At 66.8% G+C, this 55,047-nt stretch carries 56 protein-coding genes, 1 tRNA gene and 1 riboswitch (2 of these 58 cut by a window edge); of the genes, 24 read left to right on the top strand and 33 right to left on the bottom strand.

Annotation, left to right across the window (positions count from 1 at the left end):
• The 3 genes from Q4F19_RS03535 to Q4F19_RS03525 form a co-directional block, all read left to right on the top strand.
• Positions 1-324, top strand: the 3' end of a protein-coding gene (locus Q4F19_RS03535; protein ID WP_303539850.1) for an SPFH domain-containing protein. Its footprint begins 441 nt before the window's first position; 324 of the gene's 765 nt are visible here — the last part of the coding sequence; its start codon lies beyond the left edge, outside the window; the stop codon is at positions 322-324.
• Between the two features lie 51 nt (positions 325-375).
• Complete coding sequence (locus Q4F19_RS03530; protein WP_303539848.1) at positions 376-807, top strand: DUF488 domain-containing protein; 432 nt, start codon at positions 376-378, stop codon at positions 805-807.
• A gap of 78 nt (positions 808-885) precedes the next feature.
• On the top strand, positions 886-1,797 hold the full coding sequence (locus tag Q4F19_RS03525) for a 2-hydroxyacid dehydrogenase (protein ID WP_303539846.1): 912 nt from the start codon (positions 886-888) through the stop codon (positions 1,795-1,797).
• Positions 1,798-1,971: 174 nt separating this feature from the next.
• On the opposite strand, the gene Q4F19_RS03520 is transcribed toward Q4F19_RS03525, so the two are convergent.
• From Q4F19_RS03520 to Q4F19_RS03505, 4 genes are all read right to left on the bottom strand, one after another.
• The gene (locus tag Q4F19_RS03520) at positions 1,972-2,526 is read right to left on the bottom strand and encodes a hypothetical protein (RefSeq protein ID WP_303539844.1); all 555 of its coding nucleotides are present in this window, start codon (positions 2,524-2,526) and stop codon (positions 1,972-1,974) included.
• Between the two features lie 451 nt (positions 2,527-2,977).
• On the bottom strand, positions 2,978-4,069 hold the full coding sequence (gene arsB / locus Q4F19_RS03515) for an ACR3 family arsenite efflux transporter (protein ID WP_303539842.1): 1,092 nt from the start codon (positions 4,067-4,069) through the stop codon (positions 2,978-2,980).
• A 2-nt stretch (positions 4,070-4,071) separates the two neighbouring features.
• The gene (gene arsC / locus Q4F19_RS03510; protein ID WP_303539840.1) at positions 4,072-4,497 is read right to left on the bottom strand and encodes an arsenate reductase (glutaredoxin); all 426 of its coding nucleotides are present in this window, start codon (positions 4,495-4,497) and stop codon (positions 4,072-4,074) included.
• A gap of 9 nt (positions 4,498-4,506) precedes the next feature.
• Positions 4,507-4,836 carry an ArsR/SmtB family transcription factor gene (locus Q4F19_RS03505; protein WP_303539837.1) on the bottom strand — a complete coding sequence of 110 codons (330 nt, stop codon included), beginning with the start codon at positions 4,834-4,836 and terminating at the stop codon, positions 4,507-4,509.
• Between the two features lie 123 nt (positions 4,837-4,959).
• On the opposite strand from Q4F19_RS03505, the gene Q4F19_RS03500 reads away from it, so the two are divergent.
• Positions 4,960-5,256, top strand: a complete 297-nt coding sequence (locus Q4F19_RS03500; RefSeq protein ID WP_303539835.1) for a type II toxin-antitoxin system TacA family antitoxin — start codon at positions 4,960-4,962, stop codon at positions 5,254-5,256.
• A gap of 153 nt (positions 5,257-5,409) precedes the next feature.
• A complete protein-coding gene (locus Q4F19_RS03495; RefSeq protein WP_303539834.1) occupies positions 5,410-5,904 on the top strand; it encodes a GNAT family N-acetyltransferase in 495 nt (164 codons plus the stop codon).
• Positions 5,905-5,967: 63 nt separating this feature from the next.
• Here Q4F19_RS03495 and Q4F19_RS03490 read toward each other — a convergent pair whose 3' ends face one another.
• The 7 genes from Q4F19_RS03490 to rbfA all read right to left on the bottom strand — a co-directional run bounded on the left by Q4F19_RS03490 (position 5,968) and on the right by rbfA (position 12,396).
• Entirely contained in the window at positions 5,968-6,639 is a 672-nt protein-coding gene (locus Q4F19_RS03490; protein WP_303539833.1) for a DUF6680 family protein, read from the bottom strand.
• A 174-nt stretch (positions 6,640-6,813) separates the two neighbouring features.
• Entirely contained in the window at positions 6,814-9,159 is a 2,346-nt protein-coding gene (gene pnp, locus Q4F19_RS03485; RefSeq protein ID WP_303539832.1) for a polyribonucleotide nucleotidyltransferase, read from the bottom strand.
• Positions 9,160-9,376: 217 nt separating this feature from the next.
• Positions 9,377-9,646 (bottom strand): 30S ribosomal protein S15, encoded by a 270-nt coding sequence (gene rpsO / locus Q4F19_RS03480; RefSeq protein ID WP_303539830.1) that lies wholly within the window; start codon positions 9,644-9,646, stop codon positions 9,377-9,379.
• Between the two features lie 8 nt (positions 9,647-9,654).
• Complete coding sequence (gene truB, locus Q4F19_RS03475; RefSeq protein WP_303539827.1) at positions 9,655-10,665, bottom strand: tRNA pseudouridine(55) synthase TruB; 1,011 nt, start codon at positions 10,663-10,665, stop codon at positions 9,655-9,657.
• The gene (locus tag Q4F19_RS03470; protein ID WP_303539825.1) at positions 10,638-11,204 is read right to left on the bottom strand and encodes a GNAT family N-acetyltransferase; all 567 of its coding nucleotides are present in this window, start codon (positions 11,202-11,204) and stop codon (positions 10,638-10,640) included. The genes truB and Q4F19_RS03470 overlap by 28 nt, the downstream gene beginning before the upstream one ends.
• 153 nt (positions 11,205-11,357) lie before the next feature.
• On the bottom strand, positions 11,358-12,014 hold the full coding sequence (locus tag Q4F19_RS03465; protein ID WP_303539822.1) for a hypothetical protein: 657 nt from the start codon (positions 12,012-12,014) through the stop codon (positions 11,358-11,360).
• A complete protein-coding gene (gene rbfA, locus Q4F19_RS03460) occupies positions 11,998-12,396 on the bottom strand; it encodes a 30S ribosome-binding factor RbfA (protein ID WP_303539821.1) in 399 nt (132 codons plus the stop codon). Before rbfA ends, Q4F19_RS03465 begins: the two co-directional genes overlap by 17 nt.
• A gap of 244 nt (positions 12,397-12,640) precedes the next feature.
• On the opposite strand from rbfA, the gene Q4F19_RS03455 reads away from it, so the two are divergent.
• A complete protein-coding gene (locus Q4F19_RS03455; RefSeq protein ID WP_303539819.1) occupies positions 12,641-13,546 on the top strand; it encodes a DUF2171 domain-containing protein in 906 nt (301 codons plus the stop codon).
• 225 nt (positions 13,547-13,771) lie between these two features.
• A riboswitch (yybP-ykoY riboswitch) is annotated at positions 13,772-13,920 on the top strand.
• Positions 13,921-13,948: 28 nt separating this feature from the next.
• A complete protein-coding gene (locus Q4F19_RS03450; protein ID WP_303539817.1) occupies positions 13,949-14,947 on the top strand; it encodes a sodium:calcium antiporter in 999 nt (332 codons plus the stop codon).
• 172 nt (positions 14,948-15,119) lie between these two features.
• Here Q4F19_RS03450 and ypfJ read toward each other — a convergent pair whose 3' ends face one another.
• A complete protein-coding gene (gene ypfJ, locus Q4F19_RS03445; protein WP_303539814.1) occupies positions 15,120-16,013 on the bottom strand; it encodes a KPN_02809 family neutral zinc metallopeptidase in 894 nt (297 codons plus the stop codon).
• A gap of 104 nt (positions 16,014-16,117) precedes the next feature.
• Here ypfJ and Q4F19_RS03440 point away from each other — a divergent pair, with 104 nt between their 5' ends.
• The 3 genes from Q4F19_RS03440 (at position 16,118) to Q4F19_RS03430 (ending at position 18,599) form a co-directional block, all read left to right on the top strand.
• The gene (locus Q4F19_RS03440; RefSeq protein WP_303539812.1) at positions 16,118-17,248 is read left to right on the top strand and encodes a patatin-like phospholipase family protein; all 1,131 of its coding nucleotides are present in this window, start codon (positions 16,118-16,120) and stop codon (positions 17,246-17,248) included.
• A gap of 41 nt (positions 17,249-17,289) precedes the next feature.
• Positions 17,290-17,892 (top strand): methyltransferase family protein, encoded by a 603-nt coding sequence (locus Q4F19_RS03435; RefSeq protein ID WP_303539810.1) that lies wholly within the window; start codon positions 17,290-17,292, stop codon positions 17,890-17,892.
• Between the two features lie 68 nt (positions 17,893-17,960).
• Positions 17,961-18,599: a DUF4893 domain-containing protein gene (locus Q4F19_RS03430; protein WP_303539807.1), complete on the top strand. Its 639-nt coding sequence runs from the start codon at positions 17,961-17,963 to the stop codon at positions 18,597-18,599.
• On the opposite strand, the gene Q4F19_RS03425 is transcribed toward Q4F19_RS03430, so the two are convergent.
• From Q4F19_RS03425 to Q4F19_RS03410, 4 genes are read right to left on the bottom strand one after another with little or no spacing between them, the layout of a single operon-like run.
• The gene (locus Q4F19_RS03425; RefSeq protein WP_303539805.1) at positions 18,574-19,452 is read right to left on the bottom strand and encodes an NAD(P)H-hydrate dehydratase; all 879 of its coding nucleotides are present in this window, start codon (positions 19,450-19,452) and stop codon (positions 18,574-18,576) included. The two genes, Q4F19_RS03430 and Q4F19_RS03425, sit on opposite strands and share 26 nt — an antisense overlap.
• A complete protein-coding gene (locus tag Q4F19_RS03420; RefSeq protein WP_303539803.1) occupies positions 19,449-20,216 on the bottom strand; it encodes a histidine phosphatase family protein in 768 nt (255 codons plus the stop codon). The genes Q4F19_RS03425 and Q4F19_RS03420 overlap by 4 nt, the downstream gene beginning before the upstream one ends.
• Positions 20,213-21,163, bottom strand: a complete 951-nt coding sequence (locus Q4F19_RS03415; RefSeq protein ID WP_303539801.1) for an aldo/keto reductase — start codon at positions 21,161-21,163, stop codon at positions 20,213-20,215. Before Q4F19_RS03415 ends, Q4F19_RS03420 begins: the two co-directional genes overlap by 4 nt.
• Complete coding sequence (locus tag Q4F19_RS03410; protein WP_303539798.1) at positions 21,156-22,250, bottom strand: mannose-1-phosphate guanylyltransferase/mannose-6-phosphate isomerase; 1,095 nt, start codon at positions 22,248-22,250, stop codon at positions 21,156-21,158. The genes Q4F19_RS03415 and Q4F19_RS03410 overlap by 8 nt, the downstream gene beginning before the upstream one ends.
• A gap of 198 nt (positions 22,251-22,448) precedes the next feature.
• Here Q4F19_RS03410 and Q4F19_RS03405 point away from each other — a divergent pair, with 198 nt between their 5' ends.
• Positions 22,449-23,102: a PEPxxWA-CTERM sorting domain-containing protein gene (locus Q4F19_RS03405; protein ID WP_303539797.1), complete on the top strand. Its 654-nt coding sequence runs from the start codon at positions 22,449-22,451 to the stop codon at positions 23,100-23,102.
• A gap of 71 nt (positions 23,103-23,173) precedes the next feature.
• Here Q4F19_RS03405 and Q4F19_RS03400 read toward each other — a convergent pair whose 3' ends face one another.
• From Q4F19_RS03400 to leuA, 3 genes are all read right to left on the bottom strand, one after another.
• A complete protein-coding gene (locus Q4F19_RS03400; protein WP_303539794.1) occupies positions 23,174-23,752 on the bottom strand; it encodes a retropepsin-like aspartic protease family protein in 579 nt (192 codons plus the stop codon).
• Positions 23,753-23,800: 48 nt separating this feature from the next.
• Positions 23,801-24,808: a hypothetical protein gene (locus Q4F19_RS03395; protein ID WP_303539792.1), complete on the bottom strand. Its 1,008-nt coding sequence runs from the start codon at positions 24,806-24,808 to the stop codon at positions 23,801-23,803.
• Between the two features lie 287 nt (positions 24,809-25,095).
• Positions 25,096-26,763, bottom strand: a complete 1,668-nt coding sequence (gene leuA / locus Q4F19_RS03390) for a 2-isopropylmalate synthase (protein ID WP_303539789.1) — start codon at positions 26,761-26,763, stop codon at positions 25,096-25,098.
• 295 nt (positions 26,764-27,058) lie between these two features.
• Here leuA and Q4F19_RS03385 point away from each other — a divergent pair, with 295 nt between their 5' ends.
• A complete protein-coding gene (locus tag Q4F19_RS03385; RefSeq protein ID WP_303539787.1) occupies positions 27,059-27,475 on the top strand; it encodes a BLUF domain-containing protein in 417 nt (138 codons plus the stop codon).
• Here Q4F19_RS03385 and Q4F19_RS03380 read toward each other — a convergent pair.
• A complete protein-coding gene (locus Q4F19_RS03380; RefSeq protein WP_303539786.1) occupies positions 27,462-28,067 on the bottom strand; it encodes a YceI family protein in 606 nt (201 codons plus the stop codon). The genes Q4F19_RS03385 and Q4F19_RS03380 overlap by 14 nt on opposite strands.
• A gap of 153 nt (positions 28,068-28,220) precedes the next feature.
• On the opposite strand from Q4F19_RS03380, the gene Q4F19_RS03375 reads away from it, so the two are divergent.
• On the top strand, positions 28,221-28,895 hold the full coding sequence (locus Q4F19_RS03375) for a cyclic nucleotide-binding domain-containing protein (RefSeq protein ID WP_303539784.1): 675 nt from the start codon (positions 28,221-28,223) through the stop codon (positions 28,893-28,895).
• A 6-nt stretch (positions 28,896-28,901) separates the two neighbouring features.
• Here the strand turns inward: Q4F19_RS03375 and Q4F19_RS03370 are convergent, their stop codons facing one another.
• The 3 genes from Q4F19_RS03370 to gltX form a co-directional block, all read right to left on the bottom strand.
• Positions 28,902-29,180: a DUF1467 family protein gene (locus Q4F19_RS03370; protein ID WP_303539782.1), complete on the bottom strand. Its 279-nt coding sequence runs from the start codon at positions 29,178-29,180 to the stop codon at positions 28,902-28,904.
• Between the two features lie 120 nt (positions 29,181-29,300).
• Complete coding sequence (gltA, locus tag Q4F19_RS03365) at positions 29,301-30,584, bottom strand: citrate synthase (protein ID WP_303539781.1); 1,284 nt, start codon at positions 30,582-30,584, stop codon at positions 29,301-29,303.
• Between the two features lie 14 nt (positions 30,585-30,598).
• Entirely contained in the window at positions 30,599-32,032 is a 1,434-nt protein-coding gene (gltX, locus tag Q4F19_RS03360) for a glutamate--tRNA ligase (RefSeq protein WP_303539779.1), read from the bottom strand.
• A gap of 53 nt (positions 32,033-32,085) precedes the next feature.
• Here gltX and Q4F19_RS03355 point away from each other — a divergent pair, with 53 nt between their 5' ends.
• Both Q4F19_RS03355 and Q4F19_RS03350 read left to right on the top strand, forming a co-directional pair.
• A complete protein-coding gene (locus Q4F19_RS03355; RefSeq protein ID WP_303539778.1) occupies positions 32,086-34,272 on the top strand; it encodes a ComEC/Rec2 family competence protein in 2,187 nt (728 codons plus the stop codon).
• 93 nt (positions 34,273-34,365) lie between these two features.
• Positions 34,366-35,946 carry a PAS domain-containing sensor histidine kinase gene (locus Q4F19_RS03350; RefSeq protein ID WP_303539776.1) on the top strand — a complete coding sequence of 527 codons (1,581 nt, stop codon included), beginning with the start codon at positions 34,366-34,368 and terminating at the stop codon, positions 35,944-35,946.
• Positions 35,947-36,007: 61 nt separating this feature from the next.
• On the opposite strand, the gene Q4F19_RS03345 is transcribed toward Q4F19_RS03350, so the two are convergent.
• Genes Q4F19_RS03345 through Q4F19_RS03315 form a run of 7 tightly spaced genes read right to left on the bottom strand, consistent with a single transcriptional unit; the run spans position 36,008 to position 42,710 of the window.
• On the bottom strand, positions 36,008-37,261 hold the full coding sequence (locus Q4F19_RS03345) for a M24 family metallopeptidase (protein WP_303539774.1): 1,254 nt from the start codon (positions 37,259-37,261) through the stop codon (positions 36,008-36,010).
• Positions 37,258-38,298, bottom strand: a complete 1,041-nt coding sequence (locus Q4F19_RS03340; protein ID WP_303539773.1) for an SPOR domain-containing protein — start codon at positions 38,296-38,298, stop codon at positions 37,258-37,260. Before Q4F19_RS03340 ends, Q4F19_RS03345 begins: the two co-directional genes overlap by 4 nt.
• Positions 38,295-39,512, bottom strand: coding sequence for a dihydroorotase (locus tag Q4F19_RS03335; protein WP_303539772.1), 1,218 nt, complete (start codon positions 39,510-39,512; stop codon positions 38,295-38,297). Before Q4F19_RS03335 ends, Q4F19_RS03340 begins: the two co-directional genes overlap by 4 nt.
• Positions 39,509-40,498 (bottom strand): aspartate carbamoyltransferase catalytic subunit, encoded by a 990-nt coding sequence (locus tag Q4F19_RS03330; RefSeq protein ID WP_303539771.1) that lies wholly within the window; start codon positions 40,496-40,498, stop codon positions 39,509-39,511. The genes Q4F19_RS03335 and Q4F19_RS03330 overlap by 4 nt, the downstream gene beginning before the upstream one ends.
• 39 nt (positions 40,499-40,537) lie before the next feature.
• Positions 40,538-41,221: a hypothetical protein gene (locus Q4F19_RS03325; protein WP_303539769.1), complete on the bottom strand. Its 684-nt coding sequence runs from the start codon at positions 41,219-41,221 to the stop codon at positions 40,538-40,540.
• A 14-nt stretch (positions 41,222-41,235) separates the two neighbouring features.
• The gene (gene ruvX / locus Q4F19_RS03320) at positions 41,236-41,709 is read right to left on the bottom strand and encodes a Holliday junction resolvase RuvX (RefSeq protein WP_303539767.1); all 474 of its coding nucleotides are present in this window, start codon (positions 41,707-41,709) and stop codon (positions 41,236-41,238) included.
• Positions 41,706-42,710: a DUF3089 domain-containing protein gene (locus Q4F19_RS03315; protein WP_431312354.1), complete on the bottom strand. Its 1,005-nt coding sequence runs from the start codon at positions 42,708-42,710 to the stop codon at positions 41,706-41,708. Before Q4F19_RS03315 ends, ruvX begins: the two co-directional genes overlap by 4 nt.
• Before the next feature lie 323 nt (positions 42,711-43,033).
• Between Q4F19_RS03315 and gatC the strand changes: the two genes are divergently transcribed.
• The 3 genes from gatC to Q4F19_RS03300 are packed head-to-tail and all read left to right on the top strand — an operon-like array spanning position 43,034 to position 45,838.
• Positions 43,034-43,321 (top strand): Asp-tRNA(Asn)/Glu-tRNA(Gln) amidotransferase subunit GatC, encoded by a 288-nt coding sequence (gatC, locus tag Q4F19_RS03310; RefSeq protein WP_303539766.1) that lies wholly within the window; start codon positions 43,034-43,036, stop codon positions 43,319-43,321.
• On the top strand, positions 43,321-44,802 hold the full coding sequence (gatA, locus tag Q4F19_RS03305; protein WP_303539765.1) for an Asp-tRNA(Asn)/Glu-tRNA(Gln) amidotransferase subunit GatA: 1,482 nt from the start codon (positions 43,321-43,323) through the stop codon (positions 44,800-44,802). Before gatC ends, gatA begins: the two co-directional genes overlap by 1 nt.
• Positions 44,765-45,838, top strand: coding sequence for a glycosyltransferase family 2 protein (locus tag Q4F19_RS03300; RefSeq protein WP_303539763.1), 1,074 nt, complete (start codon positions 44,765-44,767; stop codon positions 45,836-45,838). Before gatA ends, Q4F19_RS03300 begins: the two co-directional genes overlap by 38 nt.
• Here Q4F19_RS03300 and Q4F19_RS03295 read toward each other — a convergent pair.
• Both Q4F19_RS03295 and Q4F19_RS03290 read right to left on the bottom strand, forming a co-directional pair.
• Positions 45,803-47,167 (bottom strand): oligosaccharide flippase family protein, encoded by a 1,365-nt coding sequence (locus Q4F19_RS03295; protein ID WP_303539762.1) that lies wholly within the window; start codon positions 47,165-47,167, stop codon positions 45,803-45,805. The genes Q4F19_RS03300 and Q4F19_RS03295 overlap by 36 nt on opposite strands.
• Positions 47,164-47,616 carry a hypothetical protein gene (locus Q4F19_RS03290; RefSeq protein ID WP_303539760.1) on the bottom strand — a complete coding sequence of 151 codons (453 nt, stop codon included), beginning with the start codon at positions 47,614-47,616 and terminating at the stop codon, positions 47,164-47,166. Before Q4F19_RS03290 ends, Q4F19_RS03295 begins: the two co-directional genes overlap by 4 nt.
• A 4-nt stretch (positions 47,617-47,620) precedes the next feature.
• Here Q4F19_RS03290 and Q4F19_RS03285 point away from each other — a divergent pair, with 4 nt between their 5' ends.
• Both Q4F19_RS03285 and gatB read left to right on the top strand, forming a co-directional pair.
• Positions 47,621-49,000, top strand: coding sequence for a hypothetical protein (locus tag Q4F19_RS03285; protein ID WP_303539759.1), 1,380 nt, complete (start codon positions 47,621-47,623; stop codon positions 48,998-49,000).
• Positions 49,001-49,040: 40 nt separating this feature from the next.
• Positions 49,041-50,534, top strand: coding sequence for an Asp-tRNA(Asn)/Glu-tRNA(Gln) amidotransferase subunit GatB (gene gatB, locus Q4F19_RS03280; protein ID WP_303539758.1), 1,494 nt, complete (start codon positions 49,041-49,043; stop codon positions 50,532-50,534).
• Positions 50,535-50,587: 53 nt separating this feature from the next.
• Here the strand turns inward: gatB and Q4F19_RS03275 are convergent, their stop codons facing one another.
• A complete protein-coding gene (locus Q4F19_RS03275) occupies positions 50,588-51,295 on the bottom strand; it encodes a hypothetical protein (RefSeq protein WP_303539757.1) in 708 nt (235 codons plus the stop codon).
• 122 nt (positions 51,296-51,417) lie between these two features.
• Here Q4F19_RS03275 and Q4F19_RS03270 point away from each other — a divergent pair, with 122 nt between their 5' ends.
• From Q4F19_RS03270 to Q4F19_RS03255, 4 genes are all read left to right on the top strand, one after another.
• Complete coding sequence (locus tag Q4F19_RS03270) at positions 51,418-52,503, top strand: acyltransferase family protein (protein WP_341850150.1); 1,086 nt, start codon at positions 51,418-51,420, stop codon at positions 52,501-52,503.
• 200 nt (positions 52,504-52,703) lie between these two features.
• Positions 52,704-52,788, top strand: a tRNA-Leu gene (locus Q4F19_RS03265).
• Positions 52,789-52,846: 58 nt separating this feature from the next.
• Positions 52,847-54,499, top strand: coding sequence for a trigger factor (gene tig, locus Q4F19_RS03260; protein ID WP_303539754.1), 1,653 nt, complete (start codon positions 52,847-52,849; stop codon positions 54,497-54,499).
• Positions 54,500-54,525: 26 nt separating this feature from the next.
• Positions 54,526-55,047, top strand: partial view of a glycosyltransferase gene (locus tag Q4F19_RS03255; protein WP_303539752.1) — the 5' portion only. Its footprint extends 411 nt past the window's final position; 522 of the gene's 933 nt are visible here — the first part of the coding sequence; the start codon lies at positions 54,526-54,528; the stop codon falls past the right edge of the window.

The raw sequence follows: 55,047 nt of genomic DNA, 5'->3' as shown, positions 1-55,047 counted from the left end.
GCCAAGGCCTGCGATCATTGGGGTGTCGTCGTCGACTCGATCGAGCTGAAGGACATGGACATTCCCGAGCAGATGCAGCGCGCGATCGGCCGCGAGGCGGAGGCGATCCGCGAGAAGCGCGCGCGGATTATCAAGGCCGAGGGCGAGCGCGATGCGGCGACGACGCTCGCCGAAGCGGCGGGCATCGTCAGCGGTACGCCCGGTGCGCTCGAAATGCGGCGGCTGCAGGCACTGACCGAGATCGGCGTGGAGCATAACAGCACCATCATCGCGATGATGCCGGTCGAGCTGATCGAGGCGGCCAAGCGCATCGCCGAAAAATAAGGTGCTGTCCGAACGGGATGAAACGGGCGCCAACGTCCTTATCTTCCGCGCATGAAGATCTTCACGATTGGCTATGAACAGGTGACGCAGGCCGAGCTGATCGCGGCTTTGCAGGCGGCGGGCGTGGGCCGCGTGATCGACGTGCGCGCGCTGCCGCTGTCGCGCCGGCCCGGCTTCTCCAAGACCGCGCTGAAGGGCGGGCTGGCGGAGGAAGGGATCGACTATGTCCACCTCCGCGCGCTCGGCACCCCCGCCGAAGGGCGCGAGGCGGCGCGCAAGGGGCGGCACGACGATCTCGCGCGCATCTATGCCGGGCAGCTCGAACTGCCCGAGGCGATCGCGCAGGCGGCGATGATGCGCGATCTCGCGGCCGAGAAGCCCAGCGCCTTGCTCTGCTACGAGCGCGAGCCGGCAGGGTGTCACCGCTCGCTGCTGCTGGATGCGGTGGCGGGCGATGCTGAGGTTGTGAACCTGTTCGCCTGACGGTCCGTTCGTCCGACTGGCGGCGCGGATCGGCTTGTCCCCCTGTCCGCCGCCCGCCTTGCCCCATAGGGAACCTGCATGACCGACACCTCTCCCGTGCTGATGCTGATGAAACGCCCCGATCTGTTCGGGCTCGAGGGCCTCGGCGAGCGATATTCGCTGCAGTCCGAGCCCGGCCCCGGCATCGCGGTCGCGCTGACGGGCGGGAACGAGGGGATCGATGCGGCGACGATCGACGCCTGCCCAGATCTGAAGCTGATCGCGGTCTGCGCGGTCGGCTATGACAAGGTCGATGTCGAATATGCCAAGGCGCGCGGCATCGCCGTGACCAACACGCCCGACGTGCTGACCGACGACGTCGCCGATCTCGCGCTGGCGCTGATGCTGAGCGTGTTCCGCAAGATCCCGCACTATGACCAGTATGTGCGGGAGGGGCGCTGGGCGAGCGAGGGCACGCCGGGCCTGTCGCGCAGCCTGACCGGGCGCAGGATCGGCATCCTCGGGCTCGGGCGGATCGGGCTCGCGATCGCCGAGCGGGTGCGGCCGATCGCGGGCGAGATCGCCTATCATTCGCGCTCGCCGAAGGCCGGCGCCGAGTGGCGCTACGAGGCGGATCCGGTCGCGCTGGCACAGTGGGCCGAGGTGCTCGTCGTTGCGGTCGCGGGCGGCGGGGGCACGAAGGGGCTGGTCGGCAAGGCGGTGATCGAGGCGCTGGGGCCGGAGGGCGTGCTGATCAACATCGCCCGCGGCTCGGTGGTCGACGAGGAGGCGCTGGTCGAAGCGCTCGTGTCGGGCAAGCTCGGCGGGGCGGGGCTGGATGTGTTCGCGGACGAGCCCCACGTACCCGAGGCTTTGTTCGGGCTGGAGAGCGTCGTGCTGCTGCCGCACCAGGGGAGCGCGACGCGCGAGACGCGGGCGCAGATGGCGAAGCTCGCGATCGACAATATCGAGGCATATCTTGGCGGAAAGCCGCTGCTGACGCCCGTCTGAGCGCCGCAATATTTGCGAAATCCGGCGGCAATCCGCGCTTGGGAAGAGCGTCTTGCCCGCTTGCGGGTGCGGATGCGCGCAGGGTCGGGCGCGTGTGACGGGTTGCACCCCGTCGGCCTACCGGGTTGGCTCCCGGGCCCCGCACGGCCTCCCCGCCGGCGGGAAGGCCAAGCTCTACGCGACCGCGTTGATCAGCACGGACGAGGCGGTGCTGCCCGACGCGGTGCTGCTGCCGCTGGACGTGTACGGCGAGGTCGATGTCATCGAATCCTCGAGCTTCTGCAGGAAGGCGATCATCTGCTCGATCGCCGACTTGGTCGAATCGGTGCTGCCGGTCGAAGTCGTCGCGGTCGTGGTGGGATCGTCGTCGCTGTCGTCGGGCGAAGGCGGCGGCGGGCCATGCGGACCATGCGCCCCCTTCATCGATCCCGCGGCATTCGCGAAGACCTGCTTCAGCTCGGTCGCCTGATCGTCGGTCAGCTTGCCGTCGGCAACCTCATTGTCGATCAGCGAATCCATCTTGGTCTTCATTCCGCCCGGCGTGACGCCCGCGGACGGCGGGCCGGACGATTTCATCGCGGCATCGATATCGTCGAGCGCGCCGGACAACGCGCTCTGATCGGTGGACTTCACCGTGCCGGCCGAGACGGCGGATTGCAGCGCGAGCTTCATCCGATCGCTGGGCGACATCATCGAGGCCGCGGACATGCTTCCGGAAATGGAGGTCATGACCTGTACTCCTGGGCAGGATTGCCCGGAAAAAGCCTGCGCCAAGATGGTTAGCGAAGATTTACCATGATTTCGGTCCGTCGCGTTTTTCGGCGCGGAAGTTCACGAAGTTCACGCCACGTCCCCCCCGGAAACGGCGTTTGCGGGGGCGGGGCGGGTGCGCGGAAGTTGACAAAGTTGACACTACGTCACCCCCCGACCCCGCTCTCCGGGGCCCGCCGCGCAAAAGCGAGTCACACTGAGTCACGCTTGTACGCGCGCGGGCGCGACGCGCGCCCGTACGTGCGAGCGCGCACGCATACGCAGGCGTACCCGCGAGGGCGCGTGGCGGGAGGGGCATGGCCGAGCGGGGGAAGATCATGGCGTCCGGCTCCAGATGAAACAGCGGACACACCAGCTCTCACACGAAATCCTACATTGCAAATGGTAAAAGGGAGGGTCGCCGTCGAACCTATCTGGAGCGCGGCTGCGCCCCGGCCTCGTACCAGCCGCGCGTGCGCTTCACGATGCCGACGACGGTGAGCATCACCGGCACCTCGACCAGCACGCCGACGACCGTGGCCAGCGCCGCGCCCGAATGGAGGCCGAACAGGGAGATGGCGGCGGCGACGGCGAGCTCGAAGAAGTTGGACGCGCCGATGAGCGCGGCAGGGGCGGCGACGCACCAGGCGACGCCGAGGCGGCGCGAGAGCAGATAGGCGATGCCCGCGTTCAGATAGACCTGCAGCAGGATCGGCACGGCGATGAGCGCGATGACGAGCGGCTGACGGACGATCTGCGCGCCCTGGAAGCCGAACAGCAGGATCAGCGTCGCGAGCAGAGCGACGAGCGAGACCGGGCCGAGCGCGGCGAGCAGGCGATCGAGCGCGGCCTGCCCGCCCGTGGACAGGATCGCGCGGCGCAGCAGCTGCGCGAGCGCGACCGGAACAAGGATGTAGAGGCCGACCGAGAGCAGAAGCGTCGCCCAAGGCACCGCGACCGAGGCGACGCCGAGCAGCAGGGCGACGAGCGGCGCGAACAGGACGATCATCAGCGCGTCGTTCAGCGCGACCTGCGTCAGCGTGAAGGACGGATCGCCCTCGCACAGATTGGACCAGACGAAGACCATCGCCGTGCAGGGCGCGGCGGCGAGCAGGATCAGCCCGGCTATGTAGGACGGCGCCTGGCCCGCGGGCAGCAACGGCAGGAACAGCCAGCCGAGGAACAGCGTGCCGAGCAGCGCCATCGAGAAGGGCTTCACCGCCCAATTGACGAACAGGGTGACGCCGACGCCGCGCCAGTGGCGGCGGACCGCGCCCAAGGCCGCGAAATCGATCTTGAGCAGCATCGGCACGATCATCAGCCAGATGAGGACGGCGACGACGAGATTGACGCGCGCGACCTCGGCCGCGGCGATCGCGGCGAAGGCACCGGGCGCGATCTGGCCGAGCGCGATGCCGGCGAGGATGCAGAGCGCGACCCAGAGCGTGAGCCAGCGCTCGAACAGGTTCATGATCGGGCGGGGTTCGGGAGCTTTGGCGGGGGCTGGGGCGAGGGTGGCCATGTTCAGATCACTGTCCGGCCGGAGGCATCGACGACCAGGGCGCCATCCTCCTTGGCGAAGGCCCCGCGCTGGGGGGCGGGAAGGAGGTCGAGCACCGCCTCGGACGGGCGGCACAGTCTCACGCCGAGCGGCGAGACGACGAGCGGGCGATTGATGAGGATCGGGTGCGCGAGCATCGCATCGATCAGCGCCTCCTCGGGGAGGCTCTCGTCGGCCAGCCCGAGCGCGGCGAAGGGCGTGTCCTTCTCGCGCAGCAGGGCGCGGGGCGTGAGGCCGGCGCGCGCGATCAATTGGACGAGCAGGGCGCGCGCGGGCGGGGTCTTCAGATACTCGATGATGTGCGGCTCGATCCCGGCATTGCGGATCAGGGCGAGCGTGTTGCGCGAGGTGGCGCAGGCCGGATTGTGGTAGAGGATGATGTCGGTCATTCGGAGCTCTCAGCAGCAGGCGAGATCGGCGAGCAGGGGGTCGCACAGTTCGGCGCGGCCCTCGCAGCAATCCCTGGCGAGGAAGGTCATCAGCGCGCGCAGCCGATCGAGATCGGCGCGCTGGACCTGCTGCCGCCCGCTCTTGCGCGCGACGACGAGCCCGGCCTTGGCGAGGACGGCGAGGTGCGTGGAGAAGGTGCTCTGCGTGAGCCCGCTCGCGGCGACGAGCGCGCCGGTCGGCAGGCCGTCAGGCTCGTGGCGGACGAGCAGGCGGAAGGCATCGAGCCGGGTGGGGTGCGCGAGCGCGGCGAGGGTGGCGAGAGCGTCGTCTTGCGTCATGCATCGGGATTAGCCGATGGTTGAACGAGGCGCAAGATGGATCGGGAAATGCCGATCCAATACGCAGCGTATTGACGTTGTGGATACGGTATCGCATCTTGGTGGGCAACGGAGGACGGTTCGATGCGGGAAGACCTGGGTCTGGCGGGACGGAGCGATCCCAAGGGCAGCATCAATCTGCGGATCGAGGCGCAGACGCGCCGGATCATAGACGAGGCGGCGGCGGTCCTCGGCAAGACGCGCACCGAATTCATGATCGACAGCGCGCGCGCGCAGGCGATCGACGTGCTGCTGGATCAGCGCCTGTTCGTGTTGAGCGACGTCCAGCATGCGGCGTTCGTCGATGCGCTCGACAATCCGCCCGCGCCCGGCCCCAAGCTGCGCGCGCTGCTGGCGCGGAAGCCCGCGTGGCAGGGCTGAGGCGCGACGCGGGAAGCCTCATAGTGCCGACCCTTTTGTCCGTTCGTGCTGAGCCTGCCGAAGCACTGTCCTTCTTGCGCGCAAGGCAGAACAGCCCTTCGACAAGCTCAGGGCGAACGGGGGTGGGGGGCCGCGTCGGTGCTGGGGTCGCGCATGACGCTATCCGCGCCGCTCCCCCTCACGGCGGCGCATGACCTGTCCGCCTTCGACTGCGGCGAGCCCGCGCTTGATATTTGGCTGAAGCAGCGCGCGCTGAAGAATGAGAGCCGCTTCTCCCGCACCTATGTGGTCTGCGAGGGGGCGGTGGTGGCCGGTTTTTATTGCATTTCGGCCGGCGCGGTGGAGCGCGCGGCAGCGCCTGGTGCGCTGCGCCGCAATGCGCCGGAGGCGATCCCCGTCGCGGTCATCGGGCGACTGGCGGTGAGCCGGGCTTATGCCGGCCGCGGGCTGGGCGCGGACCTGCTGGCCGATGCGCTGCGCCGGATCGCCGCCGCCGCGCAGAGCATCGGCATCAGGGCCGTGCTCGTGCAGGCGAAGGATGAGAGGGCGCGAGGCTTCTATCTGGCCTGTGCGGAGTTTATCGAATTTCCGGAGGATAGTCGGGTGCTGTTCCTGCCGATCGAGACGATAAATGCGACGTCTCGATAGACTACGCGAATTGCTTTCGGGCGCATCCGCGCAGGTGTATATCACTGCGATGTGTAATATTGATTATTCCATATCTGGCGAAGACTCGCCGCTTACCTTTACGGCGCGCTCGCCCATGAGCCACTCTGTAGCAAGCGCATTAAGTGTGCTTTGTCTTTCAGAAAATTCAGGATCTGACGGAAATTCTTTAACAGACATCGGAAGACTGATCTCGCCAGCGAACATTCGTACGATACCCCGACGGATGGCGGCATGTTCTAGCTCGGTTGTTACTAATCCTTCTGGATGATAAACACGTTTGATATCGGATTCATTAAAATTGTAGCCGAGAAGATTGGCAATTTTACGAAGCATTGCAACGAGGGCATTGCCGCGAGCTATCGAACCGGCATCGGAGTTCATCGACGTATCGTTAAGTAGATCCATGTACGATTGCCAATCGTCGGTGATCGCCCTCAGCCGTGGCTTGTCCGGTCCATAAAAATCTACTGGAACGGCGTTCAGTGCTTCAACGTGTTGAGGCGAAATACGGGTCGCTCTAGTGGCCATCAAGGTCCGGAATATAGTGAGACGACGATCTTTGACCGCCTTGCTGCGCTCAAGCCATTTTTGTGCTTGGATCGCGAGTATAGGGCCTAACAGCGTAGCTAAGATGATCGCGAGATCCGAAAGACTAAAGATGAAATGAGATGTTGCTGGCGCTGCCACCGCGACCACTGCGTTCGTTGAGACCATTGGCTCCTCCAATCCGAGGATCCTATCAGTGCTATCGTCTCATGGCCAATACATCGAAGTCGAGGATCAAGAGCGTATCAACGTTGCGGCGCTTAACTGCGTCTCAGCAATCGAAGCACACCAACAAAAAGGGGGCCTTTCGGCCCCCTTTCCGTTTCAGCTCTGAGCGCTAGATCAATCGTCGTCGCGGTTCAGGAAGGCCGGGGCGAAGGGGGCCGGGGCCTCGTCACCGCCGGCGCTCGGCTCGCGCCGCGGGCCGCGGTCGCCGCCTTCACGACGGGGACCACGATCGCCGCCTTCGCGACGCGGGCCACGATCGCCACCGCCGCCCGGGCCGCCTTCGCGACGACGGTCGCCGCGCGGACGATCACCACGATCGGGACGGTCGCCGCCCTCGCGCGGCTCGCGTGCGGGGCGCGTGTCCTCCAGCTCGGTGCCGGTCTCCTGATCGACGACGCGCATCGACAGGCGGACCTTGCCGCGGCCGTCGATCTCGAGAACCTTGACCTTGACCTCCTGGCCTTCGGTCAGGACGTCGGAGACCTTGGCGACGCGCTCGTTCTTGATTTCCGAGATGTGGACGAGGCCGTCCTTGCCCGGCATGAACGTGACGAAGGCACCGAAATCGACCATGCTGGCGACCTTGCCGGTATAGACCTTGCCGACCTCGGCCTCCATCGTGATGCCTTCGATCCACTTGCGGGCCGCGGCGATCTTCTCCGGATCCGACGACGAGATCTTGACGGTGCCGTCATCCTCGATGTCGACCTTGGCGCCGGTGGTCGCGACGATCTCGCGGATCACCTTGCCGCCCGTGCCGATCACATCGCGGATCTTGTCCTTGGGAACGGACATCGTCTCGATGCGCGGGGCATGCGCGGAGAGCTCGCCGACGCCGGTGAGCGCCTTGGCCATCTCTTCCAGGATGTGCGCGCGGCCTTCCTTGGCCTGGGCGAGCGCGGCCTTCATGATCTCCTCGGTGATGCCGGCGATCTTGATGTCCATCTGCATCGTGGTGATGCCCTCGGACGTGCCGGCGACCTTGAAGTCCATGTCGCCGAGATGATCCTCGTCGCCGAGGATGTCGGACAGGACCGCGAAGTTCTTGCCTTCGAGGATCAGGCCCATCGCGATGCCCGAGACCGGGCGCTTGAGCGGCACGCCGGCATCCATCATCGACAGCGAACCGCCGCAGACCGTGGCCATCGACGAGGAGCCGTTGCTCTCGGTGATGTCGGACAGGACGCGCACCGTGTAGGGGAATTCCTCCACGCTCGGCAGGACCGGGTGCAGAGCGCGCCAGGCGAGCTTGCCGTGGCCGACTTCGCGACGCCCGGGAGCGCCGAAGCGGCCGACTTCACCGACCGAATAAGGCGGGAAGTTGTAGTGGAGCATGAAGCGCTCGTACGACAGGCCCGACAGGCCATCGATCATCTGCTCGGCATCCTTGGTGCCGAGCGTAGTCGAGCAGATGGACTGCGTCTCGCCGCGCGTGAACAGGGCCGAGCCGTGTGCGCGCGGCAGGAAGTGGACCATCGCCTCGATCGGACGGATCTGGGTGGTGGTGCGGCCATCGATGCGGCTGCCGTCCTTCAGGATGGCGGTGCGGACGATCTCGGCTTCCAGCTTCTTCATGAGCTTGCCGGCGGCCATCTGGTCCTGCGGGGCGGCATCGGCGAAGGCGGTCTTGCCCTTGGCGCGCGCCTCGTTGAGCAGGCCCGAACGCTTGGACTTGTCGGTCACCTTGTAGGCGGCGGCGATGTCCTTGCCGATCAGCTTCTTGAGCTTGTCCTTGGCGGCCGAGAGATCGGCCTGAGCGGCCATTTCCCACGGATCCTTGGCGGCCTTCTCGGCGAGATCGATGATCGCGTTGACGGCCTCGCGGCACGCCTTGTGCGCGAACTGGACCGCGCCGAGCATGACGTCTTCCGAAAGCTCCTTGGCTTCGGATTCGACCATCATCACGGCATTGCCGGTGGCGGCGACGACGAGATCGAGATCGCCCGCCTTGATCTGCTCCTGGGTCGGGTTGAGGATATACTCACCCTCGATATAGCCGACGCGCGCGGCGCCGATCGGGCCCATGAACGGCACGCCGGAGATGGTGAGCGCGGCCGAGGCGGCGACCATCGCCAGCACGTCCGGCTCATTCTCGCCGTCATAGCTGAGAACCTGGCAGATGACGTTGATCTCGTTGTAGAAACCCTCGGGGAAGAGGGGGCGGATCGGACGATCGATGAGCCGGCTGGTCAGCGTCTCCTTCTCGGTCGCGCCGCGCTCGCGCTTGAAGAAGCCGCCGGGGATGCGCCCGGCCGCGCTATACTTTTCCTGATAGTGGACGGTGAGCGGGAAGAAATCCTGCCCTTCCTTGACGGAGCGCGCGGCGGTGACCGCGCAGAGGACCACGGTCTCGCCGAGCGTCGCGAGCACCGCGCCGTCGGCCTGGCGGGCGACGCGGCCCGTTTCCAGGGTCAGCGTCTTGCCGCCCCACTGGACTTCCGTCTTCTTGATATCGAACATTCTGTTTCCTTCACTCCCGACGCCCAATGCGCCGGGGGCCTATGGCGAACCCCGATGATTTGCGGGGTTCTGTCGGGCAGCCGGCCCGTGCGGTGCGGGACTATGATGCCCCTTCGGACGCAGGCCTTATTGCCCTTGTCCCGGTCTTGGTCGCCGTCCCGGTCTTAGCCCGGAACGGCGGCAGATATGAGAAGGGCGCCCGCAGGCGCCCTTCGGATTACTTGCGGAGGCCGAGCTTGCCGATGAGGGCAGTGTAGCGGGCGGCGTCCTTCTTCTTGAGATAATCGAGCAGGCTGCGGCGGTTGTTCACCATCATCAGCAGACCGCGGCGCGAGTGATTGTCCTTCGCGTGGGTCTTGAAATGCTCGGTCAGGTTGATGATCCGCTCGGTCAGGATCGCGACCTGGACTTCCGGCGACCCGGTGTCGCCCTCGGTCTGGCCATGTTCCTTGATGACTTCGGCTTTGCGCACGGCGGTGATCGTCATGTGTTCATTCACTCCGACATCAGATTGAAGCCGCGCACCACCTTGATGTCTTCGCCAACCTCGACGAGCGCTATGGGCAGTGCGCCCTGCATCGCGAGGTTGAGACCCGGTGGTGCTGCGTGACCGGCAAGCCGGCGTCCCTGGCGGAGCGCGATGGCCTGATCGGGGGAGACGGCGAGAACCGGGATGTCGTCCAGTCCGGCCGTCAGCGGCAGGAGCAGCTCCTGCAGCGCCGCTCCTCTAGCGGCCTCCTCCAATTTGTCCAGCGATATCGAGTCCGCGAGCGCGAAGGGGCCGGCCTTCGTGCGGCGGAGCATCGTCACATGGCCGACCGTGCCGAGCGCGAGCGCGATGTCGCGCGCGAGGGAGCGGATATAGGTGCCCTTGGAGACGTGCGCGGAGAGGGTGATGCTTTCCCGATCCTCCCCGAGACGGGGAGGGGGACCATGCGCAGCATGGTGGAGGGGGTTCTCCGCTGGCGATACGGAAGGTTGTGAGCCCCCTCCACCGGCTTCGCCGGTCCCCCTCCCCGTGCCGGGGAGGATCGTGAGGGCATGCACCGTCACATGCCGCGTCGCCAGGACGACCTCTTCGCCGGCGCGTGCCAGCGCGTAGGCGCGCTTGCCGTCGACCTTCAGCGCCGAATAAGCGGGCGGCACCTGATCGATCGGGCCGGTAAACACCGGCAGCACCGCCTCGACCTGTGCCAAAGTCGGCCGCACGTCGCTTTCGGCGACCACCTCGCCCTCGGCATCCAGCGTCGAGGTCTGGGCGCCGAAGCGGATCGTGAAATCGTAGATCTTGTCGCTGTCGAGCATGCGCCCGGCGAGCTTGGTCGCCTCGCCGATCGCGATCGGGAGCACACCGGTCGCGAGCGGATCGAGCGTCCCGCCATGGCCGACGCGCGCCTTGGGATGGCCCGCCTGGCGCAGCGCGCGCTTGACCGCAGAGACGCCCTGCGTGGAGCCCAGGCCCAGCGGCTTGTCGAGGATCAGCCAGCCGTGGAGGGGTTCGGCCATTCGCTCGCCAATATCGAGAAGACGCAGGTGTCGCGGACATGGCCCGTCCAGGTCGCGCGCTCCTGGCGGAGTACGCCATCGAGCACGCCGCCGACCTTGCGAATCGCGGCGCAGGAGCGCGTGTTGCGGCTGTCGGCACGCAGCTCGACGCGGCGGATGCCGGAGGCGAAGGCGTGATCGATCATCAGCCGCTTGAGCCGGCCGTTGAGCCCGGTGCCGCGCGCGGCGGGGCGGATATAGGAGTTGCCGATCTCGACCGTCTGATAGGCGATCATCGTCAGGATATAGCCGGTCATGCCGACGAGGGCATCGCCGTCATGGATCACGAAGATGATCCGGTCGGGGCGCGCGAGCATGATATCGAAGGCGGCGTCGAACCCGTCCAAGCCGAAATTGACCGGATAGATCTCCCAGATCGCCACATCCTCGGCGCAGACCGCGCGCAGGCCTTCGCGATGATCCGCGGACAGCGGCACGAGGCGGATGCCGTCCCGGGAGGGAGGGCTTTTGAGAAGCGAAGCGGTGGGTGGTGTCATCATTTAGAGCCGTTCGCGCTGAGCCGGTCGAAGTGCCGCTCTACCGTTCGAGCGAAGGAAGGACAGTGTTTCGACAAGCTCAGCACGAACGGATTTCAGGGGAGCTGCACGAACGGTTTCTGGTCAATATCAGGAGCAAGGGATCGAGCGTCGCGCTCAATACATCCAGCTCCCCCACTGGGCGGTGACCTTCCAGTCATTGCCCTGCGGCTCGAGCGCGTAAAGCGTGCCCCAGTGATAGACGCGTACCGCGACGAACGCGATCTTGTCGCTGCGCTTGACGCCCGACAGCACGAACTGGGCGGTGCAGCCGACCGAGACATCCTTGCCCGGCCACCAGCGCGCATGGACGTTCTTTGGCACCCAGCTGTCCTTGATCATCGCGACGTGCGTCTGCACCGCGGCCTCCGAGATGGCGAAGGCCTGGCCGTCGATCAAAGAGCGCTGGTCGCGCGGCAGCATGTCGCGGCGGACGGGCGGCTCGGGGATGTCGGCGCGACGCTCGGCGGCGACATCCTCGCGCAACTGCTGCTGCGTCGGCATGGCGGGCGGGCGGAACGGCGTCGGCGGATACCATTCGAGCGCATAATAACGCTCGAGCCGCCCGCGCCGCGCGACGCGATACTGGACGAGCGGGCTGCCATAGGTGATCCGCTCGACGCAGAGCGGCTTGCCGTCCGAGGCGAGCATGCCAAGCACGGCGCGCACGATCTTGCCGTCCGTATCCGGTTCGCTCGGCTTGCTGGTGCCGCACGCCGACAAAGCGAGCGGCAGCATCATGAGAGTGGCGGCGCGCTTAAGCATCGTCGTCATCAAGGTCCCGCTTCACGATCGGAGAATTGAGCAAAGCATCGATACGCGCGCCTTCGTCGAAGCTCTCGTCGAGTTCGAAGCGCAGTTTCGCGGCATATTTGAGATTGATCGACTTGGCGATCTCGCTCTGCAGATAGGCGGTATTGGTGCGCAGCGCTTTTAGTACGATCGCCTCCTCGCGGCCGAGCATCGGCTTCACGAACACCATCGCGTGGCGCAGATCGGGCGACATCCGCACCTCGGTAACCGATACCGGATGCGCGCTCAGCACGTCGTCATGCACGTCACCGCGCATCAGGATCTCGGCCAGTTTGTGCCGCACCTGCTCGCCGACGCGGAGCAGGCGTACCGAGCGGCCCTCGCCAGTTGGGTTCGTACGCATGGCCGCCTCCCTAGAGGTGCCCGCCCGGAATGGCGAGGGGCGCGAGCAAGCTCGTTACAGTGCGATACGAAAAGCCATTGCGGCTGGTTCCTTCGCGGTCACACGATCGGCTCGTTTCACCGCAGCGAGGGGCGCATCCGCCGCGCCGGGCAGGAACCCGCTTAAGGCTCCGTCGGTTTATCTTCCCACGGCGCCGGCCCGCAGAGACCGACGCTCTTTCTGGAGAGAAAAGCAGGAGGATCGAATGGCTTACGAGCGTGACAACCGCTTCGGCGGCACAAACGACGATCGCGGCCGCGACTATGCGCGCGATGCCGAACGCAATCGCAGCTACGGCGCTCACGGGCGCGGCGGACAGCCCCGCAACGACCAGACCGGTCCGCGCTTCAGCGATCGCGGCGACGCTGGTCGCGGCGATTATGGGCGCGATCCGCGCGGCTATGACTATCAGGATCGCGGCTTCTTCGATCGCGCCGGCGACGAGGTCCGCTCGTGGTTCGGCGACGAGGAGGCCGAGCGCCGCCGCCGCTTCGACGAGCGTTACGACAATCGTGCGGACTCGCGCTATCGCGACAGCGATCGCTTCGCGCCCTACGGCTCGGGCTATGCCGGGCCGAGCTATGGCGGCGATATCGGCGGCGGATATTCGGCCGGCGATTACGGGCCGACGCGTGGTGCAGGCAATGATCGCAGCGATAGCGGCCGCGATCCCGGCTACCATTCATGGCGCAGCCGCCAGGTCCAGCAGCTCGATCAGGACTACGACGAGTATCGCCGCGAGCATCAGCAGAAGTTCGACAGCGAATTCCACAGCTGGCGCCAGACGCGGCAGAGCCAGCGCGATCTGCTCGGCAAGGTGCAGGAGCATCAGGAGGTGCTCGGCTCGGACGGCCAGCATGTCGGCACCGTCGATCATGTCCGCGGCGACCGGATCAAGCTGACCAAGACCGACCAGGATGCGCGCGGGCATCATCATTCGATCCCGTCGTCATGGCTCCAATCAGTGGAAGACACGATCACGATCAGCAAAACCGCGGACCAGGCCAAGGCGCATTGGCGCGACGAGGATCGCAATGCGGGCGGCCTGTTCGGCGGACAGGACGAGGATCGCTCGACCAATCTCAACCGGAGCTTTTCGGGCACCTATTGAGGCCCGGGCGACGGATTACGGAGAGGGGCCCGGTGGCGACGCCGGGCCTTTTTCTTTGTGCTTTTACCGATCCGTTCGTTTCGAGCGGAGATCGAGCCCGGTCGAGATCGCAGTCGAGAATGTGCGACGGAGTTCTCGACGGGCGCATCTCGACAAGCTCGATGCTGCTCGAACCCAACGGGCAGGAGTCAGACCGCCGCCTCTTGACCCCAATGTTGACGCGCGCCAAAACAGCCTCCTTCCTTGGGGAGTAGCCGCCCGACGATACGGGGCGCGCGTCAACACAATCGGGTTCGCCCGTGGCGCGTGCGGCATGTGCTTGGCGAGACCATGGATCGGCGGACGCTCGGGGCCGGGCGGCGGCCGGTTCATGCGCGTCGCCGCCGGCCCCGGGAGTCTCCAGTGCCCAGCCTGATAGTACCGATCATCCTGCTGATCGGCTCCGCAATCGTCATCTATCTGTCGTGCGAGTTTTTCGTGAACGGCGTCGAGTGGGTCGGGCGGCGCCTGGCGGTCGGCACGCAGGCGACGGGCAGCGTACTCGCCGCATTCGGCACCGCCTTGCCGGAGAGCGTGGTGACGTTGGTCGCGGTCGCGTTCGGCGCGACGGCGGCGTCGAAGGAACTGGGGGTCGGCGCGGCGCTGGGCGGGCCGCTCGCGCTCTCGACGATCGCTTATGCGACGGTCGGTATCGTGCTGCTGATCACGCGCCAGCGCTTTCCGCTCACCGCCGAGGTGCGCGGCGATTTCCGCGGGCTGCGCGACGATCAGGCGTGGTTCCTCGTGCTGTTCGCGCTGAAGATCGCGCTGGGGCTGGTGCTTTTCTCGCTGAAGGCCTGGACCGGGCTGCTCTTCCTCGCCGCCTACGGCATCTATGTGCTGCGCGAGATGCGCGGCGAAAGCAGCCTGGGCGAGGAGGAGATGGAGCCGCTCCGCCTCCAGCCCAAGGCGCCCGAGCCGCACACCGCGATGGCGCTGCTGCAGACGGGGATCGCGCTCGTCGTTATCTTCCTCGCCTCGCGTACTTTCGTCGGCCAGCTCGGAGTCATCGGCCCGGCGCTGGGCCTCAAGCCGCAGCTGACCGCCTTGCTGCTGAGCCCGATCGCGACCGAGCTGCCCGAGACGATGAACGCGATCATCTGGGTGCGGCAGGGCAAATATCGGCTCGCGCTCGCCAATATCTCGGGCGCGATGATGATCCAGGCGACCGTGCCGACGGCGTTCGGCCTGTTCTTCACGCCCTGGCTGCTGGGGCACGAGCTGCTGATCTCGGCGGGGGTGACCGCGGCGGCGATCCTGACGATGCTCGTCTGCTTCTCGCGCGGGGTCGTCTCGCGGCGGCTGCTGGCGGGGATGGGACTGTTCTACGTGGCCTTCGTGGGGCTGTTGCTGGCGGTGTGACCGACGCTCCGCGAATGCGGTGAAAAGATTGAATCACGCGGAGACGCGGAGACGCGGAGACGCGGAGAGAAGAAGACAACGGGGATGGCTGCGCCGCTTTTCTTCTCTCTGCGTCTCCGCGTCTCCGCGTGGAAATCTTCTTTCTAAAGCTCCAGTCCCAGCGGACAGGGATCTACCGGTCGATCGAGCCCGTGAACGTGTCGCACTGGGCGGGATCGCCGCTGTCGAGGCCGCGCTTGAGCCAGGCCATGCGCTCGGCGGAAGTGCCGTGGGTGAAGCTGTCGGGCATCGGCGTGCGGCCGGCCGACTTCTGGAGCGTGTCGTCGCCGATGGCATTGGCGGCGCGCAGGCCCTCCTCGATGTCGCCGGGCTCGAGCCGGTCGCGATTGTTGGCGGCCCAGACGCCCGCATAGCAATCGGCCTGCAGCTCCATCTTGACCTGGAGCGCATTGCCCGCGGCTTCGTCGCCTGCCTGCTGGCCGGCGCGGACCTTGTCGGCGATGCCGGTCAGGTTCTGGACGTGATGGCCGACTTCGTGCGCGATGACATAGGCCTCGGCGAAGTCGCCGGCGGCCTTGAAGCGGTTGGTGAGCTCGTCGAAGAAGCCGGTGTCGAGATAGACCTTCTTGTCGGTCGGGCAGTAGAAGGGGCCCATCGCCGATTGCGCGGCGCCGCAGCCCGATGAGCCGCTGCCATTGTAGAAGCTCAGGATCGTCGGCGAATATTGCGCGCCGCGGGCCTGGAAGAGCTTGGCCCACGTATCCTCGGTGCTGGCAAGGACGCGGCACGAGAAGGTGTGCGCCGGATCGGCCGAGCAGACCTGCGCCGCGCTCTTCTGCTCCACGCGCGCCTGCTGCGGCGCGCCGCCGCCGCCGAGCAGCGACAAGGGGTTCATCCCGAACAGCATCATGCCGATGACGAGCACGACGATGCCGCCGATGCCGAAGCGGCTCGCGATCAGCCCGAAGATCAGGCCGAGGCCACCACCGCCGCCGCCGAAACCGCCGCCGCCCCCGCCGCTCTGCTGCTCGACATTGTCGCTATCCCTGTAATCGTCGAGCCGCATCGTGGAGTTCCTGACCTAATCGTTACGGGCTGAATGCGTCGCTTGCCCGTGCGGTTGCATGCTTCGCGCTTCACGGCCGATTTCGCCTGGTTTAACGCGGGCTCATGGCTGAAGCTGACCCCAATCTCCGCTCGCTCCCGCTCCCCGACAAAGTCGCGCTCGTCCTCCAGGGCGGGGGCGCGCTCGGCTCGTTCCAGATCGGCGTGTTCGAGGCGCTGGAGGAACGCGGCATCGCGCTCGATTGGGTCGCGGGCATCTCGATCGGCGCGATCAATAGCGCGCTGATCGCGGGCAATCCGCCGGGCCAGCGGATGCAGGCGCTGGAGGCCTTCTGGGCCGAGACCTCGTCGAGCCAGCCGAGCTTTCCGCTGATCACGGGCGAGCAGGGGCGCGAGATGCTCCACGAATATTCGGCGGCGGTGGTGGCGACGACGGGCGTGCCCGGCATGTTCGCGCCGCGCTGGGTGCCGCCCGCCTTCGCGGTGCCGGGATCGGACGGCGCGCTCAGCCTCTACGATACGTCGCCGCTGCGCCGCACGCTCGATCGGCTCGTCGACTGGGACCTGCTCAATTCCGGGCCGGTGCGGCTGTCGGTCGGCGCGGTCGAGGTCGAGTCGGGCAATTTCTGCTTCTTCGACACGACCGAGACGCGGATCGACGCGCGCCACATCATGGCCTCGGGCGCGCTGCCGCCTGGGCTGCCGCCGGTCGAGATCGACGGCAAATGGTGGTGGGACGGGGGCCTCGTGTCGAACACGCCGCTGACGCACATATTGGATCATCAGGACGAGGACATGCTCGTCTTCCAGGTCGATCTGTTCCCGGCCGCAAATCCGGTGCGGCCGAAGACGATCACCGACGTCGTCGCGCGCGCCAAGGAGATCCAGTTCTCCAGCCGGACGCGGCAGGTGACCGACATGATGCTCAAGCTGCGCGGCGAGCGCGAGGTCATCCGCAACGTGCTCGCCAAGCTGCCGGCGGCGATGAAGGACGACCCCGACGTGATGAAGCTCGATGCGCTCGCCAACGAGCGCGCGCTGAGCCTCGTCCAGCTCATCTACCGTGCCAATGCGTGGGAGGGCGGATCGCGCGACTATGAATTCTCGGCGCGGACGATGCGCGAGCATTGGCTCGCCGGCCGCGCCGCGGTGGCCGAAACGATGACCAAGTCGTCGCTGCTCGCGCGCAACATCCTCGACGGCAAGACCGCCGCCTTCGATCTCGTCCCGGGCTAGGCGGCTTGCCAGGCGTGGTGCTCGTGTAATACACGCGCATCATGTGGCTCGCCTCGATTTTCGGGATTTGGACGCTGTGGGGCATCGTCTGGCTCGCGCTCGGCCTGTGGGCGAACCGGACCGACGTTGCCGTGCCCGCCCGGCGACAGGCGGTCTATCGGACGATCAACATCCTCGCCTTCGCGCTGATGTTCGCGGACGGCATCTATCGGCGCACGCCGCAGGGCCTGCGATGGACTCCGTTCCTGCCGCGGCTGTGGCATGTGCCGCCGTCGCTCGGCTGGCTGCTCGCCTTGCTGGCATTGGGCGGCATGATCCTCGCCATCTGGTCGCGGCTCACGCTCGGCAAGCTCTGGTCGGCCGCGGTCACGCGCAAGGAGGGGCATCGGATCATCGACAGCGGGCCCTATGCGCTGGTCCGCCACCCGATCTACACCGCCTTGCTGATGGGATCGGCGGCGATCGGGCTGGGCAAAGGCACGCCGACCGCGCTTGCCGGCTTCGCGCTGATGATCCTCGGCTACTCGATCAAGGCGCGGCTGGAGGAGCGCTTTCTTGCCGAGGAACTGGGAGCGGGGGCCTATGCCGCCTATCGCCGCCGCGTGCCGATGCTCGTGCCGTTCGCGCCGCCCGCGCGGGGCTGAGCGCGAAAGTCTCTGCGCCGTGCTGGGAAGGCCATTGTAAAGACACGCATCCCGGCTAGTCTGCGGTCGTGCGAGCCACACATCTTCTCGCTTTCGTCGCCTCGCTCCCGCTCGTCGCAAGCGTCGCATGGGCGGCGAAGCGTCCTCCCAGCCCGACCGCGTGGCGCCTCGTCATCACCGAGGCGGACCGCAGCCGGCTGCGCAACTGGCGCGACGCCTGGGTGCTCGGGCTCGATCAGGCGCGGGCAGCGGGGCAAAGCGCGGCGATCGCGGACGAGGGCGCGCTGCTCGATCCGGACGCGGGGCTCGAGAATCCGATCCTGCCCGACGGCGATTATGAGTGCCGGACGATCAAGATCGGGCGCAAGGCCGCGACCGGATCGGCCTTCAGCGTCTATCCCGCCGCGACCTGCCGGGTCGGCGCGGGGCGCTTCATCAAGCTCGATGGCCCTCAGCGGCCGAGCGGGACGCTGTGGCCGTTCGATCCGACGCGGCTGATCTTCCTCGGCGCGATGGCGCTGGGGGACGAGCCGCGCGCGCTGGACTACGGGCGCGATCATGATCGCGACGTGATCGGCCTCGTCGAACGGATCGGGCCGCATCGCTGGCGGCTGGTGCTGCCGCAGCCGATCTGGGAATCGCAGACCGACGTGATCGAGCTGCTCCCCAAGACGAACGCGGTCACACCGCCAGGGGGCGGCGGATAAGGTCTCGGATCAGCGGCAATATCTCGCGCGCAAGGAAGCCCGGCGCGCCCAGCCTGCGGCCGGCCTCGCCGTGCACCCACGTGCCCCACGCGGCGGCCCGGAACGGATCGGCGCCGCGCGCGAGCAGGCCCAAGATGATGCCGACGCCGACATCGCCCGAGCCGCCCGTCGCCAGCCCCACGCCGCCGCCCGGATAGTGAAGCAGCCGGCCATCGGGCGCGGCGATCCACGTCTCGGTCGAGCGCAAGGCGACGATCGCATCGAAGCGGCGTGCCGCATCGATCGTGGCGCCGGCACAATCGCGCATCACATCCTCCAGATGGCGGCCGGTCAGCGCGGCCATCTCGCCGGGATGCGGGGTCAGGACGACATGCCCCGGATGGCCGGCGATGCGCTCGCCGAGCGGATCGGCGCAGGCGCAGGCGGCGGCATCGAGCAGGAAGGGCATGTCGGGCGCGGCGGCGATCAGCGCCTCCACGAGCCGCGCGGCGCTCGCGCGATCGCCCATGCCGGGGCCGATCGCGATCGCATCGGTGCGCACCGCGCTATCGGCGAGCAGATCGGCGGCATCGGCATCGATCGCGCCCGTGCCGTCGACCGCGAGCGGGATATAGCCGGCCTCCGGCAGCGCGGTGGCGATGGACGGGACCATCGCCGCGGCGACGCCGATCCGGACGCGGCCGCAACCGGCGCGCAGCGCGGCCTCTGCGGTCAGCATCGGCGCGGCGGGCGAGCTCGGGCTGCCGCCGACGATCAGCGCCTGGCCGCGCTGGCTCTTGTCGACGACGCCGTCGAAATCGGGGAGCGGATTTGCCGCCAGCCAGGCGACGTCGAGGGTGGTGAGTTCGCTCATCCGCGCGCGGCGACGGGCTGATCGGGCGCGGCGGTGACGGCGGTATGCTCCTCGTCCATCGGCGCCGTCACGTTGTAGCGCGCGAGAACGAGGTTGCCGTAGCGGCCCGCGGCGGGATCGAAGCGATATTTGGTGACCGAGCAATTGGCGACGTCGCCCTCGGCATCGATCGCGAGAATGGTCTGCTCGCTCATATTCTCGATGATGTAGCGCAGGCACAGCACGACGACCTGGTGCGCGACGATCATCACCGGCCGGCCCGCATAATGGAGCGAGACCGTGTCCATCAGCGAGCGCAGCCGCAGGATCACGTCGGCCCAGCTCTCGCCGCCGGGCGGGCGGTGGTAGAATTTGCCGAGCATCCGCCGGAATTCGGCCTGCTGCGGCTCCTGCTTCTCGACGCCCAGGGTGGTGAGCCCGTCGAGGATGCCGAACTCCTTCTCGCGCAGGCGCTCGTCCATGCACAGCGGCACGTCGGCATCGGTCGTGCCGCCGGCGGCGCGGAAATGCTCGGCGGTCGCCTCGGCACGGACATAAGGCGAGACGAGCAGCACTTCGGGGCGCTCGCCCGTCGGGCTGGCGGCGAACCAGCGGCCGAGCGCCTCGGCCTGCTCCTGCCCAAGCGGACTGAGCGGGATATCGACATCGCGGCCAGCCAGCGCGATCCGCTCATGCCCCTCGGCGTGCGCGGCATCGCGCGCGACATTGCCCGCGCTCTGGCCGTGGCGGACGAGCCAGAGGATCGTCGGCCAGCGCTGGGTCATGCGCTCGCCGCGTCCAGCCGCTCGATCTGATCGGCGGTCAGGCGGATCGCCATCGAATAGAGGAGTTCGGGCAGCTGATCGATGCGGCTCGCGCTGGCGATCGGCGCGACGACGGCCGGCCGGGCGGCAAGCCAGGCGAGCGCGATCGTCGCAACGGCCGCGTCCTGCTCGGCCGCGACCGCATCGAGCGCGGCGAGCACGCGGCGGCCGCGATCGTCGAGATATTTGGTCGCGCCGGCGCCCCGGCCGCCGCTCTTCGCGGCATCGCTTGCGTCGCGATACTTGCCGGTCAGGAAGCCGCTGGCGAGCGCGTAATAGGGCACGACGCCGATATTCTCGGCGACGCACAGATCCTGCAGCGCGCCTTCGAAGCCGCGCTCCACCAGATTATAATGCGGCTCCAGCACCGTGTAGCGCGCGAGGCCGTCCGCATCGCTCGCGGCGAGCGCGGAGGCGAGCCGGTCGGCGGTGAAGTTGGAGGCGCCGATCGCGCGCACCTTGCCCGCGCCGACGAGCGCGTCGAGCGCGCCCAGCGCTTCGGCCTGCGGCACGCTCTCATCGTCCTTATGCGCGAAATAGAGATCGATATAATCGGTGCCGAGGCGCCGGAGCGAGGCTTCGGCGGCCGCGGCGATATGCTTGGGATCGAGCCCCTTACCGTCGGGCCCGTCGAGCATCCCCATCTTGGTCGCGATCAGCACGTCGTCGCGCCGACCGCGCGCCTTCAGCCATTCGCCGATGATCGTCTCGCTCTCGCCGCCGGCATTGCCGGGCACCCAGGCCGAATAGACGTCGGCGGTGTCGATCAGCATCCCGCCGCCGGCGACAAAGGCGTCGAGAATGTCGAAGCTCGTCCGGCGGTCGGCGGTCCAGCCGAAGACGTTGCCGCCGAGCATCAGCGGCGCGGTGACGAGCCCGCTCGCGCCGAGCGCGCGCCGCTCAGGCATCGAGCAGATCCTTCGCGACCGTGGTGAAGCGATCGAGCGTGACGTGGCCGTCGCGCTTCAATTGCTCGATCGCGCGCTTCACGTCCTGACTGGAGCCGCGCGGCAGGATGAGCACCGCATCGCCCGTCGCGATCACGATCAGATCGTGGATGCCGACCGCGGCGACGAGCGGGCCGTCGGTGCGGATCAGGCAGCCCGATGTGTCGATCGCGACGACTTCGCCATGATGCGCATTGTTGGCGGCGTCGCGCGGGGCGATCGCGTGGAGCGCGTCCCAGCTGCCGAGATCGGACCAGCCCATGTCGACGGGCACGACCGCGACGCGATCGACCTTCTCCATCACCGCATAATCGACCGATTCGCTGGGCGAGGCGCCGAAGGCGTGCGGATCGGGATAGATGCGGCCGCCTTCGCGCCGCGCCTTGTCCATGCCCTCGGTCGCGGCCGCGAGCATCGCCGGCTCCAGCCGCCCGAGCGCGCCCAGGTAAGAGGCGGCGGTGAACAGGAAGATGCCGCCGTTCCAGCTGTACGTCCCCGCGGCGAGATAGGATCGGGCGGTCTCGATATCGGGCTTCTCGACGAAGCGCTCGACCTTGTTGACGCCGGGGGCGAGCTCGTCGCCGCGGCAGATATAGCCATAGCCGGTCTCGGGCGCGTCGGGGGTGATGCCGAACGTCGCGAACCAGCCCTGCGTGCAGAGCGGCTCCGCGGCGGCGACGGCGGTCATGAACGCGTCGACATCGTCGATCACATGGTCGCTCGGCATCACGAGCAGCAGGTCGGACGGCTGGGCGGCGAGCGCGGCGAGCGCGATGGCGGGCGCGGTGTTGCGCGCGGCGGGCTCCAGGACGATCGCCGCATCGGTGATGCCGATCTGCGCGAGCTGGCTCTCGATCTCGTCGGCATGCGCGGCGTTGGCGACGATGATCGGGCTGGCGAAACCGGAGCGCTCCATCGTGCGCCGCGCGGTGAGCTGCAGCATCGTTTCCGCACCGGTCAGAGACAGCAACTGCTTGGGACGCTCCGCGCGCGACATCGGCCACAGCCGCGTTCCCGACCCGCCCGAAAGGATGACGGGTATGATCATGCTGAAATTCTCCCGGTAACTATCTTCGCGTGGCGCGGACGCGCCGGAGCAACAACGTTAAAGCCGCGCGCCTGTTGCACAAGGGCCGCCACGACGCCGCGAAACTAAGGATGACTAGCCGTGTTTACAAATTTTGAGTATGATATCGCTAGCCATGATCTATGTTTGACGGTGGCTGTGTAAAAGGACGCTTGGGGAATGGCTGACACGATACCGATGCTGCGACGCGAACAGCGCCGCCATCTGCTGATGAACGGCTGGCTCATCGCCGGCTTCATCGTCGTGGGCACGGCCGTGACCAACGAGCGCGGCATCTTCCGCCCGGTCGGTTTCGACGGTCTTTCCGCTACCGCGCGCGCCTTCATCGCGATGGCCTCGCCCGCCGGGATCGGTCCGCGCCTGCGCGATGTCCGCTCGGTTTCCGCGCTCGATCCGTTCGAGGTGACCGCGCCGTCGCGCGACGTCCGCCGCCGCCTGATCGACGCGATCGACTGGATGCCGGGCGAGGGCGAGGATCCGACGCAGACGCCGCTGAGCTTCGGCAATGGCGCTCCGCCGATCACCGTGGCCGATGCCGGCAATGACGGGCAGCCCGCCCCCGGCCAGCAGGCGTTCGCGGCGCCGCCCTCGACGCTGGGCGTCACGAACCCGACGATTCCCGAGCAGGATACGGTGCTGCCGCCGGGCCTGGATACGGGCGCGGTGCCCGAGCCTGCGACCTGGGCGATGCTGATCCTGGGCTTCGGTCTGGTCGGCGGGCTGCTGCGCTCGGTCGAGCAGCGCCGCCGCATGACGGCGCAGCCGGTCACGCGGCGTCGCCGCGGCCAGCGTTCCGGACAGATTGCCGGCTGAACGGATCGCCGCCGGAAAACGGCGGCGACCGATCTTCGATATTTGAAAACGGACCGACCGGGTGCGCCTGGTCAGTCGAGCGAGGTCGCGCGATCGAATTCCATGCGATCGCCGTCGATCCGCATGGCGCCGAGCTTCGAGAGCAGGTTCTGCCCGAGCAGCGAGACGCCGGGGCCGCCATTGACGACCGCTGCGGTGACACCGCGCACATCCTGACCCGCGACGCGGACATGGCCGAGCTTGGTCCACGCCATCGGCCGGTTGCCGCCCGCCGTCGCCATTCGCGCGTTATAACGGCCGGCCCGGGGAGCCGCGCCGACCGCGCGCGCGTCCGCCGCGCTCAACACGACGACGCTCGCGCCGGTATCGACCAGAAAGCGCACCGGCTGACCGTTGACCGTCGCGCGGACGTAGAACAGTCCGTCACTCGATCGCGCGATGTGGCGGCTGCCGCGCTCCTCGGGCTCGATCACCAGCGCCTCGTTGGCGTCGGTGACCTCCACCTCCCGCGCCATCGCGGCCTGCGTGCGCGCCTGCGCGCGCTCGGCCAGATCCGGCGTATGCGGGAAGACGGACGGGGGCTCGCTCGCATAATAGCCGCCGGCAAAGGCAGCTAGGGCGATTGGAACGGAAAGCACTTGATACATCATGCGACGCTTATGCGGCGCCGCCTTCGAACATTCGGTTGCGGGGAAAAGTTAACGCCGCGCTGACGGTGTTTCGTCGGCCCCGTTCCAATCGTCGGAATGATAATAATCGAGGTCGCCGCGCAGCTTGCGGACGTGCCGCCACTGGCCGAGCCCGGTCGCGCCAAACAGCAGCCCGCCGAGCAGGAATTGCGCGGCGATGATGTAATAAGGCCAGCGGATCGTCGCCGCCGATGCGTAGAGCACGTAATAATGCTCGATCGGCTGATAGCCGAGATAGCGGTACAGCCGCACGAGCGCGCCCGGTAGATCGGCATGGACGAGGATGCCGGTGCGGTGGCTGATCGTCGCGCCCGCGCTGAGATCGGGCCGCTCGACCGGCAGGAACTCGACGAAATAGCGCACCCGGCCATCGCTGCCCTTCGGCGGGACGATCGGCGCGAACAAGGCGGTGCGATTGAAGAACAGGATGCCGCGGTTGAACGAGGCGATGCGTCCGTAGCGGACAGCGCCCTCGATTCGCGCCGAGCCCTCCTGCGGCTCGGATCCGCCGACGACGCCGGGGGTGAAGCTGCGCGGCGGTTCGGTGCCCGTCGGCAGGGTCAAGGTCCACAGCAAGGCGATCAGCGCGGCGATGCCGAGCGATGCGCCGAAGCCGAGCAGGAAATGCATGTAATCCTGCGCCGAGAAGAGCGCGAGCTGCGCTTCCTGCTCCCACTCGTCATCGTCGAGATCGTCGTCGGAGAGCGTATGGGCCCTGCTCGCGGCGAGTTCGTCGCGCGAGAGCGTGCGACGGCGCAGGATCGCCAGCGCCGGCCAGGCCAGCGCCATCGTCAACAGGCAGAAATTGAAGGTCGGCAGATCCTGGCCGAGGCGGTCGAATTGCCACTCGGCCAGTATCGCGAAGATGCCGCGATAGGTTGCTGCTTCCCACGCGAAATAGAGTACGACGACGAGCACCCACAGCCACATGATGGCCAAGCGGGGCGAGACACGATGACGCTTCCAGAAAGGCTCGTCGCTTCGTGCCGCAGGCGAGATATGGGCGATGGACGTCACGCGCTCATCTCTATCCGGCCGAAGTCCATCGCGCGACAGGCATGATCATGTGGGTGAACACTCCCCATGCTGGTTTCCCCACTCTTGTGATGCCCGGCAGTCGTTGCCGCCGGTTCCAAGGGCTCGGCGCACGGCGCCGATCCCAATAGATCATCTTTTTCAGCTTCGTTGTAAGAAATAGTTACCTCACCCGATCCGCGCGAAGAAACTATCGCTTACAGATCCGTTAACACGCCAAGCCGAACTTCGTTGCGTGGCCGTGCCGACACCACGTAAAATCTTGCTGTTCAGGCCGTTGCCGATGCGGCTGCACTCAGCAAGGCGCGGACGGAGGCGGTCGCGACATCGGCGTCGATCCCCACGCCGAAGACCGAGCGATCGCCCGCGCGCACCTCGACATAGGCGGCGGCCTGCGCATCGCCGCCGATGCCGATCGCATGTTCGGAATAATCGACGATATCCAGATCCAGCGCGAATCCGTCGCGCAGCGCCGCCAGCACGCTGGAAAGCAGCCCGTTGCCGCGCCCGCTGATCGACGTTTCCTGGCCCGCATGGCGGACGCGGCCGACGAAGATGCGATCGCGTCCCGATTGCTGCTCCTCGTACGAGATCAGCTCATAGGGCTGCGCGCCGGCAAGCCGGTAATGCGTCTCGAACGCGCCCCAGATGTCGGTGGCGTCGAGCTCCCGGCTGGTCTCGTCGGCGAGACCCTGGACGACGCGGCTGAAATCGGCCTGCAGCCGCTTGGGCAGCTTCAGCCCCTTGTCCTGCTCGATCACCCAGGCGACGCCGCCCTTGCCGGACTGCGAATTGACGCGGATCACGGCCTCGTAGCTGCGCCCGAGATCTGCGGGGTCGATCGGCAGATAGGGCACGTCCCAGAAGGCGTCGTTGCGCTGTTCCTGCGCGGTGAAACCCTTGCGGATCGCATCCTGATGACTGCCTGAAAAAGCCGTGAACACCAGATCGCCAGCATAAGGCGTGCGCGGATGGACGGGGATGTTCGTGCAGTAATTGACCGTGCTGACGACCTCGTCGATGTCCGACAGATCCAGACCCGGATGGACGCCCTGCGTGTAGAGATTGAGCGCGACCGTCACGAGATCGCAATTGCCGGTGCGCTCGCCATTGCCGAGCAGGCAGCCCTCGACGCGGTCGGCGCCGGCCATCAGCCCGAGCTCCGCCGCGGCGACGCCTGTGCCGCGATCATTGTGCGTGTGGAGCGAGATGACGACGCTGTCGCGGTTCGGCACGTTGCGGCAGAACCACTCGATCTGATCGGCATAGATGTTGGGCGTCGCCGCCTCGACCGTGGCGGGCAGGTTGAGGATCAGCGGGCGCTCGGGCGTCGGGCGCAGCACGTCCATCACCGCCGCGCAGACCTCGAGGCTGAAATCGAGCTCGGCGGTCGAGAAGGTCTCCGGGCTATATTCGAAATGCCATTCGGTGTTCGGCTGCCTGGCGGCTTCGTCGCGCAGGATCTTGGCGCCGTCGATCGCGATGTCGCGGATCTGGTCGCGCGTCATGTCGAACACGATCCGGCGCCAGGCGGGCGACACCGCATTGTAGAGATGGACGATCGCGGCGCGCGCGCCCTGAAGGCTCTCGAAGCTTTTCGCGATCAAGTCCCGGCGCGATTGCGTGAGCACCTGGATCAGCACGTCGTCGGGGATCGATCCCTTGCGGATCAGCCCGGAGATGAAATCGAATTCGGTCGCGCCGGCGGCGGGAAAGCCGACCTCGATCTCCTTCAGGCCGACCTTGACGAGCAGTTCGAAGAAGCGGGTCTTCTTCTCCTCGTTCATCGGATCGATCAGCGCCTGATTGCCGTCGCGCATGTCAGTGGAGAGCCAGCGCGGCGCCTTGGTGATCGTGCGCGACGGCCATTGGCGGTCGGGCAGGTCGATCTGCGGGAAGGCGCGATACTTGGTCGAAGGGTCGCTCAGGAAGGCCATGATATACTCGACGTCTAAACGGGCATGATGGCGCGCGAACAGCAGATCCGGCGCAGCGATGATCCCCTTAGGCGGCCGAGGCGGCCGGACGGCCGCGAGCGATCGACGCGCCTAAGGGCGCGTAAGTCGAAGCTGCAGGAGGGCGCGGGGAGCCTTCATCGGGGCGAGCGCATAGTTAAAAGCCGCCGCGACGTCCAGCCTTTCCTCCACGTCCCGCCCTTCGAGCCGCTTCCGCGGGTTTACCGCAATTTAAAGGAAGTCCGGCATTTGTGCCGGACAATCAGGGAGATAGGCCGTGCTCCAGCTAACCTATATCAGTTCCGCGGTCGGACCCTGCGCTGAGAGCGACGTCGATGCGATCCTGAAGACGGCGCGCCGCAACAATGTCATCCTGGGCGTGACCGGGCTGCTCCTGTTCGACGGCCGCCGCTTTCTCCAGACGCTGGAGGGCGAAACCGCCTCGGTGAACGCCGCCTATCAGCGCATCCGGAACGATCCTCGCCACCGCGCGATCGTCCAGCTCTCCAGCAAGGAGACCAAGGCGCGCGCCTTCGGCGATTGGGCGATGGCGGCGCAGTGCATCTCGGCGGGCCCAGGCGTCGTCGCGCAGGTCGATGCGCTCACCGAAACCGTAGCCGACCCGAACCTGCGCGAAACCTTTCGCGGCTTCGCGCGGGTCCGGGCCGCGGCGTTGACGGCTAGTTCTGCTTGAAGCCGGCGTTGATCGTCAGCTTCACCTCATCCGATACGGTCGGCGCGTAGGTGATACCCCATTCGGAGCGCTTGATTACCGTGGTGGCGGCGAAGCCGATATAGGCCTTCTTGCTGCGCATGTCGGTGCCCGCGCCGAAGAAGCGCGCCTGCAGGACGACCGGCTTGGTCACGCCCTTCAGCGTCAGGTCGCCCGTGATCGTCGCGGTCTGGCCCTTGGCGACGACCTTCGTCGAGACGAACTTGCCCTCGGGGAATTTGGCGGCGTCGAAGAAATCGGCCGACTTGAGATGCGTATCGAGCGCGGCGACGGTCGTGCGGACCTGATCGATCGGGAAGGTGATCTCGACCTTCGAGGCGGCCGGCGATTTGGTGTCCAGCGTCAGCGTGCCGGTCGGATTGGTGAACTCGCCGGTATATTCGGTGAAGCCGAGATGGTTGACCGTGAACAGCAGCTGCGTGTGCGGCGTATCGACCGTGTAGCTGCCGGAGACGGCGCGCGCGGGATCGGGCGCGCCCGGCGGCGTGGTCGGCATCTGCGCGATGAGCGGAGCGGCGAGCGCAAGCGAGAGGGCGGTCAGCATCAGGCGCATCGACGGGATCTCCTTGGTCGTAACAGGCGGCGGTTTCGTCGCTTCACCCGTGCGCTGTCAAACGACAAAACGCAGCTTCGACTCGCTAGCGCGCTTGTGGCGCGCTATTCTGCGATCGAAGACGGGCGAGGGGCGGCGCGTATGACATTCACGATGGCAAACCTCCTGTTCGGCTCCGCGCTCGTGCTCGCGGCCGCATCGGTGCCGCGCGCGACGCTGATGCTGCGCGCCGCGCTCGTCGTCGTGGGCGGGGCGGGACTTGCTTATGTCATCCACCGGCGGCTGGGGCTGGGGTCGGCGGCCGCGTGCGGCGCGCTGATGACGATCAGCTTCATCCAGACGCTCTTCTCGGTCCGCTGGGGCACCAAGATCATCCTTTCGGCGGAAGAGGTGGCGATGATCGAGCGCTGCTTCCCGTCGATACCGCGGCTCGGCGCGCGCCAGCTGCTGGATCAGGGGCTGTGGATGTCGGGCAAGGCCGGCGAGACCCTGCTGCACGAGGGCACGCCCGCGACGCACCTCTTCTATCTGAGCGAGGGCGAGGTCTCGGTCCTGTCGGGCGGCCGCGAGGTGGCGACGAGCGGGCCCGGCCATTTCTTCGGCGAGATCACCGTGCTGAGCGGTGGACCCGCGACCGCGACCGTGACGCTGAAAAGCCCGGCGCGTTTCTGGTGCGCGACCGCGGATTCGCTCCACGCCTTCCTCGGCCTCTATCCCGAATATCGCTCGATCCTGGAAGGCGCGTTCGCGGGCGATCTGCGCGACAAGCTGCGCCTCGCCAACCAGCGGATGGTATCGATGGAAGAGGCCGCGGCGGCGTCCGGCTGATCGGGCTCAGTGTGGCTGGAGCAGGCTGCCCGAGACGAAATCGAACGTCTCGGCAGGCAGCCAGCCCATCACGTAATTGACGTAATATAGACCGAACAGGACGATCGCGACGATCGTCGTCCACAGGCATGTCCGCGCGAAGCTGAAGCTGGGCGGCGCGCTCGAGACGGTGCCGGGGACATAGGCCTCGGGCCCGCTCTTGCGCTGCAGCCGGAACGGCAGGACGAGGAAGAAGCTCAGCGACCAGAAGAGCGAATAGATCGCGATGATAGAGCTGAGGCGCATCGTTAAAACCCGCTCCGTTCGTCCTGAGCCTGTCGAAGGACCGTTCCTGCTCCACCCGCCGGCAGAGAAGGACGGTGCTTCGACAAGCTCAGCACGAACGGTTCAACGGCATCGCGTGGCTCAGCGGCTCTCGACGGAAACGTAATCGCGCTGGGTCGCGCCGGTGTAGAGCTGGCGCGGGCGGCCGATCTTCTGATCGGGATCGGTGATCATCTCGTTCCACTGCGCGATCCAGCCGGCGGTGCGCGCCAGCGCGAACAGCACGGTGAACATCGAGGTCGGGAAGCCGATCGCCGACAGGATCACGCCCGAATAGAAATCGACGTTCGGATAGAGCTTCTTGTCGATGAAATACTGGTCCTTGAGCGCGATCTGCTCCAGCTCGCGCGCCGTATCCAGCACGGGATCGGAGATGCCGAGCTTGTCGAGGACCTCGGTCGCGGCCTTGGACAGCACCTGCGCGCGCGGATCGAAATTCTTGTACACGCGGTGGCCGAAGCCCATCAGCCGGAACGGATCGTCCTTGTTCTTCGCGCGGGCGATATATTCCGGAATGCGATCGGGCGTGCCGATCTCGCGCAGCATGTTGAGCGCGGCCTCGTTGGCGCCGCCATGCGCGGGCCCCCACAGGCAGGCGATGCCCGCGGCGATGCACGCGAACGGATTGGCGCCCGACGAGCCCGCGAGGCGGACGGTCGAGGTCGAGGCGTTCTGCTCGTGATCGGCATGGAGGATGAAGATCTTGTCCATCGCCGATTCGATGATCGGATCGACCTGATACTCCTCGGCCGGCACGCCGAACGTCATCCGCAGGAAATTGCCCGCATAGGACAGGTTGTTGTCCGGATAGAGGAACGGCTGACCGATCGTATATTTATACGCCATCGCCGCCAGCGTCGGCATCTTGGCGATCAGCCGGTGGCTCGCGATGCGGCGCTGGTCGGGATCGGAGATGTCGGTCGAATCGTGGTAGAAAGCCGAGAGCGCGCCGACCACGCCGGTCATCACCGCCATCGGGTGCGCGTCGCGCCGGAAGCCGCGATAGAAGGTCGCGAGCTGCTCGTGGACCATCGTGTGGCGGTTGATCGTGTAGGTGAAGTTGTCGAGCTCGGCCTTGTTCGGCAGTTCGCCGTTCATCAGCAGGTACGAGACCTCCATGAACGAGGATTTCTCGGCCAGCTGATCGATCGGATAGCCGCGGTGGAGCAGGATCCCCGCATCGCCATCGATATAGGTGATCTTCGATTCGCAGCTCGCCGTGGAGGTGAATCCGGGATCGTAGGTGAAGGCGCCGGTGTCGGCATAGAATTTGCGGATGTCGACGACGTCCGGCCCGGTGCTGCCCGAGCGCACCGGATATTCGTGGCTCTTGCCGCCAAGGCCGATCGTGCTGGTGTCGCCCATCCTGATATTCTCCTTCAAGCGGCAGCCGGCGGAGCGATCTGGTCGCTCAGCCGGGCCAGGCTTTCCTCGCGTCCGATGAGCACGAGGACGTCAAAGATTCCCGGCGAGGTCGTCCGCCCGGTCAAGGCGGCGCGCAACGGCTGCGCGACCTTGCCGAGGCCGAGTCCCTCGTCTTCCGCAATCAGGCGGACGGCGGCTTCGAGCGCTTCGATGCTCCAGTCGTCAACCGCCGCGAGCGCGTCCCGGGCACGCACCAGCAGATGGTGCGCGGGGCCATCTAGCAGCTTGGCCGCGGCTTCGTCCACGTCCAGCGGGCGGGTGCGGAAAAGGAAAGCGGCGCTTTCCGCCAACTCGTTGAGATTTTTGGCTCTTGGCTTCAGGGAAGCCATGGCGCGGCGCAGCAGATCGCGCCCGTCCGTGCCGATTTCGAGACCGATACGGGGGGCGACGAGAGTCGTCAGCCGATCGTCGTCCGCCTCGCGCAGATATTGGCCGTTGACGCTCTCCAGTTTCTTGAGATCGAAGCGCGCCGGCGCCCGGCCGACGGCGCCCAGATCGAACAGCTCGATAGCGCGGGGGCGATCGATGATCTCCTCGTCGCCATGGCCCCAGCCGAGCCGCAGCAGATAATTGTTCACCGCTTCGGGCAGCAGGCCGAGTTCGTCGCGATAGGCGTCCACCCCGAGCGCGCCGTGGCGCTTGGAGAGCTTGGCGCCGTCGGCGCCGTGGATCAGCGGAATATGCGCATAAACCGGCTCGGCCCAGTTCATCGCGCGGATGATGCCGAGCTGGCGGAAGGCATTGTTGAGATGATCGTCGCCGCGGATGACGTGCGTCACGCCCATGTCGTGATCGTCGACGACGACCGCGAGCATGTAGGTCGGCGTACCGTCCGAGCGCAGCAGGATCATGTCGTCGAGAATGTCGTTGGCGACGGTGACCGTCCCCTGCACCTTGTCCTCGATCACGGTCTCGCCGCCGCGCGTCGCCTTGATGCGGACGACGAACGGCATATCGAGCGGGCCGTCGGTCCGGTCGCGCCACGGGCTCTCGATCTTGAACGGGCGCTTCTCGGCCTGCGCGGCGGCGCGCTGCGCGGCGATCTCGTCCTGCGTCATCCAGCAGCGATAGGCATGGCCGCTCGCGAGCATCGCCTGCGCGACCTCGGCGTGACGGGCCATCCGCGCGAACTGATAGACTTCGGGGCCGTCCCAATCGAGCTCCAGCCAGCGCATCCCGTCGAGGATCGCCTCGATCGCGGGCTCGGTGGAGCGGGCGCGATCGGTATCCTCAATGCGCAGCAGGAACTTGCCGCCGTGATGGCGCGCGAACAGCCAGTTGAAGAGCGCGGTGCGCGCGCCGCCGATATGGAGGAAACCGGTCGGCGAGGGGGCGAATCGGGTAACGACCGCCGGGCCTGACGCCTCGGTCGTGCTTGCGCTCGACATATGTCTCTTTCAAGTTCGACCCCATGGCGGGTCGAGGGGTGGCGCCCCCTAGCATGACGCTTGCGAGGCGACAAAGGGGCTGGGCGCTGTCCGGGCTTCCTCGCCCGTCCGCCTGGGCGCAGTCGGTCGAGCGGTGGCTGGAGGCGGAGCGCGACCAGATCGCGCTGTGGCTGCCCGTCGCTTTGGGCCTGGGCATCGGGCTCTATTTCGGGCTCGGCCAGCCGTGGATGTGGAGCGCGGCAATGGCTTCGCTCGGCGGCGCGGGCGCGGCGGCGACCGCGCTCGGGCGCGGCGGGCGGCTGGCGAGTGCGCTCGGCTGGGGCGCGATCGTCGCGATGCTCGGCCTGGGGCTCGCCTGGGGCCGCAGCGAGAGAGTGGCCGCGCCGGTGCTGTCGCGCGCGATCGTCACCGAGGTGCGAGGCGCGATCGTCGAGGTCGATCGCCTGCCTGCGCGAGAGCAAGTCCGGCTGCTGGTCGCGACCGCGCCGACGACAGGCCTGCCCCCGCAGATCCGCCTCTCGGTGGATGATGACAAGGCACAGGCAGGCTTGGAGCCCGGCGCGTCGATCTCCGTCCGCGCGCGACTCGTCCCCCCACCCGCGGCGGCCGTGCCGGGCGCCTATGATTTCGCGCGTGTCGCCTGGTTCAGGCGGATCGGCGCGACCGGCAAGGCGCTCGATCCGCCGACCGTGACGCGGGCGCCCGCTTATGGCGGCTTCTGGCGCTGGCTCGCGGCGAAGCGCACCGCGCTGACCCGCCATATCCAGGATCGGCTGACGGGCAGCACCGGCGGGGTCGCGGCGGCGTTCGTCACCGGCGATACGGGCGCGATCACGCAGGAGGATGCCGATGCGATGTGCCGCTCGGGCCTCGCGCATCTGCTCTCGATCAGCGGCTTGCACGTCGCCGCCGCGATCGGCGCGACGATGTTTCTTACGCTGAAGCTGCTGGCGTTGAGCGAGCGGCTCGCGCTGCACTGGCCCCTGCATCTGATCGCGGCGGGGGCGGGCGCGCTGGCGGGAATCGCCTACACCTTGCTGTCGGGCGCCGAGGTGCCGACCGTGCGCTCGTGCGTCGCGGCGATGATCGTGCTCGCCGGGCTGGCGCTGGGACGCGAGGCAATGACGCTAAGGCTGGTCGCGGTCGGCGCGCTGGTCGTGTTGCTGTTCCGGCCCGAGGCGCTTGTCGGTCCCAGCTTCCAGCTGAGCTTCGCCGCGGTCACCGCGATCGTCGCGCTGCACGATCATCCGCGCGTCCGCGCCTGGACGCTCAAGCGCGACGAAGGGCTGCTGCGCCGCTTCGGCCGCGCGCTCGTCTCGCTGCTGCTGACCGGCATCGTCGTCGAAGCCGTGCTCGCGCCGATCGGCCTCTACCATTTTCACAAGGCGGGGCTGTACGGCGCCTTCGCCAATATCGTCGCGATCCCGCTGACGACCTTCGTGATCATGCCCGCCGAGGCGCTGGCGCTGCTGCTCGATCTGGTCGGCGTCGGCGCGCCGATATGGTGGGTCGCGGGACAGGCTTTGGGCCTGTTGCTGTGGCTCGCGCGGACGGTGTCGGCGCTGCCGGGTTCGGTCGCGGCTTTGCCGTCGATGCCGCTCGGCGCTTTTCTGGCGATGGTCGCGGGCGGCCTCTGGCTGATGCTGTGGCGGGCCAAAGCGCGCCGGCTCGGGCTCGTGCCGCTGGCGATCGGCGCGCTGTGGGCAACGACGACGCCCGCGCCCGATCTGCTCGTGACCGACGATGGCCGCCACCTCGCGATCCGCGCCGACGACGGCCGCCTCTACCTTCTCCGCCCGCGCGCCGGAGATTATGTCCGCGACGTGCTGGGGACGGGTGCGGGCGTGCAGGAGGAAGCTCTGGATCTGGACGCGATGCCCGGCGCGCGCTGCAGCCGCGACGCCTGCACCGTTGCGATCCATCGCGGCGGGCGGACGTGGCGCCTGCTCGCCTTGCGCAGCCGGTATCGGATCGACTGGCAGACGCTGACGAACAGCTGCGCTTGGTCCGATATCGCCGTTGCGGATCGACGTCTGCCGCGTGCTTGTGTACCCAAATGGCTGAAATTGGATGCTCCGGCACTGCGTGCTTCGGGCGGGATCGCGATTTCGCTGGTTCGTAGCGCGACTTTCAATAGCCGGGGCGGAGACGGTCACCCTTGGGTGACAAGTCCTTTTTCGAAAAGCACAACATATACTCCACCACACGACGACACGACATCGCTGTCATCGTCGAAATAGGAAAGATGCATTTTGGAGATAATTGTTTGTTAACACGATCTTGTGCTGACAGAGGTTTTTTTCTGTGCGACGTTCTTGGGCGGGGGGAGCTCGATGGCGGTTGAATATTCCAATCTGTGGGAAATCATCGGCCAGTCCGATCAATCGCCCATCTGCGCGTTCGATCACGAATTCCGGATGATCGCGTTCAATCGCGCGCACAGCGACGAGTTTTTCCGCATCTACCAGTATCGCGTGCAAGTCGGCGATGTCTTTCCGGACCTGTTTCTCCCAGAACAGCGTGCGGTCATCAAAGGCTTCATGGCACGCGCGCTGGCCGGCGAAGTGTTCAACGTCACCGAAGAGTTTGGCGATCCCGATCTGTTCAAGCCCTATTGGGACATTTCCTACGCGCCGCTGCGCGATCCCGACGGGACGATCATCGGCGCGTTCCATCACGCCAAGGATATCAGCGATCGGCTGCGCGCCGAGGCGGCGCTGCGCACCGCCGAAGATGCGCTGCGCCAGTCGCAGAAGATGGAGGCCGTGGGCCAGCTTACTGGTGGGGTCGCGCATGACTTCAACAATCTGCTGACGATCGTCAAATCGGCGATCGAGATGCTCAAGCTGCCGGACCAGGAAGAGGAACGGCGCGATCGCTATGTCGGCGCGATCGACGAGGCGGTGACTCGCGCGTCGAAGCTCACCCAGCAATTGCTCGCCTTCGCGCGCCGCCAGACGCTGAAGCCCGAGACGTTCGACGCGAACGCGAACCTCCGCGCGATCGAGGAAATGACGCAGACCCTGGTCGGCGCGCGGGTCACGATCGTCCGCGACATTCCCGCCGATCCGCTGGGGGTGAGCGCCGACACCAACCAGTTCGATACCGCGCTCGTAAATCTGGCCGTCAACGCGCGCGATGCGATGGCGGGCGAGGGGCTGTTGACGATCAGCCTGCGCGGGACGGACGGGATTCCGGCGGTGCGCGAGCGGGCGGCGGTCCCCGGATCGTTCGTCGCGATCACGGTGGCCGATACGGGAAATGGCATCCCGCCGGCGGATCGCGAACGGATCTTCGAGCCCTTCTACACGACCAAGCCGGTCGGCTCGGGCACGGGGCTCGGCCTCAGCCAGGTGTTCGGCTTCGCGCGCCAGTCGGGTGGCGAGATCCAGGTGGAGAGCGCGGTCGGGGCGGGCAGTCGTTTCACGCTTTATCTGCCGCGCGTCGCCGTGGCGGAGCATGCCGATCCCGGGCCGCTCGTCGAAGACGGGGACTTGGACGTGGACTTGGATCTGGACGGGATCGGGGCTCTGCTGTGCGTGCTCGTCGTCGAAGACAATGCCGAGGTCGCGGCCAGCACGGTCGATGCGCTCGACCAGCTCGGCTTCACGACGGTGCTTGCCCCGAATGGGATCGAAGGGCTGCGCGAGATTGCGAAGGACCCCGAGCGTTTCGACGTGGTCTTCTCCGACGTGATGATGCCGGGCATGACCGGGATCGAGATGGGGCGCGAGATCCGGCGGCTCTACGGCGGGCTGCCGGTGGTGCTGGCGAGCGGCTACAGCCACGTCCTGGCTGCAAGCGGGACCGACGGGTTCGAGCTGATCTACAAGCCCTATTCGATCGATCAGGTCTCGCGGATCCTGCGCCGCGCGGCGGCAGGGCGCGATCGGAGGAAGAGCTGCGCGGCCTGAGCGGGGCTTCGCGGCGGCGGACCGCGCGCACGCTCGGGGCCTTGCTGTAGCGCCGGTCAGCTCAACCGAATGGGCGATCCAGCGACGGCGGGGGCTCGGAGAACCAGCGCGGCCCTGACTCGGTCAGGTGGATGCAGTCTTCCAGCCGGACGCCGAACCTGCCCGGGAGATAGAGGCCCGGCTCGTTCGAAAAGCACATGCCGGGCGCGAGGCGGGTCGTCTCGCCATGGACGAAATTGACCGGCTCGTGCCCGTCCAGCCCGATGCCGTGCCCGGTGCGGTGCGAGAGGCCCGGCAGCGTATAGCCCGGGCCGAAGCCCTGCTTCGTATAGAAGGCACGCACAGCATCGTCGATCGAGCCGGCCGGCGCGCCGAGCTTGGCGGCGGCGAAGGCGATGCGCTGGCCCTCGGCCACCGTCTCCCACACGCGGCGCACGTCGGCGGGCGCGCGGCCGGGGACGAAGGTGCGCGAGATATCCGACTGATAGCCCTCGACCGTGCAGCCGCAGTCCATCAGCACCACCTCGCCGTCGCGCACCGCCTGCGGCTTGCCCGAACCATGCGGGTAGGCGGCAGCCTCGCCCAGCAGGATCAGGTTGAATTCGGTGATGCCGCCGAGCTTCGTCGTCGCGGCGTCCATCAGCGCGCCGATCTCGGCGCGGCCCATGCCGGTGCGGATGCGCGGATAGGTCCAGCGGTAGGCGGCGATCGTGATGTCGCTCGCCTTTTGCATCAGCGCGATCTCGGCGGGCGACTTGATCATCCGGCAGCCGCGCACGATCGGGTCGCCCGAGACGAGTCTTGCCTGCGGGAGGCGCTGCGCGAGCCCGTCGCTCGCGAAGAAGCGAACGCGCTCCTCGATCCCGATCGTCGCGGTGGCGAGGCGGCGCTCGCGCAGCGCGCCGGCGATCAGCGCGATCGGATCCTCGTCCTCGTTCCAGGTGCGCACGTCGGCCTTTATGGCGAGCGTCTGGCGGACCGAGGGCTCCTCGAAGAAGGGCGTGACGACGATCGGATCGCCGGTCGCGGTCAGCACCGCGGCGGTGAGCCGCTCGCTCAGATGCCATTCGATGCCGGTGAAATAGACGAGGCTCGCCCCGGGCTCGATCACGAGCGCTGCGATGCCGGTCTCGCGCATCAGCCGGCGCGCACGCTCGAGCCGGGCGGCGCGTTCGTTCGCATCGATCGGCTTCACGTCGCCGGTCATGCGCTCGAGATCGCTCGTATCGATCTCGGCGGCGAACAGCGCGGCGGGCAGCAGCGCGGTTGCGCCGAGCGCCAATGTGCCGCCGAGCAGGTCGCGCCGGGCGATCATGGCAGCGGATTGAGCGCGATGCAGTTACCGCCCTTGGCGGTCACCGCCTTGCACAGATCTTGCGCTTCGGAGCGGCTCGCGAGGCCTGTCGCCTGCAGCCGCCACATGCCGTTGGCCTGGACGCTCGTGTGGCTCAGGCGCGAAAGCTCGGGCAGCTTGCGCAGCAGCGTCCGCCACTGCTCCTCGGCCTTGTCCGCGCTGATCAGCGAGCCGAGCTGGACGCGCCACTTGCCCATAGCCGGCGTCGGCGTGGCAGCGGGGCGGGGCATGGACGCTGCAGGCCTCGGCGGCGGTGCGACGAGCGGTTCGACCGGAGGCGGCGTCACGATCGGCTCTGCCGGAGCGGAGGGTGGCACGGCGGTGGTCTGGATCGGTGCCGGCGCCGGACGGGGCACGAAAACAGGAGCGGGCCGGGGCAGTGGAGCCGGCGTCGCGGGAGTGGGCGTCGCGGCGGCAGGCGCGGCCAGCGGCGCGAGCGTCGCCGGAGCCGACCCAGTCGATTGCGCAACCGCGGGTTGCGCCGGAGGCAGCGGGGTGCGGCCGGGCTGGATCGTGTTCGAGGCCATCCGGTCCCGATCGGTAAGATAGGGCTCCATCAGCTGGAGGCTGCGGATCGCCTGCGGCAGATTCATGTTCGCGGCGGTGCGCATCTCCGCATAAGCCCGCGGCAGATCCTTCGGCACGCCGTCGCCGTTGAAGCGCGCGGTGCCGAGCAGATAGAGCGCTCGGGCATCCTGCCGCGTCTCGGCGGCTTCCAGCAGCGGGATCGATTCGCGCCGCTCGCCCTTGGTGAACAGCAACAGGCCGAGCGCGTCGCCCGCGCGCGTGTCGCCTTGCGCGGCGGCCTTGCGGAACCAGGTGATCGCCTGCTCGCGATCGGGCGTGACACCCTGGCCGGTGCGATAGGCCTCACCCAGCACGAACTGCGACTCGCGATCGCCGGCGGCAGCCTTGGTCTGGACCTCGCCGATCGTCTGCGCGGCGGCCGGCACCGCCAGCGCGAGAAGCAATGGGGCAGAGAAAGCGGCAAACCTCATCCGAGTATCGTCCCACCCTTGATCGTCGTCATCACCTTCCCCTCGACCGGCAAACCGTCGAACGGCGTATTGCCCGCGCTGGCGACGAGCTTCTCCGAATCGATCCGCCACGGCGCGTGCGGATCGACGATGAGCAGGTCCGCCTCCGCGCCCGGCTCGATCGCGCCTGCGGGCAGCCCGAAGCGCTGCGCGGGGCTCGTCGCGAGCAACTGGAACAGCCGCTCGATCGTGATCGCGCCGTTGCGCACCAGCGCCAGCGAGAGCGCGAGCAGGGTTTCGGCGCCGGCCATGCCGGGCTCGGCGTCGGAGAAGGGCAGCCGCTTGGCCTCGGGCCCGCGCGGATCATGTCCCGAGCAGATCAGGTCGATCGTTCCGTCGGCGAGCGCGGCGATGCAGGCGAGACGGTCGGCTTCTTCGCGCAGCGGTGGCGAGAGCCGCGCGAAGGTGCGGAAATCGCCCATCGCCACGTCCGACAACAGGAAGTGCGCGGGCGTGATGCCGCAGGTGACGGGCAGGCCCTTCGCCTTGGCCGCGCGGATCAGATCGAGCGCGCGCGCGGTCGTTACCTGACGGAAGTGGAGCGGCGCGCCGCTGATCTCGGCGAGCAGCAGATCGCGCTGGACGGCGAGCGCTTCGGCCTCGGCGGGCGCTGCCGGCAATCCCATCCGCGTCGCGGATTCGGCCTCGGTCGCGACCGCACCGCGCGCCAGCCCGCCATCCTCGGCATGCGATACGGTGACGAGCCCGAGCGCGCCGGCATAGCTGAGCAGCCGGTGCATGACCGCCGAATCGGCGATCCAGTCGCGCCCGGTGGCGATGCCGGTCGCACCGCCGCGCGCCATCAGGCCGACCTCGGCGAGATCGGTGCCGTGCAGGCCGCGCGTGGCCGCGGCGAGCGGGTGAATCCAGACCTGCGGCTTGCCCGCCGCGGCGGCGCGCTGGATCAGGGCGACCGTGTCGAGCGGGGGGCTCTGGTCGGGCATCAACAGGGCGCGGGTGATGCCGCCCGCGACGAAGGCGGGCATGTCGATCGCAAATACGCCGACATCGACGATGCCCGGCGCGACATATTTGCCGCGCGCGTCGATCCGCTCGGCATCGGCGGGCACGTCGAAGGCGCCGACCGCTTCGATCCGCCCGTCGCGGCACAGCACGCCGCCCTCGATCACCCCGCTTGGCGTGATGATCCGGCCATTGAGGATCGCGAGCGTCATGCCCAGCCCTCGACGCCGCGCTGGCGGCGGGTCAGCACGTCGAGGCAAGCCATGCGCAACGCGACGCCCATCTCGACCTGTTCGGGGATCGCCGATCGGTTGAGATCGTCGGCGACGGCGCTGGCGATCTCGACCCCGCGGTTCATCGGCCCGGGATGCATGACGAGCGCATCGGGCGCGGCGCGCGCGAGGCGTTCGGTCGTGAGGCCGTAAAGCGCATGATATTCACGCGGCGAAGGGACGAACGCGCCGTCCATCCGCTCGCTCTGCAGGCGCAGCATCATCACGACGTCGGCGCCTTCGAGGCCCGCATCGAAATCGGTGAAGCGGGTGACTCCCATCCGCTCGACATGCGGCGGCAGCAGCGTCGGCGGGCCGACGACGCGGACGTCGGCTCCGAGCGTGCCGAGCGCGAGGATGTTCGAGCGCGCGACGCGGCTGTGGAGCACGTCGCCGCAGATCGCGACCGTCAGCCCGGCGATGCGGCCCTTGCGGCGGCGGATCGTCAGCGCGTCGAGCAAAGCCTGGGTCGGATGCTCGTGGCGGCCGTCGCCGGCATTAAGCACGGGGCAATCGACCTTGTCGGCGATCAGGCGCACCGCGCCGCTCGCATCGTGACGGATGACGATCACGTCGGGGCGCATCGCGTTGAGCGTGATCGCGGTATCGATCAGCGTCTCGCCCTTCTTCACGCTGGACTGGGCGACGGCCATGTTGACCACGTCCATCCCGAGGCGTTTCCCCGCAATCTCGAAACTCAGCAAAGTGCGCGTGCTGTTCTCGAAAAAGGCGTTGATCTGCGTCAGGCCGTGGAGGCGATCGTCGCGCTTCTCGGTCGATCGGTTGAGCGCGATCCATTGCTCGGCCTCGTCGAGCAGGAACAATATCTCGTGCGGGGCGAGACCGGCGATGCCGAGCAGGTGGCGATGCGGAAACGGGTGCACGCCAAGCCTCTCGTCGGTGGAGCGGGGCGGGGCGGAGGACATCAGGCGCAGTCCCTATCGAGCGGGGACGCCAAGCTCAAGTCAGCGCGCGACGAGGTGGACGCGGGCTTCGTCCGTCAGGCTCTTGTCGCCGATCGGCATCCCGTATTGCAGACCGTCCTTCACTTCCAGCGGCCGGACGGCGCCTGCCGCGGAGACCACTTCGGCCGAAGCCAGCGGACGCGTAGCGGTGGTGATGAACATGATGCTGGCGCTCTCGCAGCCGCCCAGCGTGGAGAAAGCGGCACGCTGGAAGATGGACGCACGGTCGCGCTTGAGCGCCCAGGCGACGCGACAATGAAGCCGCATGTCACCGAGCCGGCGATCGAATTCGGTGGAATTGGACGAGAAGACCCACATCCGCACGCCGACCTCGGCGGGCGTGCGATTGGCGGAGAGCAGCCAGTCGTCCGAGTCGAGCAGCGGCAGCGTGAACCGCCTGTCGCCATCCAAGGGAACGGCGACGATCTCGTCCCCCTTGCGCAGCGTGAGCACGAGGCCGTCGGGCGAGCGATCCGTCTTGAGGTTGATCTGGAAGACAAGGCGACTGCCCGGCGCGTAGCGCGGCTGCCCCGCGACGAAGGCGGCCTGCGCCGCGCGGAGACGCTTGCCCTCCAGCGACCAGCGTCCCTTTACGCCGGTTACGACGATCTCGTCCGACGGCGCGGTGGTTTCGGCGGTCATCTGTGCGCCCGCCGCGACGGGAAGCGCTGCCACCATGACCATGCACGCGGTTCTTCTCACCCCGTCAGTCCCCCGCTCGCCATCGAATCGATCGCGCCCTGGAGAATGTAGGCGGCGGCGAGCTTGTCGACGAGTTCGCGGCGGCGCGCGCGGCTCGTGTCTGCCTCCAGCAAGGTGCGCGTCACGGCCGCGGTGGACCAGCGCTCGTCCCACAGCAGGATCGGCAGGCCGAGCGGCTCGATATTGCGCGCGAAGGCGCGGACCGATTGGGTGCGGGGACTGTCCGTGCCGTCGAGGCTCAGCGGCAGACCGACGACGATCCCGGTCGCGGTCTGCTTCTTGAGCAGCAGCGCGAGCAGCGCGCGATCGACCGCGAACTTGGCGCGCTGGATCGTCTCGGCCGGACTCGCGATATGCCAGCCGGCATCACAGAGCGCGACGCCGATCGTCTTCGTGCCGACGTCGAGCCCCGCCAGCCGTCCGCCTTCGGGAAGCGCGTCGCGGAATTCGGCAGCCACGCTCGTGATCATCGCGCGAAGGCCAAAGTGCGGCGTTCGGCATCGGCGCGGATGTTCGCCCAGAAGAGCGCATAATCGAAGACGTGGTAATTGTTGCCGGGCAGCACATAACGTCCGAAGCCGTCCGGTGCCTCGCCGATCGAGAGCAGTCCTTCGGGCGTGCAGGCGGCGGGAACGCGCCCCTTCTCCAGATCCGCGCGCGCATAATCGGTGCGGGGAACGAGCGTGCCGCGATTGGCCGAAGCGGGCGCCGATCCGCCGACCGAGCCAGTCAGCGGATTGGTGCAGAGCATCTTGGTGCCTTTGCGGGGGAGACCGGCATAGCCGCCGGTCGCATCGAAATAGGCGGTGATCAGGCGCGGCTCGGCGGGTTCGGCGAAGCTCTGCCACGCAAGCAGGCAGCCATGGCTCTTCGGCTCCCGGCAGGCGGGCAGGCTCAGCGCGGGCAGATCCGCCGTCAGCGAGATCGGCCAGCCGATCGCATAAGCCGCCACGATCCGCGAGCGCAGTTCGGTGCCGCGGACCTTCTCGCGCAACAGGCGGAGCAGATGGAGCGAGCCCTGGCTGTGTCCAGCGAGGATGATCGGCATGTCGGCGGGCTGGGCGGCGATGAATGCGTCGAAGGCGCGCGCGACATCGGCATAAGCAAGGTCGAGCGCTTTGGCCGAACGCGGATCGTCGGCAGCGAGGAACGCGCCGAGCGTCGCCTGCCGGTAGAGCGGCGCCCAGACCGAGCCGGATCCGTTGAAGGCGCTCGCCTGGCTTTTCGCGAACAGGACCGCGCGCGCCTTCGCATCGGCGTCGGCGATCGGCCCGTTCCAGTGCGCTTTGCTGAGATAGGTGGTGGGGGGCACGTAGAAGATGGCGGCGGCGTGCGCAGCGGGCGTCTCGAAGCCGGCGGGCACGTAGCGGGTCGGGTCCACGGCCAGATCGGGGCGGGCCAGCCAGGCGGTGACCTTCGCATAATCGGGGGCGGGGCCGGCATCGCGCTCCACGAAATCGGTCGAAGGCACGAACGTCCAGCGGATGAACCGGTCCTGGAACAGGCTCCAGCTGATCCCGAAGGCGAGGATCAGGAGAATGATCGCGGCGATCGCGTAGAGGAATTTGCGGGCGAGCAGGATCGTGTCCTCGGATTTTCTCCGTTCGGTTCGAGCAGCTTCGAGCGAAGTCGAGAAGCGTCCGTCGAGAACTCTTCTCGACTGCGATCTCGACAGGCTCGATCTCCGCTCGAAGCAAACGGAAAGGGAGAGGTAGCAGGGCGCTCTATCGTTCCGCCATGTTCCCGTCCACGCATCGCCTTGTCGGGGGCGGGGACGGATGCTAGCCGCGCCCCATGTCCGTAGATGCCGCCACCGTCCGCAAGATCGCGAGCCTCGCCCGCATCGCCACCACCGATCAGGAGGTCGAGGCGATGGTCCCCGAGCTCAACAACATCCTCGGCTGGATCGAGCAATTGAGCGAGGTCGATACCGCGGGGATAGAGCCGCTCGCCGCGGTGATCCCGAACACGCTGCGCCTGCGCGCCGACCAGGTGACCGACGGCGGCATCCGCGACAAGGTGCTGGCGAACGCACCCCAGGCCGAACATGGCTTCTTCGCCGTGCCCAAGGTGATCGAATAATGACCGCGCTGACCGATCTGACCGTCGCCGGTATCCGCGACGGCGTGCGCGACGGCGCCTTCTCGGCGCGCGAAGTGGCCGAGGCGTTCAACGCGGCGGTGGCCGGCGCCAAGGCGCTCAACGCCTTCATCGTCGAGACGCCCGAACATGCGCTCGCCGCCGCCGATGCGGCCGACAAGGCGAAGGCCGAGGACAATCTCAAGCCGCTGTCCGGCGTGCCGATCGGCATGAAGGATCTGTTCGCGACCGCCGGATATCAGACGACCGCCGCCAGCCATATGCTGGAAGGCTTCGTGCCGCCCTACCACGCGACCGTGGCGGCGAAGCTGTTCGACGCCGGCGCGGGGATGCTCGGCAAGCTCAATCTCGATCAGTTCGCGATGGGCTCGTCGAACGAGACCAGCTATTTCGGCAACGTGATCTCGCCCTGGCGGCGCAACGACGGCGGCAATGCGCCGCTGGCCCCGGGCGGCTCGTCGGGCGGCTCCTCCGCTGCCATTGCCGCGCGGATCGTGCCGGCGGCGACGGGCACCGATACGGGCGGTTCGATCCGCCAGCCCGCCGCCTTCACCGGCATTTCGGGGATCAAGCCGACCTATGGGCGCTGCTCGCGCTACGGCATCGTCGCCTTCGCCTCGAGCCTCGATCAGGCCGGGCCGATGGCGCGCGACGTGCGCGATTGCGCGATCCTGCTGGAGGCGATGAGCGGCTTCGACGCGAAGGACGCGACCTCGCTGGATCTGCCCGTGCCCGACTGGGAAGCGCTGTTGTCGGGCGATCTCACCGGCAAGCGCGTCGGCATCCCCAGGGAATATCGCGTCGAGGGCATGCCCGCCGAGATCGAGGCGCTCTGGGAAAAGGGCATCGCGCTCGTCAAGGATGCGGGCGCGACCGTCGTCGACGTCTCGCTGCCGCACACGCGCTATGCGCTGGCGACCTATTATATCATCGCCCCCGCCGAAGCCTCGTCCAACCTCGCCCGCTATGATGGCGTCCGCTACGGGCTGCGCGATCTGCCCGACGGCGCGAATCTGCAGGACATGTATGCGGCGACGCGGGCCGACGGCTTCGGCCCGGAAGTGAAGCGCCGCATCCTGATCGGCACCTATGTGCTCTCGGCCGGTTATTACGATGCCTATTACACGAAGGCGCAGCGCGTCCGCGCGCTGATCGCGCGTGATTTCGAGCGCGCGTTCGAGACGTGCGACCTGTTGCTGACGCCGACCGCGCCCTCGGCCGCCTTCGCGCTCGGCGAGAAGAATGCCGATCCGCTGGCCATGTATCTCAACGACGTCTTCACCGTGCCGGCGAGCCTGGCCGGCCTGCCGGCGATGTCGGTGCCGGCGGGGCTGGACGCCAAGGGCCTGCCGCTCGGACTGCAGATCATCGGCAAGCCGCTGGACGAGCAAGGCGTGCTCGACGCGGGCCTCGCGATCGAGCAGCGTGCGGGCTTTTCGGCACGACCGGAGGCGTGGTGGTGACGGCGCCGACCGCCGACGCCGGGCGATAGCTGGAGCGAATATGGCATCCATCTCTGTCATCCTGCCCAACTATAACCATGCCGCTTTCCTGCCGCGACGGATCGAAACGATCCTCGCGCAGACGCACACCGATTTCGAGCTGCTGATCCTTGACGATTGCTCGCCGGACAATAGCCGCGACGTGATCGCGCGCTATCTGAGCGATCCACGCGTGCGCGTGTCGTTCAACGAGACGAATAGCGGCAACACCTTCCTTCAGTGGCGCAAAGGACTGGCGGAGACGACCGGCGACTATGTCTGGGTCGCCGAATCCGACGATGCGGCGGATCCGACGTTCCTGGAAAAGTTGGCTCGTCAGCTCGATCTGAATCCTACTGCCGGCCTGGCGGTCGCGCAATCGTATATCATCGATGCGCAGGATCAGGTGTGCCACGAATATTTCGACAGCTGGCGGCGTGACGACCTGTCGACCTACGATCTGGAGGCTTTTCGCAAGGACTTCGTGATGGATGGCCGCGAATATCTGCGCCGCTACATGTCGCCTTGGAACACCCTGCCGAATGCCAGCGCGATCCTCTTCCGGCGGGCGGCGTTCGACACGATCGGCGGTCCCCAGACCGAGCTCGCTCAGTGCGGCGACTGGATGACCTACGCACACATGCTGCGCTATCATGATATTGCATGCCTTGCCGAGCCGCTCAATTATTTCCGCCAGCACGCGTTCACCGTTCGCAACCGCCTGAAGGGAGAGCCTTTCGTCCGCGAGACGCTGCAGGTGGAACGCTATATCGCGAGCGTGGTCGGCGCGCCGCCGCGGGCGGCCCGGCGCAAAGCAATCGACTTCAAGGCCCAGATCTTGATGTGGGGGTATCGCAGCGACAATGGCAGCAAACTGGCGTTCGCACGCATGGGCCAGACCCTCGCGCTGGCAGCGCGAATGAACCGGGCGCTATGGCTGCGCACCCTCATGATTCTCATGCGGGAGACGGCGGCACGGCTGTTAAAGCGAAGGCATCAGCGCCAGGATCGTGCGTGACGCCGCAAAGGCGATCGCGGCGCCGGCCAGAGCACAGGCAACGAACACCAGTTCCTTGCGCAGGTTGAGAATGCCGAGCCGCTGCAGCGCCGTCCAGTTGTAGGCGAGGGCAGGAAGCTCCATCAGCCCCACCGCACCAACGAGCCCGATCGGGCCATACAAGCGGAAGCCCGCCGTACCGGCCACGGCCAGCCATGCGATCCGAACGATGTTCGCGTGCATCGTACCTTTGACACGACCGATGGCGGTTTGCACCTCGGCCGCGGCGAAATTGGGGAAGCGCAGAGCGCTTCCGATCGCCAGCAGGGACAGGAAGGGTCCGGCCCCGGCGTAGCGGTCATCATAGAGTATCGCGATCCCCAAAGGCGCGCCGCCCGCCAGTCCGCCACAGACGAGCGCGTAGAGCAGCGACGGCATCCGCCCGACCGAATAATAGACTTCACTGAGCCGCCCTGGATCGGTGCGCCAGGTGCTCGCGTACAGGGGAAAGCTGACCCTGCTGATATAGGAATCCGCGAACGATGCGGGCGCCGACGAAAGATTGAGCGCGATCGCGTACAGCCCGAACTCCTGCAGCGTCAGCAGGCGCCCCAATACCAGCTTGTCGCTCTGGAACAGGAGCAGGGACAGCGCGCTGCTCACCAGGACGATGCGGGAAAAGGCGAAGAAATCCCGCGACACGTCCCGATCGCGGGCAAGGCGATGGCCAGCGTCGGGGAAGATGAAATAGCTCGCCACGGACCGAACCGCCGATTGCAGCACCATCGAGATAATGATCGCCCAGACGCTTCGCAGCCAGACGGCGAGGAGAAGACATGAGAGCGTCTGGAAGATTTGGAACAGCAGATCCAGCACGGAGAGCAATCGGGCCGAATCGGAGCGAAGCGCCGTCATCTGCGACAGTGACGCGACCCCGTTCAGAAAGAAGGTGGAGCCCACCACCGCGATCGGCCAGGCAAGCTCCGGCTTCTGCATGAAATCCGCGATCAGCGGCGAGGCTGCGGCCGCCAGCAAAGCGAGCGCGAGGCCGCGCCACGCGTGGATCGTCCAGATCACGTCGCGAAAATGTCGCTCGTCGCCCCTTTCGTGGCGGACCACGTAGGACTGGAAGCCGAGATCGGTGAGCATGCCGAGCGTGAAGAAGATCGAGCCGATGATGCCGACCAAGCCGAAGGCCTCCGGAGACAGCAGCCGGGTGAGGATGACCGAACTGCCCATCCGGACGACCATCGATCCGATCGTCGAGAGGGCCAGAACGCCCGATCGCGTTCGACCAAGCGCGACCAGCCGGCCGGGCGCGGCATGGCGGAGAACGGAGGCGAGGGTCATCGGCAGATCGTCGTCATCGGTGCGATCGCTATGCCGTGCCTGTCGCTTTCCGTCGCCCCCAATGTCGGCGGGCGCATGGCCCGCATGCGGTATGGAGCGGACAGATCGGCGAGAATGGCCGAAGCGATGCAAGTTCTTTGCCTTCGTAGCGACATCGCCTTGAACTCCCAGCCTTCAGGTTGCCTGCCACATATTGCGATCATGATGACCGCCGACGAGCAGCCGCCATGGAGCAAATTTCTTGCCAACCTATAACGTTTGTCGGATGTGCCCGGCATGATTGGGAGGAAGAAAGCTATGGCGTTTTCCGCAGGCGCACTGGCTTTGGCCGCAGCCGGATTCCTCGCCGTCGGCGGCGTGCCCAAGTCCGGCGGAACTATGCCGGGCGAGAAGTCCGCAGGATCATCGCTGCCGAAGCCAAGGCCGCCGCTCCTCCAGCCTACTGTCATCGGAATGAATCTCGGAACGCCTTCCTATTGGTCGCCGGAACGCGTGTTCATCGACATCGTCAAAAACAATGGTTTCCTGACCGAGGGGCACTTGCCGACGATAGGCAATTTGACGGTCGACGCGGGGGGGCACCCCTATAACACCCCCAAAGGCACCTATATGGAACTCATGCTGGAGCATTCCGCGATGGGGCAGCTCGGGGTGCATGACTGCGTCTTTTCGCCGGGGTGGGACATAAAGTCCAAGTTCATGGGTAAGCTTTCCGGCGGACCCGAGAAGTTCAAGCTGGATATTCCGGGGGATCCGAACGGCGTCATCGTGCAGCTGGCGATAACCGCCAAGCAAGACGGGGCGAGATTGGACGTGGCATCGTGCGTTCCGGCCGGGACGCCTGCGGGGCAGCTTTTCCATCCGGATTTCCTGAGCGACATGCGCCCGTTTCGCGTCATTCGGTTCATGGACTGGATGAAGACGAACGGCGCGCCCATGCAGACTTGGGCCAACCGCTCGACCGAGAACGATTTCAGCCAGATCCGCAACGGCATGGCCGTCGAATATATGGTCGCGCTGGCGAATAAGCTGGGCTCCGATCCCTGGTTCACTTTGCCGTTCGATACCGATCCGGCTTATTATCGGAACTTCGCGATCTATGTTCGCGATCACCTGGCGCCGGGGCGCAAGGCCTATGTCGAGCTGTCGAACGAAGTGTGGAATTCGGGCTTCAAGCAGTCGCAGGACGCCGTCCAGCGGGGCACGAAGCTCTATCCGGGCATCGATGGCCGTCTTGCCGGCGATTATTATTATGCCGATCGAGTCCGCGATGTGATGAAGACATGGAGCGAAGTGTTCGCCGGACAGACGAACCGCATCGTTCGTGTCCTTGGCGGTCAGGCCGTGTGGAAAGAGCGGTCCGAGGATATGCTCGCACACAAGGAGACCTGGAAGTCGGTCGATGCGCTCGCGATCGCGCCCTATTTCGGGCATACCGTGCAGGATATCGATCAGGCCGGGCCGACGCGCGTCGAAAAGGTGATTGCGCGCCTGCCGGCCGAGGCGGATCAGGCGATCGAGGCGGCCGTCGCGCAGAAGAAGATCGCCGACAAATATAATGTCGATCTGATCGGATATGAGGGCGGTTCGGATTCCATCGCGTACAATCCCGAGGCGGGGCGCGATGCCAATGCGATCAACCACGATCCGCGGATGTATGACATCTACATGCGATATCTGGAGGCGTGGCGCACGAAGGTCGGCGGCCTGCTGGTCTTGTACAGCGGGACGGATACGAACATCTACGGGCACATTCAATATACCGGCCAGCCCCTGGATCAGGTGCCGAGGATGAAGGCCGTCGTCGATTTCATCGCGCGGCATCCGAAGTAACGACGAACATGACAAAGCTATTTGAAGGTTGGAAATCGACATGACCGCAGCCGCCCCCTTCCGTATCGAGGGCGCCACCGGCGCGTGGGAAGTCGTGATCGGCCTCGAAGTCCACGCTCAGGTGACGAGCGAGGCCAAGCTCTTCTCGGGCGCGGCGACCGCCTTCGGCGCCGAGCCGAACACGCAGGTGAGCCTCGTCGATGCGGCGATGCCGGGCATGCTGCCCGTGCCCAATGCCGAATGCATCCGCCAGGCGGTGCGAACCGGCATGGCGATCGGCGCGCAGATCAATCGCTGGTCGCGCTTCGATCGGAAGAATTATTTCTATGCGGATCTGCCGCAGGGCTACCAGATCAGCCAGCTTTATCATCCGCTGGTAGGCGAGGGCGCGATCGAGATCAGCCTGGACGAGAAGGACCCCGACGCAGAAGTGAAGACGATCGGCGTCGAGCGCATCCATGTCGAGCAGGATGCGGGCAAGCTGATGCACGATCAGCATCCGACGCGCACTTATGTCGATCTCAACCGATCGGGCGTCGCGCTGATGGAGATCGTGTCGAAGCCCGACATGCGGTCCCCCGCCGAAGCCGGCGCCTATCTGCGCAAGTTGCGCGCGATCCTGCGCTATGTCGGCTCGTGCGACGGCAATATGGAGCAGGGCTCGATGCGCGCCGACGTCAACGTCTCGGTGCGCAAGCCGGGCGAGGAATTCGGGACGCGGACCGAAACGAAGAACGTCAATTCGGTGCGCTTCGTGATGGCGACGATCGAGGGCGAGGCGCGCCGCCAGATCGACGTGCTGGAGAGCGGCGGCACGATCGTCCAGGAAACGCGGCTCTACGATCCCGATCGCAACGAGACGCGCTCGATGCGATCGAAGGAAGATGCGCACGATTATCGCTACTTCCCCGATCCTGATCTGCTGCCGCTCGAGTTGGCCGACGATTTCCTCGCCGCCTGCGAGGCGAGCCTGCCCGAGCTGCCCGACGCCAAGCGCAGGCGTTACGAGCGGGAGCTGGGCGTTTCGGCCTATAATGCCGGTGTGATCACCGCCGACGTGGAGACGGCGCGCTGGTTCGAGGCGTTGCTCGCCGCGACGGGCAAGCCCGAGGCGCAGGTCTCGAAGGCCGCCGCGAACTGGCTCACCTCCGATCTGTTCGGTGCGCTCAACCGGCTCGGCAAGGATATCGTCGACAGCCCGGTCAGTCCCGAACAGGGCGCCGAACTGATCGCGCTCGTCGCCGACGGCACGCTGTCCGGAACGCTCGCCAAGCAGGTGTTCGAGATCATGCTGGAGACGGGCGAGGGCGCGAGCGCGATCGTCGAGGCGCGCGGGCTCAAGCAGACCAGCGATACCGGCGCGATCGAGACGGTGATCGCCGACGTGATCGCGAAGAACCCCAACCAGCTTGCCCAGTATCGCGGCGGCAAGGAGGCTTTGTTCGGCTTCTTCGTCGGCCAAACGATGAAGGCGATGGCGGGGAAGGCCAATCCGGCGGTGGTCAACGAGCTGCTGAAGAAGGCGCTCGGCTGACCGGCGGAGTGAGGGACCGGAGACAGGGCGTCTCCGTAGTGTGCCAAATCCGATCAGCCGCGCAGATGCTCGATTCCGCGACGCAGCAGGTTGGCGATCGGGCGGGTAGCCGCGTAGCGATCCAGGATCATTCCGGTCTGCGTGATGTCAGACCGGGAGCTGCGCTGCCGTCCGAGCGGGGGGAAGGCCGCATATGTCTCGAGGTCCGGGTTGAGCGCGCGATAGACCGAATAGGCACCGTCGACATGCATCGGGCCATATTCGGGGGAGCCGGCCGGACGCTGCTGAACCGCCTCCAGCCAGTCGACGAGCGGGGCGATCACCTTGCCGTCGAATGCCAGGAACGAGGCCGTGATGACGACCTCATCGGGTGACAGGCGGACAAGACCGGTGCGGCCCTGCGCTTCCTCACGGTGCGCACCATAAAAGAAGCTCCAGTCGCGCTTCGCCAGCTCATTGAAAATGGCAGGGCCGCGTTCGACGCCGACGAAATCCAGATCGTCCTCGAGCAGGAGCAGCTTCCTGGCGCCGCTGTCTCGCGCATTGCGCAAAACGGCGAGTTGGCTTTCGAAGCAGCCGCGCGCGCCCAGACTTGGGAAGTCGCCGGGATTTTCCGGACGCCGGGCGGTGTGGAACGCAACGCGGCCCCCATCGAAGCCGCCGACGCGCGCGATCTGCGCGGTGACCTCCCGCCGCCTATCCGGGCGGTCCACCAAATTCACGATCCGAACCTGATCGAACATGGCCAGCAGATGCGCCATCAGCCCTCCCTATCGTTGCGACCATAGCCGCTGGCGATCCGAGGAGAAAGCGGGGACCGGGCGACCCGAAATGTTATGGTCCCGCTGTCACTGCTGGCGATGCTGCGCTGCACCCTGCTAGAGTGTCGGCGGTTGCGGGACAGGTGAGGCAGGCGGGATGCGCTTGCGATAGAGGGACTCACGTCGGTGAAAATGCAGGCCGATGCCGCTCTGGGAGCGGCGCAGCGAACCGATGCGAGGCGCCCCCATTTTTCGCACTCAACAGCCTGCGGGGGATCTTCGCATGCTGCGTGGCGATCAGCCATTTCCATTCGGATGGCATCCTGTCGCAATCCACGCTCATCCAGCGAGCCGGGTACTTCGTCGATTTCTTCTTCGTCCTGAGCGGGTTCGTGATCATGGCAAGTTATGGCGGGCGGCTGCGGAGCGGCTTTTCGACCTTGCGGTTCATGGCTTTGCGAGTCGGTCGGCTCTATCCGCTGCACGTCGCCGTCATGTCCGCCATGGCGGCGGTCCAGCTCATGGCCGGCGTCGTTGGTCCGGCCATCGGGCTGAGCCAGTTGGGCGACTATCCCGTTCCCGCGTTCGTGCGGACCTTGTTCCTCGTGCAGATCTTCTCGACGGAGTCGCCGGCAGGCTGGAATTTGCCGACGTGGAGCATCGCTGCCGAAATCTGGGCATATTTGATCTTTGCCGCCCTCTGCCGGTTTTCAGGCCGCCTGTTCCCGATCGCGATCGTCGCGATGATCGTCGTCGCGCCGGCCTTTTCGCCGGACTATGTTTTCACGATCCGCACCGGTGCGCTCCCGCGATGCCTGTATGGCTTCGGTATCGGCGTCCTCTGCTACCTCGCATGGCAATTCCGCGAGGCGCCGCTGAGGGCCATGACGACCATGATCGCGAGCTTTCTAGAGATAGGGGCCGTATCGTCCGCATTGGCGGCGATCTGCCTGGCCTCGCCGACCGTGGCCTATTTTCTCTGCCCATGGCTGTTCGCGAGCGTCATCCTGCTGCTTGCCGCGGGCAGGGAGGCATCTCTCGTTTCCTGCTGCACCGCCCGTTTCTCGTTGTCGGTACGCTGTCCTATTCGATCTACCTCATCCACGAGTTCGTCGAGGCGAGGATCGCGAACGTCATGCGGATTGTGCATGTCCGCCTGTATGCGACGGCCGATCCCAATCCGGGCCACCTTTTCATCACGCGGATAAGCCCCTTTCCGCTGGCAAGCGATGTCGTGACCATCTTGACGCTGGGCGTGACGGTAGCGGTTGCCTACCTGACCTTTCGCTTCATCGAGGAACCGGCTCGCGACTGGTCCCGGCGTTTCGCGGGGCGGCGCGCGGGCGCCACCAGCGACCTTGCCGTCCCGCCTCCCCTGCTATAGGGGATCGCGCCGACCGGGCCTGACGCGGGCGTGGCGGAATTGGTAGACGCGCTGGTTTTAGGTACCAGTATCGCAAGATGTGGGGGTTCGAGTCCCTTCGCCCGCACCAGTCACCGCCGTCTCGCGTCGGTGGTGCCCCTCCTGACAAGCATTCGAGAAGCCAGAAAATGCAGACTGTCGAGACGTTGAACGAAGGCCTCAAGCGAGCCTACACCCTCACCATCCCCGCCAAGGACATCCTGGCGAAGGTCGATGCCGAGGTCGCGCGCGCGGCGCCGACGATCAAGATGCCGGGCTTCCGGCCGGGCAAGGTGCCCGCCAATCTGATCAAGAAGATGCACGGCCCGGCACTGGAGCGCGACGCGCTCAACACCGCGGTTCAGGAAGGCGTCCAGACGCTCCTCGCCGAAAAGGGTCTGCGCCCCGCGATGCAGCCCGAAGTGGCGCTCGAGCAGGATTATGAGGCCGGCAAGGATATCGAGGTCAAGGTCGCGCTCGAAGTGCTGCCGCAGGTCCCCGCGCCTGCCATCGAGGGGCTCACGCTCGAACGCCTGAGCGTCGAGCCCGGCGAGGACGAGATCGCAGCCCAGCTCGATCGCTTCGCCAAGAGCCAGAAAGCGTTCACCGACGCCGCCGAGGGCCATCCCGCGGTCGAGGGCGACCAGGTCGTGATCGATTTCGTCGGCAAGACCGCCGACGGCGTCGCCTTCGCGGGCGGCACGGGCACGGACATGGCGGTCGAGCTCGGCTCGGGTCAGCTGATCCCGGGCTTCGAGAGCGGCCTCGAGGGCGCCAAGCTCGGCGAGGAGCGCGTGCTCAACGTGACCTTCCCGAAGGATTATGGCGAGAAGAGCCTGGCCGGCAAGCCCGCCACGTTCGACATCGTCGTCAAGGCGGTGAAGATCCCGTCCGATCCGACGATCGACGACGAGTTCGCCAAGACGTTCGGCCTGGAAGGCCTCGAGCAGCTGCGCGGTCTCTTCAAGAGCCAGATCGAGCAGGAGCTGAACGGCCTCACGCGCACCTACATGAAGCGCAAGCTGCTCGATCAGCTTGCCGCGTCGCACGATTTCGACGTGCCGCCTTCGATGGTGGAGGCCGAGTTCGCCCAGATCTGGCGCCAGCTGGAGCATGAGGCGACGCACGAGGCCGATCCGGAAGCCGCCATCGCGGAGATGGAAGGCGATCGCGACGATTATAAAAAGATCGCCGAGCGTCGGGTCCGCCTGGGCCTGCTCCTCTCGGAGATCGGCCAGCAGAACAATGTCCAGATCTCGCCGCAGGAAATGCAGCGCCTCGCCCAGCAGGCCGCGCAGCAATATTCGCCGCAGGATCGCCAGCGCTTTCTCGATTATGTCCAGCAGGATCCGGTCGCCGCGGCCCAACTGCGCGCGCCGCTCTACGAGGACAAGGTCGTCGACTTCCTGTTCGAGAAGGCGGCGATCACCGATCGCACCGTCTCCCGCGCGGACCTCGAAGCCGCGATCGAGGAGATCGACGATGGCGAGCTGAAGCCGCACGTTCACGGCCCGGATTGCGATCATGATCATGGCACGGAAGGCCATGTCCATGGCCCCGATTGCGATCATGATCACGATCATGCCGCGGCCGAGCCCGCGCCGAAGAAGGCGAAGGCCGTCAAGGCTAAGGCCGAGCCGGCTGCTGTCGAGGCGGCAGCGGACGCGACTGAGGCGGCTCCGGCCAAACCGAAGCGCGCCGCCAAGCCGAAGGCGGATGCGGCGGTCGAGACCGCCGAGCCTGTCGCCGACGCGGCTCCGGCCAAGCCAAAGCGCGCGCCCAAGCCGAAGACCGAAGCCTGACGTTCGCGACGCGCGGATCGCCTGACATGACGGCTCCGCGCGTCGTCGTCCTGCTGCCTTGCTATAACGAGGAAGCCGCGATCGGCGCGACGATCGCGGGCTTCCGCGCGGCGCTGCCGGACGCGGCTATCTACGTTTACGACAATAACAGCAGCGACCGGACGGTGGAGGTGGCGCGTGCCGCCGGCGCAATCGTCCGCCAAGAGCCGCAGCAGGGCAAGGGCCGCGTCGTGCGGCGCATGTTCGCCGATGTCGATGCGGACGTCTATGTGATGGCCGACGGCGATGCGACCTATGATGCCGCCGCAGCGCCCGCGCTGGTCGCGCGCCTGCTCGACGAGCAGCTCGACATGGTCGTCGGCGCCCGCGAGAGCGAGATCGAGGAGGCGTATCGGCGCGGCCACCGCACGGGCAATCTGCTGCTGACGGGCCTTCTCGCCTGGATCTTCGGGCGCAGCTTCAGCGATATCCTGTCCGGCTATCGCGTCTTTTCGCGCCGCTTCGTCAAGAGCTTCCCGATCCTGTCGACCGGCTTCGAGATCGAGACC

The sequence above is a fragment of the Sphingomonas natans genome, assembly GCF_030546695.1.
Taxonomy (GTDB): domain Bacteria; phylum Pseudomonadota; class Alphaproteobacteria; order Sphingomonadales; family Sphingomonadaceae; genus Sphingomonas_I; species Sphingomonas_I natans.
The sequence above is the reverse complement of the archived record's forward strand: the minus strand, read 5'-3'. Positions and strand labels throughout refer to the sequence as shown.

Bases quoted from the DNA above. Each gene is read 5' to 3' on its own strand.
- Q4F19_RS03375 (WP_303539784.1), top strand. From the start codon at position 28,221: ATGGCAAACCTCCTGTTCGGCTCCGCGCTCGTGCTCGCGGCCGCATCG.
- pnp (WP_303539832.1), bottom strand. From the start codon at position 9,159: ATGTTCGATATCAAGAAGACGGAAGTCCAGTGGGGCGGCAAGACGCTG.
- Q4F19_RS03525 (WP_303539846.1), top strand. From the start codon at position 886: ATGACCGACACCTCTCCCGTGCTGATGCTGATGAAACGCCCCGATCTG.
- Q4F19_RS03520 (WP_303539844.1), bottom strand. From the start codon at position 2,526: ATGACCTCCATTTCCGGAAGCATGTCCGCGGCCTCGATGATGTCGCCC.
- Q4F19_RS03410 (WP_303539798.1), bottom strand. From the start codon at position 22,250: ATGATCATACCCGTCATCCTTTCGGGCGGGTCGGGAACGCGGCTGTGG.
- Q4F19_RS03425 (WP_303539805.1), bottom strand. From the start codon at position 19,452: ATGAGCGAACTCACCACCCTCGACGTCGCCTGGCTGGCGGCAAATCCG.
- Q4F19_RS03340 (WP_303539773.1), bottom strand. From the start codon at position 38,298: ATGAGGTTTGCCGCTTTCTCTGCCCCATTGCTTCTCGCGCTGGCGGTG.
- Q4F19_RS03455 (WP_303539819.1), top strand. From the start codon at position 12,641: ATGGCTTACGAGCGTGACAACCGCTTCGGCGGCACAAACGACGATCGC.
- arsC (WP_303539840.1), bottom strand. From the start codon at position 4,497: ATGACCGACATCATCCTCTACCACAATCCGGCCTGCGCCACCTCGCGC.
- rpsO (WP_303539830.1), bottom strand. From the start codon at position 9,646: ATGACGATCACCGCCGTGCGCAAAGCCGAAGTCATCAAGGAACATGGC.
- Q4F19_RS03530 (WP_303539848.1), top strand. From the start codon at position 376: ATGAAGATCTTCACGATTGGCTATGAACAGGTGACGCAGGCCGAGCTG.
- Q4F19_RS03420 (WP_303539803.1), bottom strand. From the start codon at position 20,216: ATGACCCAGCGCTGGCCGACGATCCTCTGGCTCGTCCGCCACGGCCAG.
- truB (WP_303539827.1), bottom strand. From the start codon at position 10,665: ATGGCCGAACCCCTCCACGGCTGGCTGATCCTCGACAAGCCGCTGGGC.
- Q4F19_RS03490 (WP_303539833.1), bottom strand. From the start codon at position 6,639: ATGGTCTCAACGAACGCAGTGGTCGCGGTGGCAGCGCCAGCAACATCT.
- gltA (WP_303539781.1), bottom strand. From the start codon at position 30,584: ATGGGCGACACCAGCACGATCGGCCTTGGCGGCAAGAGCCACGAATAT.
- Q4F19_RS03330 (WP_303539771.1), bottom strand. From the start codon at position 40,498: ATGTCCTCCGCCCCGCCCCGCTCCACCGACGAGAGGCTTGGCGTGCAC.
- Q4F19_RS03415 (WP_303539801.1), bottom strand. From the start codon at position 21,163: ATGCCTGAGCGGCGCGCGCTCGGCGCGAGCGGGCTCGTCACCGCGCCG.
- ruvX (WP_303539767.1), bottom strand. From the start codon at position 41,709: ATGATCACGAGCGTGGCTGCCGAATTCCGCGACGCGCTTCCCGAAGGC.
- gatC (WP_303539766.1), top strand. From the start codon at position 43,034: ATGTCCGTAGATGCCGCCACCGTCCGCAAGATCGCGAGCCTCGCCCGC.
- rbfA (WP_303539821.1), bottom strand. From the start codon at position 12,396: ATGCGTACGAACCCAACTGGCGAGGGCCGCTCGGTACGCCTGCTCCGC.
- Q4F19_RS03405 (WP_303539797.1), top strand. From the start codon at position 22,449: ATGGCTGACACGATACCGATGCTGCGACGCGAACAGCGCCGCCATCTG.
- Q4F19_RS03350 (WP_303539776.1), top strand. From the start codon at position 34,366: ATGGCGGTTGAATATTCCAATCTGTGGGAAATCATCGGCCAGTCCGAT.
- gltX (WP_303539779.1), bottom strand. From the start codon at position 32,032: ATGTCGAGCGCAAGCACGACCGAGGCGTCAGGCCCGGCGGTCGTTACC.
- Q4F19_RS03295 (WP_303539762.1), bottom strand. From the start codon at position 47,167: ATGACCCTCGCCTCCGTTCTCCGCCATGCCGCGCCCGGCCGGCTGGTC.
- Q4F19_RS03440 (WP_303539812.1), top strand. From the start codon at position 16,118: ATGGCTGAAGCTGACCCCAATCTCCGCTCGCTCCCGCTCCCCGACAAA.
- Q4F19_RS03465 (WP_303539822.1), bottom strand. From the start codon at position 12,014: ATGACGACGATGCTTAAGCGCGCCGCCACTCTCATGATGCTGCCGCTC.
- Q4F19_RS03355 (WP_303539778.1), top strand. From the start codon at position 32,086: ATGACGCTTGCGAGGCGACAAAGGGGCTGGGCGCTGTCCGGGCTTCCT.
- Q4F19_RS03470 (WP_303539825.1), bottom strand. From the start codon at position 11,204: ATGATGACACCACCCACCGCTTCGCTTCTCAAAAGCCCTCCCTCCCGG.
- Q4F19_RS03505 (WP_303539837.1), bottom strand. From the start codon at position 4,836: ATGACGCAAGACGACGCTCTCGCCACCCTCGCCGCGCTCGCGCACCCC.
- Q4F19_RS03345 (WP_303539774.1), bottom strand. From the start codon at position 37,261: ATGATCGCCCGGCGCGACCTGCTCGGCGGCACATTGGCGCTCGGCGCA.
- tig (WP_303539754.1), top strand. From the start codon at position 52,847: ATGCAGACTGTCGAGACGTTGAACGAAGGCCTCAAGCGAGCCTACACC.
- Q4F19_RS03335 (WP_303539772.1), bottom strand. From the start codon at position 39,512: ATGACGCTCGCGATCCTCAATGGCCGGATCATCACGCCAAGCGGGGTG.
- Q4F19_RS03500 (WP_303539835.1), top strand. From the start codon at position 4,960: ATGCGGGAAGACCTGGGTCTGGCGGGACGGAGCGATCCCAAGGGCAGC.
- Q4F19_RS03325 (WP_303539769.1), bottom strand. From the start codon at position 41,221: ATGGTCATGGTGGCAGCGCTTCCCGTCGCGGCGGGCGCACAGATGACC.
- Q4F19_RS03370 (WP_303539782.1), bottom strand. From the start codon at position 29,180: ATGCGCCTCAGCTCTATCATCGCGATCTATTCGCTCTTCTGGTCGCTG.
- Q4F19_RS03285 (WP_303539759.1), top strand. From the start codon at position 47,621: ATGAATCTCGGAACGCCTTCCTATTGGTCGCCGGAACGCGTGTTCATC.
- Q4F19_RS03495 (WP_303539834.1), top strand. From the start codon at position 5,410: ATGACGCTATCCGCGCCGCTCCCCCTCACGGCGGCGCATGACCTGTCC.
- Q4F19_RS03435 (WP_303539810.1), top strand. From the start codon at position 17,290: ATGTGGCTCGCCTCGATTTTCGGGATTTGGACGCTGTGGGGCATCGTC.
- arsB (WP_303539842.1), bottom strand. From the start codon at position 4,069: ATGGCCACCCTCGCCCCAGCCCCCGCCAAAGCTCCCGAACCCCGCCCG.
- leuA (WP_303539789.1), bottom strand. From the start codon at position 26,763: ATGGCCTTCCTGAGCGACCCTTCGACCAAGTATCGCGCCTTCCCGCAG.
- Q4F19_RS03290 (WP_303539760.1), bottom strand. From the start codon at position 47,616: ATGACAGTAGGCTGGAGGAGCGGCGGCCTTGGCTTCGGCAGCGATGAT.
- gatB (WP_303539758.1), top strand. From the start codon at position 49,041: ATGACCGCAGCCGCCCCCTTCCGTATCGAGGGCGCCACCGGCGCGTGG.
- ypfJ (WP_303539814.1), bottom strand. From the start codon at position 16,013: ATGCGGCTCGACGATTACAGGGATAGCGACAATGTCGAGCAGCAGAGC.
- gatA (WP_303539765.1), top strand. From the start codon at position 43,321: ATGACCGCGCTGACCGATCTGACCGTCGCCGGTATCCGCGACGGCGTG.
- Q4F19_RS03400 (WP_303539794.1), bottom strand. From the start codon at position 23,752: ATGATGTATCAAGTGCTTTCCGTTCCAATCGCCCTAGCTGCCTTTGCC.
- Q4F19_RS03380 (WP_303539786.1), bottom strand. From the start codon at position 28,067: ATGCGCCTGATGCTGACCGCCCTCTCGCTTGCGCTCGCCGCTCCGCTC.
- Q4F19_RS03275 (WP_303539757.1), bottom strand. From the start codon at position 51,295: ATGGCGCATCTGCTGGCCATGTTCGATCAGGTTCGGATCGTGAATTTG.